The organism is Mycolicibacterium sp. XJ879 (genome assembly GCF_053483935.1).
Window position 1 is genome coordinate 1 of record NZ_JBEFTH010000019.1, and the last position, 57,671, is coordinate 57,671.

Annotated in this window: 51 protein-coding genes and 1 pseudogene (1 of these 52 running past the window's edge); 13 read left to right on the forward strand and 39 right to left on the reverse strand. The window is 67.0% G+C overall.

The features are described 5' to 3' along the window. A partial coding sequence (locus ABQF13_RS24415) for a non-ribosomal peptide synthetase (RefSeq protein ID WP_448395388.1) occupies nt 1-6,415 on the forward strand: 6,415 nt, incomplete at its 5' end. 6 nt (nt 6,416-6,421) lie between these two features. Here ABQF13_RS24415 and ABQF13_RS24420 read toward each other — a convergent pair. Further along, complete coding sequence (locus ABQF13_RS24420; RefSeq protein ID WP_448395442.1) at nt 6,422-7,078, reverse strand: methyltransferase family protein; 657 nt, start codon at nt 7,076-7,078, stop codon at nt 6,422-6,424. A 203-nt stretch (nt 7,079-7,281) separates the two neighbouring features. Between ABQF13_RS24420 and mbtM the strand changes: the two genes are divergently transcribed. After that, a complete protein-coding gene (mbtM, locus tag ABQF13_RS24425; protein WP_448395389.1) occupies nt 7,282-8,817 on the forward strand; it encodes a long-chain-fatty acid--ACP ligase MbtM in 1,536 nt (511 codons plus the stop codon). Between the two features lie 59 nt (nt 8,818-8,876). Here mbtM and ABQF13_RS24430 read toward each other — a convergent pair whose 3' ends face one another. Beyond that, complete coding sequence (locus ABQF13_RS24430; protein WP_448395390.1) at nt 8,877-9,848, reverse strand: NADPH:quinone oxidoreductase family protein; 972 nt, start codon at nt 9,846-9,848, stop codon at nt 8,877-8,879. Between the two features lie 159 nt (nt 9,849-10,007). On the opposite strand from ABQF13_RS24430, the gene ABQF13_RS24435 reads away from it, so the two are divergent. Next, nucleotides 10,008-10,952, forward strand: a complete 945-nt coding sequence (locus tag ABQF13_RS24435; protein WP_448395391.1) for an alpha/beta fold hydrolase — start codon at nt 10,008-10,010, stop codon at nt 10,950-10,952. Here ABQF13_RS24435 and ABQF13_RS24440 read toward each other — a convergent pair. Beyond that, entirely contained in the window at nt 10,949-12,310 is a 1,362-nt protein-coding gene (locus ABQF13_RS24440) for a flavin monoamine oxidase family protein (protein ID WP_448395392.1), read from the reverse strand. The genes ABQF13_RS24435 and ABQF13_RS24440 overlap by 4 nt on opposite strands. 19 nt (nt 12,311-12,329) lie before the next feature. Between ABQF13_RS24440 and ABQF13_RS24445 the strand changes: the two genes are divergently transcribed. Then, nucleotides 12,330-13,313, forward strand: a complete 984-nt coding sequence (locus tag ABQF13_RS24445) for a TIGR03617 family F420-dependent LLM class oxidoreductase (protein ID WP_448395393.1) — start codon at nt 12,330-12,332, stop codon at nt 13,311-13,313. A gap of 40 nt (nt 13,314-13,353) precedes the next feature. After that, the gene (locus ABQF13_RS24450) at nt 13,354-14,868 is read left to right on the forward strand and encodes a flavin-containing monooxygenase (RefSeq protein ID WP_448395394.1); all 1,515 of its coding nucleotides are present in this window, start codon (nt 13,354-13,356) and stop codon (nt 14,866-14,868) included. A 70-nt stretch (nt 14,869-14,938) separates the two neighbouring features. Here the strand turns inward: ABQF13_RS24450 and ABQF13_RS24455 are convergent, their stop codons facing one another. Both ABQF13_RS24455 and ABQF13_RS24460 read right to left on the reverse strand, forming a co-directional pair. Next, nucleotides 14,939-16,078: an Rv3169 family protein gene (locus ABQF13_RS24455; protein ID WP_448395395.1), complete on the reverse strand. Its 1,140-nt coding sequence runs from the start codon at nt 16,076-16,078 to the stop codon at nt 14,939-14,941. Next, nucleotides 16,078-17,211 carry a phosphotransferase family protein gene (locus tag ABQF13_RS24460; RefSeq protein WP_448395396.1) on the reverse strand — a complete coding sequence of 378 codons (1,134 nt, stop codon included), beginning with the start codon at nt 17,209-17,211 and terminating at the stop codon, nt 16,078-16,080. Before ABQF13_RS24460 ends, ABQF13_RS24455 begins: the two co-directional genes overlap by 1 nt. Before the next feature lie 47 nt (nt 17,212-17,258). On the opposite strand from ABQF13_RS24460, the gene ABQF13_RS24465 reads away from it, so the two are divergent. Continuing rightward, a complete protein-coding gene (locus tag ABQF13_RS24465; protein WP_448395397.1) occupies nt 17,259-17,861 on the forward strand; it encodes a TetR/AcrR family transcriptional regulator in 603 nt (200 codons plus the stop codon). Nucleotides 17,862-17,865: 4 nt separating this feature from the next. After that, on the forward strand, nt 17,866-18,549 hold the full coding sequence (locus tag ABQF13_RS24470) for a PIG-L deacetylase family protein (protein ID WP_448395398.1): 684 nt from the start codon (nt 17,866-17,868) through the stop codon (nt 18,547-18,549). Between the two features lie 89 nt (nt 18,550-18,638). On the opposite strand, the gene ABQF13_RS24475 is transcribed toward ABQF13_RS24470, so the two are convergent. Then, nucleotides 18,639-19,415 (reverse strand): enoyl-CoA hydratase, encoded by a 777-nt coding sequence (locus tag ABQF13_RS24475; protein ID WP_448395399.1) that lies wholly within the window; start codon nt 19,413-19,415, stop codon nt 18,639-18,641. Between the two features lie 85 nt (nt 19,416-19,500). Here ABQF13_RS24475 and ABQF13_RS24480 point away from each other — a divergent pair, with 85 nt between their 5' ends. Both ABQF13_RS24480 and ABQF13_RS24485 read left to right on the forward strand, forming a co-directional pair. Next, nucleotides 19,501-21,000: an FAD-dependent monooxygenase gene (locus ABQF13_RS24480; RefSeq protein WP_448395400.1), complete on the forward strand. Its 1,500-nt coding sequence runs from the start codon at nt 19,501-19,503 to the stop codon at nt 20,998-21,000. A 56-nt stretch (nt 21,001-21,056) separates the two neighbouring features. Next, the gene (locus ABQF13_RS24485) at nt 21,057-21,602 is read left to right on the forward strand and encodes a TetR/AcrR family transcriptional regulator (protein ID WP_448395443.1); all 546 of its coding nucleotides are present in this window, start codon (nt 21,057-21,059) and stop codon (nt 21,600-21,602) included. 7 nt (nt 21,603-21,609) lie between these two features. Here ABQF13_RS24485 and nuoN read toward each other — a convergent pair whose 3' ends face one another. The 17 genes from nuoN to ABQF13_RS24570 all read right to left on the reverse strand — a co-directional run bounded on the left by nuoN (nt 21,610) and on the right by ABQF13_RS24570 (nt 38,661). Further along, nucleotides 21,610-23,202 carry an NADH-quinone oxidoreductase subunit NuoN gene (nuoN, locus tag ABQF13_RS24490; protein ID WP_448395401.1) on the reverse strand — a complete coding sequence of 531 codons (1,593 nt, stop codon included), beginning with the start codon at nt 23,200-23,202 and terminating at the stop codon, nt 21,610-21,612. Further along, nucleotides 23,199-24,782: an NADH-quinone oxidoreductase subunit M gene (locus tag ABQF13_RS24495; protein WP_448395402.1), complete on the reverse strand. Its 1,584-nt coding sequence runs from the start codon at nt 24,780-24,782 to the stop codon at nt 23,199-23,201. Before ABQF13_RS24495 ends, nuoN begins: the two co-directional genes overlap by 4 nt. Then, entirely contained in the window at nt 24,776-26,656 is a 1,881-nt protein-coding gene (nuoL, locus tag ABQF13_RS24500) for an NADH-quinone oxidoreductase subunit L (RefSeq protein ID WP_448395403.1), read from the reverse strand. The genes ABQF13_RS24495 and nuoL overlap by 7 nt, the downstream gene beginning before the upstream one ends. 104 nt (nt 26,657-26,760) lie before the next feature. Next, the gene (gene nuoK, locus ABQF13_RS24505) at nt 26,761-27,060 is read right to left on the reverse strand and encodes an NADH-quinone oxidoreductase subunit NuoK (protein ID WP_448395404.1); all 300 of its coding nucleotides are present in this window, start codon (nt 27,058-27,060) and stop codon (nt 26,761-26,763) included. After that, nucleotides 27,057-27,827 (reverse strand): NADH-quinone oxidoreductase subunit J, encoded by a 771-nt coding sequence (locus tag ABQF13_RS24510; protein WP_448395405.1) that lies wholly within the window; start codon nt 27,825-27,827, stop codon nt 27,057-27,059. Before ABQF13_RS24510 ends, nuoK begins: the two co-directional genes overlap by 4 nt. Beyond that, nucleotides 27,824-28,348, reverse strand: coding sequence for an NADH-quinone oxidoreductase subunit NuoI (gene nuoI, locus ABQF13_RS24515; RefSeq protein ID WP_448395406.1), 525 nt, complete (start codon nt 28,346-28,348; stop codon nt 27,824-27,826). The genes ABQF13_RS24510 and nuoI overlap by 4 nt, the downstream gene beginning before the upstream one ends. Then, the gene (nuoH, locus tag ABQF13_RS24520) at nt 28,341-29,570 is read right to left on the reverse strand and encodes an NADH-quinone oxidoreductase subunit NuoH (protein WP_448395444.1); all 1,230 of its coding nucleotides are present in this window, start codon (nt 29,568-29,570) and stop codon (nt 28,341-28,343) included. The genes nuoI and nuoH overlap by 8 nt, the downstream gene beginning before the upstream one ends. 8 nt (nt 29,571-29,578) lie before the next feature. Then, nucleotides 29,579-31,927, reverse strand: coding sequence for an NADH-quinone oxidoreductase subunit G (locus ABQF13_RS24525; protein ID WP_448395445.1), 2,349 nt, complete (start codon nt 31,925-31,927; stop codon nt 29,579-29,581). A gap of 89 nt (nt 31,928-32,016) precedes the next feature. Then, nucleotides 32,017-33,333: an NADH-quinone oxidoreductase subunit NuoF gene (gene nuoF, locus ABQF13_RS24530; protein WP_448395407.1), complete on the reverse strand. Its 1,317-nt coding sequence runs from the start codon at nt 33,331-33,333 to the stop codon at nt 32,017-32,019. After that, nucleotides 33,330-34,193, reverse strand: a complete 864-nt coding sequence (gene nuoE / locus ABQF13_RS24535; RefSeq protein ID WP_448395408.1) for an NADH-quinone oxidoreductase subunit NuoE — start codon at nt 34,191-34,193, stop codon at nt 33,330-33,332. Before nuoE ends, nuoF begins: the two co-directional genes overlap by 4 nt. After that, nucleotides 34,190-35,548, reverse strand: coding sequence for an NADH dehydrogenase (quinone) subunit D (gene nuoD, locus ABQF13_RS24540; RefSeq protein ID WP_448395409.1), 1,359 nt, complete (start codon nt 35,546-35,548; stop codon nt 34,190-34,192). The genes nuoE and nuoD overlap by 4 nt, the downstream gene beginning before the upstream one ends. Continuing rightward, nucleotides 35,548-36,237, reverse strand: coding sequence for an NADH-quinone oxidoreductase subunit C (locus tag ABQF13_RS24545; RefSeq protein ID WP_448395410.1), 690 nt, complete (start codon nt 36,235-36,237; stop codon nt 35,548-35,550). Before ABQF13_RS24545 ends, nuoD begins: the two co-directional genes overlap by 1 nt. Further along, nucleotides 36,234-36,788, reverse strand: a complete 555-nt coding sequence (locus ABQF13_RS24550; protein ID WP_448395411.1) for a NuoB/complex I 20 kDa subunit family protein — start codon at nt 36,786-36,788, stop codon at nt 36,234-36,236. Before ABQF13_RS24550 ends, ABQF13_RS24545 begins: the two co-directional genes overlap by 4 nt. After that, nucleotides 36,779-37,153: an NADH-quinone oxidoreductase subunit A gene (locus ABQF13_RS24555; RefSeq protein ID WP_448395412.1), complete on the reverse strand. Its 375-nt coding sequence runs from the start codon at nt 37,151-37,153 to the stop codon at nt 36,779-36,781. Before ABQF13_RS24555 ends, ABQF13_RS24550 begins: the two co-directional genes overlap by 10 nt. A 166-nt stretch (nt 37,154-37,319) precedes the next feature. Next, complete coding sequence (locus ABQF13_RS24560; RefSeq protein WP_448395413.1) at nt 37,320-37,721, reverse strand: Rv3143 family two-component system response regulator; 402 nt, start codon at nt 37,719-37,721, stop codon at nt 37,320-37,322. 15 nt (nt 37,722-37,736) lie between these two features. Next, on the reverse strand, nt 37,737-38,270 hold the full coding sequence (locus tag ABQF13_RS24565) for a YceI family protein (RefSeq protein ID WP_448395414.1): 534 nt from the start codon (nt 38,268-38,270) through the stop codon (nt 37,737-37,739). Nucleotide 38,271: 1 nt separating this feature from the next. Then, nucleotides 38,272-38,661 (reverse strand): nuclear transport factor 2 family protein, encoded by a 390-nt coding sequence (locus ABQF13_RS24570; protein WP_448395415.1) that lies wholly within the window; start codon nt 38,659-38,661, stop codon nt 38,272-38,274. Nucleotides 38,662-38,711: 50 nt separating this feature from the next. On the opposite strand from ABQF13_RS24570, the gene ABQF13_RS24575 reads away from it, so the two are divergent. Continuing rightward, complete coding sequence (locus ABQF13_RS24575) at nt 38,712-39,347, forward strand: class I SAM-dependent methyltransferase (RefSeq protein ID WP_448395416.1); 636 nt, start codon at nt 38,712-38,714, stop codon at nt 39,345-39,347. Between the two features lie 21 nt (nt 39,348-39,368). Here the strand turns inward: ABQF13_RS24575 and ABQF13_RS24580 are convergent, their stop codons facing one another. The 11 genes from ABQF13_RS24580 to ABQF13_RS24630 form a co-directional block, all read right to left on the reverse strand. Continuing rightward, nucleotides 39,369-39,731: a DUF6285 domain-containing protein gene (locus ABQF13_RS24580; RefSeq protein WP_448395417.1), complete on the reverse strand. Its 363-nt coding sequence runs from the start codon at nt 39,729-39,731 to the stop codon at nt 39,369-39,371. Continuing rightward, entirely contained in the window at nt 39,728-40,687 is a 960-nt protein-coding gene (locus ABQF13_RS24585; protein WP_448395418.1) for a phosphotransferase family protein, read from the reverse strand. Before ABQF13_RS24585 ends, ABQF13_RS24580 begins: the two co-directional genes overlap by 4 nt. Next, the gene (locus tag ABQF13_RS24590) at nt 40,684-41,922 is read right to left on the reverse strand and encodes an acyl-CoA dehydrogenase family protein (protein WP_448395419.1); all 1,239 of its coding nucleotides are present in this window, start codon (nt 41,920-41,922) and stop codon (nt 40,684-40,686) included. Before ABQF13_RS24590 ends, ABQF13_RS24585 begins: the two co-directional genes overlap by 4 nt. 93 nt (nt 41,923-42,015) lie before the next feature. Continuing rightward, on the reverse strand, nt 42,016-42,636 hold the full coding sequence (locus tag ABQF13_RS24595; protein ID WP_448395420.1) for a TetR/AcrR family transcriptional regulator: 621 nt from the start codon (nt 42,634-42,636) through the stop codon (nt 42,016-42,018). A gap of 7 nt (nt 42,637-42,643) precedes the next feature. Then, nucleotides 42,644-43,549, reverse strand: coding sequence for a hydroxymethylglutaryl-CoA lyase (locus tag ABQF13_RS24600; RefSeq protein ID WP_448395421.1), 906 nt, complete (start codon nt 43,547-43,549; stop codon nt 42,644-42,646). Next, nucleotides 43,546-44,751 carry a CaiB/BaiF CoA transferase family protein gene (locus ABQF13_RS24605; RefSeq protein WP_448395422.1) on the reverse strand — a complete coding sequence of 402 codons (1,206 nt, stop codon included), beginning with the start codon at nt 44,749-44,751 and terminating at the stop codon, nt 43,546-43,548. Before ABQF13_RS24605 ends, ABQF13_RS24600 begins: the two co-directional genes overlap by 4 nt. Further along, nucleotides 44,748-45,929, reverse strand: a complete 1,182-nt coding sequence (locus ABQF13_RS24610) for an alpha/beta hydrolase family protein (RefSeq protein WP_448395423.1) — start codon at nt 45,927-45,929, stop codon at nt 44,748-44,750. The genes ABQF13_RS24605 and ABQF13_RS24610 overlap by 4 nt, the downstream gene beginning before the upstream one ends. Further along, nucleotides 45,929-47,041: a homogentisate 1,2-dioxygenase gene (locus ABQF13_RS24615; RefSeq protein ID WP_448395424.1), complete on the reverse strand. Its 1,113-nt coding sequence runs from the start codon at nt 47,039-47,041 to the stop codon at nt 45,929-45,931. The genes ABQF13_RS24610 and ABQF13_RS24615 overlap by 1 nt, the downstream gene beginning before the upstream one ends. Nucleotides 47,042-47,106: 65 nt before the next feature. Then, nucleotides 47,107-47,496: a nitroreductase/quinone reductase family protein gene (locus ABQF13_RS24620; RefSeq protein ID WP_448395425.1), complete on the reverse strand. Its 390-nt coding sequence runs from the start codon at nt 47,494-47,496 to the stop codon at nt 47,107-47,109. A gap of 14 nt (nt 47,497-47,510) precedes the next feature. Then, complete coding sequence (locus tag ABQF13_RS24625; protein WP_448395426.1) at nt 47,511-48,674, reverse strand: acyl-CoA dehydrogenase family protein; 1,164 nt, start codon at nt 48,672-48,674, stop codon at nt 47,511-47,513. Nucleotides 48,675-48,722: 48 nt separating this feature from the next. Then, nucleotides 48,723-49,280, reverse strand: coding sequence for a TetR/AcrR family transcriptional regulator (locus ABQF13_RS24630; protein ID WP_448395427.1), 558 nt, complete (start codon nt 49,278-49,280; stop codon nt 48,723-48,725). A gap of 309 nt (nt 49,281-49,589) precedes the next feature. On the opposite strand from ABQF13_RS24630, the gene ABQF13_RS24635 reads away from it, so the two are divergent. Next, nucleotides 49,590-50,567 carry an esterase family protein gene (locus ABQF13_RS24635; RefSeq protein ID WP_448395428.1) on the forward strand — a complete coding sequence of 326 codons (978 nt, stop codon included), beginning with the start codon at nt 49,590-49,592 and terminating at the stop codon, nt 50,565-50,567. A 192-nt stretch (nt 50,568-50,759) separates the two neighbouring features. Here ABQF13_RS24635 and ABQF13_RS24640 read toward each other — a convergent pair. From ABQF13_RS24640 to hisN, 4 genes and pseudogenes are all read right to left on the reverse strand, one after another. Next, a pseudogene (locus tag ABQF13_RS24640) lies at nt 50,760-51,275 on the reverse strand (alcohol dehydrogenase catalytic domain-containing protein); the annotation flags it as partial. Between the two features lie 122 nt (nt 51,276-51,397). Further along, complete coding sequence (locus ABQF13_RS24645) at nt 51,398-52,612, reverse strand: acyl-CoA dehydrogenase family protein (protein ID WP_448395429.1); 1,215 nt, start codon at nt 52,610-52,612, stop codon at nt 51,398-51,400. Nucleotides 52,613-52,646: 34 nt separating this feature from the next. After that, complete coding sequence (locus ABQF13_RS24650) at nt 52,647-54,050, reverse strand: acyl-CoA dehydrogenase family protein (protein ID WP_448395430.1); 1,404 nt, start codon at nt 54,048-54,050, stop codon at nt 52,647-52,649. A gap of 113 nt (nt 54,051-54,163) precedes the next feature. Then, nucleotides 54,164-54,952: a histidinol-phosphatase gene (gene hisN / locus ABQF13_RS24655; protein WP_448395431.1), complete on the reverse strand. Its 789-nt coding sequence runs from the start codon at nt 54,950-54,952 to the stop codon at nt 54,164-54,166. 22 nt (nt 54,953-54,974) lie between these two features. Here hisN and ABQF13_RS24660 point away from each other — a divergent pair, with 22 nt between their 5' ends. After that, nucleotides 54,975-55,328: a hypothetical protein gene (locus ABQF13_RS24660; RefSeq protein WP_448395432.1), complete on the forward strand. Its 354-nt coding sequence runs from the start codon at nt 54,975-54,977 to the stop codon at nt 55,326-55,328. A 21-nt stretch (nt 55,329-55,349) separates the two neighbouring features. Here the strand turns inward: ABQF13_RS24660 and ABQF13_RS24665 are convergent, their stop codons facing one another. Then, nucleotides 55,350-56,726: an FAD-dependent oxidoreductase gene (locus ABQF13_RS24665; protein ID WP_448395433.1), complete on the reverse strand. Its 1,377-nt coding sequence runs from the start codon at nt 56,724-56,726 to the stop codon at nt 55,350-55,352. 164 nt (nt 56,727-56,890) lie between these two features. Between ABQF13_RS24665 and prfB the strand changes: the two genes are divergently transcribed. Next, a protein-coding gene (gene prfB, locus ABQF13_RS24670) for a peptide chain release factor 2 (protein WP_448395434.1) crosses the window boundary here: on the forward strand, nt 56,891-57,671 show its 5' portion. Its footprint extends 326 nt past the window's final position; 781 of the gene's 1,107 nt are visible here — the first part of the coding sequence; it begins with the start codon at nt 56,891-56,893; the stop codon falls past the right edge of the window.

Below are 57,671 nucleotides of genomic sequence, written 5' to 3' on the forward strand. Positions count from 1 at the left end.
TTCACTGCTGGCGATGCGCCTGGTCGCCGCCATCAACAAGACGATGGACACCGGCCTCGTGGTCAGCGCGGTGTTCGACACCCCCACCGTCGCCCAGTTGGCGCAGCGGTTGGGCGGCGAGGAGGACCAACTCGAGCCGCTGGTCGCCGGCGAGCGGCCCGCGGTGGTGCCGCTGTCGTTCGCACAAAGCCGGCTGTGGTTCATCGACCAATTGCACGGCCCCTCGCCGGTATACAACCTCGCCGTGGGCCTGCGCCTGGAAGGGCACCTCGACGTCGATGCGCTCGGCGCGGCGTTCGCCGACGTGGTGGAACGCCATGAAAGCCTGCGCACGGTGTTCCCGGCCGTCGACGGGGTCCCGCAGCAGCAGATTGTCGCCACCGAGCTTGCCGAGTTCGGCTGGGACGTCGTCGATGCCAGCGCATGGCCGGCCAGCCGGCTGGACGAGGCGGTCGAGCAAACGGCGCGGCACAGTTTCGATCTGGCCAAGGAAATCCCGTTACGGGCACGGCTTTTCCGTGTCACCGACGACGAGCACGTGCTGGTGGCCGTCGTGCACCACATCGCCGCCGACGGCTGGTCGATCACCCCGCTGGTGGCCGATCTGGGTGTTGCATACGCCAGCCGCTGCGCCGGGCAAGCCCCGACATGGCAGCCGCTGGCCGTCCAGTATGTCGACTACACCCTGTGGCAGCGCGCCCAGCTCGGTGAGCTCGAGGACAGCGGCAGCCGTATCGCCCAACAGCTGTACTTCTGGGAAGAGGCGTTGGCCGGGATGCCGGAACGCGTTGCGCTGCCGACCGATCGGCCGTACCCGCTGGTGGCCGATCAACGCGGCGCCAGGGTGGAGGTGGACTGGCCGGCCGAGTTGCAGCACCAGATCTCCCGGGTGGCGCGTGCGCACAACGCGACAGGCTTCATGGTGATGCAGGCCGCGCTGGCGGTGCTGCTGGCCAAGCTCAGCGCGACTTCCGATGTGGCGGTGGGCTTCCCGATCGCCGGGCGCCGCGATGCCGCCCTGGACGAACTGGTCGGCTTCTTCGTCAACACGTTGGTGTTGCGGGTCGACCTGGCAGGCGATCCCACCGTCGCCGACGTGCTGGCCCAGGTGCGGGCACGCAGCCTGGCCGCGTTCGAGCACCAGGACGTGCCCTTCGAACTCCTGGTGGAGCGGCTCAATCCGACCCGATCGCTGACCCACCACCCGCTGGTGCAGGTGATGCTGGCCTGGCAGAACGTACCCGGGCAGGGCGATGACGCGGCAGGCGAGGTGGCGCTGGGTGATCTGGCGGTTACCCAGATGCCGCTGGACACCCACACCGCGCGCATGGATCTGTCGTTCTCGCTGGCCGAACGCTGGACCGAAACCGGTGAGGCCGCCGGTATTTCAGGCACGGTCGAGTTCCGCACCGACGTGTTCGACACCTCCAGCATCGAAGCCCTGATCGAACGCCTGCACCGGGTGCTCGACGCCATGACCACCGACCCCGCCCGGTCGTTGTCGGCGATCGATGTCCTCGACGCCGACGAACATGCCCGCGTCGACGCGATCGGTAACCGCGCGGCGCTGACCGAGCCGACTACCACAGCCTCGATTCCCGCGTTGTTCGAGGCGCAGGTCGCCCAGACTCCCGACGCGGCCGCCGTCAGCTTCGACAGTCGCGCGGTCACCTACCGCGAACTGGATAAGGCCGCAAACCGGCTGGCGCACATGCTGGTTGGCCGCGGCGTCGACCATGGGCAACGGGTGGCGTTGCTGTTTCCCCGCTCGATCGAGGCGGTCGCGGCAATCTTCGCCGTCCTCAAGACCGGTGCGGCCTACGTGCCGATCGACCCATCCGTGCCCGACGCGCGGCTGGAGTTCGTGCTCGGCGACTCCGCCCCGGTCGTTGCGCTCACCACCGCGGATCTGGCCCACCGGCTTTCCGGCCGTGGGCTGGTCGTCATCGACAGCAGCGACATCGACGACCCTGGCATCATCACCCAGCCCAGCAGCGCGTTGCCGGGACCGCGCCCCGACGACATCGCCTACCTCATCTACACCTCGGGAACGACAGGTGTGCCCAAGGGCGTGGCGATCCCGCACCACAACGTCACCCGGCTGCTGGCGGCCATCGACACCCGACTGGAGCTGCCGCCGAAGCAGGTGTGGACACAGAGCCATTCATTGGCCTTCGACTTCTCCGTCTGGGAGATCTTCGGCGCCCTGTTACACGGCGGCCGGCTGGTGATCGTCTCGGATACGGTGGCCCGGTCGCCAGAAGAGCTGCACGACCTGCTGATCGACGAGCAGGTCAACGTGTTGAGCCAGACGCCGTCAGCGTTCTATGCGCTGCAGTCCATCGATGAGCTGACCCCCGATTCGGCGTCCGATCTGGCGCTTGACGTGGTGGTGTTCGGCGGTGAGGCCCTGGAGCCGCCGCGGCTCAAGACATGGCTGGACACCCATCCGGACGCGCCCCGGTTGATCAACATGTACGGGATCACCGAAACGACCGTGCACGCCTCGGTCCGCGAGATCCTCGTCGACGACATCGACACCGCCGTCAGCCCCATCGGGGGACCCCTGGCGCACCTGGGCTTCTTCGTGCTCGACGCCTGGCTGCGGCCGGTGCCGGTCGGTGTCGTGGGGGAGCTTTACGTGGCAGGTGCCGGGGTGGGCACCGGCTATGTGGGCCGAGCGGGGCTGAGCGCGACGCGGTTCGTCGCGTGCCCGTTCGGCGGGCCCGGCGCCCGGATGTATCGCACGGGCGACCTGGTGTGTTGGGGCGCCGACGGTGAGTTGAGATATCTGGGCCGCGCCGATGAGCAGGTCAAGATCCGCGGCTACCGCATCGAACTCGGCGAAATCCAGGCTGCGCTAGCCGAGTTGAACGGCGTCGAACAGGCGGTGGTGATCGCCCGCGAGGACCGTCCCGGCGACAAACGCCTGGTGGGATATGTGACCGGCATCGACGACCCGGCCGGGCTGCGCGCTCAGCTGGCCGAGCGGCTGCCCGCCTACATGGTTCCTGCGGCCGTGGTGACGCTGGACGCGCTGCCGCTCACCGTCAACGGCAAGCTCGACACCCGCGCGCTGCCTGCGCCCGAATACACCGACGTCGACCACTACCGCGCCCCGGCCAACACCGTCGAGGAGATCCTGGCCGGTATCTACGCCGAGGTCCTCGGGTTGGAGCGGGTCGGGGTCGACGATTCGTTCTTCGACCTTGGCGGCGACAGCATTTCGGCCATCCAGGTGATCATGCGCGGCCACGCCGCGGGCCTGGTGGGGCGCCCCCGCGACATCTTCGTGCAGCAGACCGTGGCCCGTTTGGCCCGGGTGGTCCGGTTGGCCGACAGCTCTACCGGCGAGGTCGACGAGGGCACGGGGCCGGTGATCGCCACCCCGATCATGCAGTGGTTGAAGAGTATTGACGGCTCGATCGACGAGTTCAACCAGACGGTGCTGTTGCAGGCGCCCACCGGGGCGACCGAAGCCGACGTCGTGGTGGGACTGCAGGCCCTGCTGGACCGGCATGCCATGCTGCGCCTGCGCGCCGAGGACGACGGCGCAGGCGGATGGTCTTTGACTGTCCCCGAAGCCGATTCGGTAGACGCGCGAAGCTTGTTGCGCTCGGTGGACGCGCTGACCGACGAGGAGCTGGTGGCGGCGCGGTCGCGGCTGAACCCCGCGCGGGGCGTGATGCTCAGCGCGCTGTGGGTGGCCCCCACCGGGCAGCTGGCGTTGATCATCCACCACCTGGCCGTCGACGGGGTGTCCTGGCGGATTGTGCTGGAAGACCTCAACATCGCCTGGACCCAGCATCGCGGTGGGCAGCCGGTGCTGTTACCACCGGCCGGCACATCCTTTGCGCGGTGGTCGCAGGTTTTGGCCGAACACGCCCGCGACCCGCACGTCGTCGCCCAGGCGGACGCGTGGCGACGGGTGGCGGCGATCCCTGCGACACTGCCCGCCCCGCAACCCGCGGTCGACACCTTCGCCACGGCCGGATACCTGACCGAACTGCTCGACGCCGAGACCACCCACATGCTGCTCGGCGAGGTGCCCGCCGCGTTTCACGCCGCGGTGCACGAGATCCTGTTGATCGCCTTCGCGTTGGCGTGGACGCAATACCTGGGCACCGACGGCGCGCCGATCGCCATCGACGTCGAGGGCCATGGCCGAGACGAAGACTTGCCGCTTGGGGGGGAGAGCGCCGATCGACACATCGACCTGTCCCGCACGGTGGGCTGGTTCACCGCCAAATATCCCGTGGCGGTAAACCTGGGCGGGTTGCGCTGGACGCAGGTGGTCGCCGGGGACGCCGCGCTGGGCGCGGTGATCAAAGACGCCAAGGAGCAGCTGCGGTCCCTGCCCGACGGGCTGACCTACGGGCTGCTGCGCTACCTGAACCCCGATGCGGACCTGGCCGGGGCCGACCCGGTCATCGGGTTCAACTACCTTGGGCGCCTTGGCGCTCCGGCAGCCTACGCATCCGGTGACGTGTGGCGGTTCAGCCAGGAGGGCTTGTCGATGACCGCCGCGGCGGCCGCGATGCCGATCGCGCTGATGCACACCGTCGAACTCAACGCCGCCACCATCGACACCGACACCGGCCCGCACCTGAACGCGACATGGACGTGGGCGCCGTCGGCGCTGGACCGCACGGCGGTCACGCGCATCAGCCGGTTGTGGTTCGACGCGCTGGCCGGTGTCTGCGCGCACGTCCGACGCGGCGGCGGCGGGTTGACACCGTCCGATATCGCGCCAGTCCGGTTGAGCCAGCAGCAGATCGACGAACTGCACCGCCAGTCTCCGATCGCCGACGTGCTGCCGCTGACCCCGCTGCAGCAGGGCCTGCTCTACCACGCCGGCATCGCGAACTCCTCAGGTGACGATGTGTACGCGGTCCAACTCGACATCGCGCTGAGTGGGCCGCTCGACGCCCACCGGCTCCGCGAAGCCGTGCAGGCCGTGGTCACCCGGCACCCGCACCTGGCCGCCCGGTTCTGCGCACAGTTCGAACAACCGCTGCAGCTGATACCCGCCGATCCGGTCGCACCGTGGCGATATGTCGAATTAGAAGACGTCACAGCCGATTCCGGCGTCGACGAGCAGATCGAACGGATCTGCGCCGACGAACGCGCCGCGGTGTGCGATCTGGTGCATCAGCCGCCCTTCCGGGTGGCGCTGATCCGTGTCGGCGCGCAGCGCCACCGCTTTGTGCTGACCAACCACCACATCGTGCTCGACGGCTGGTCGATGCCGATCCTCATGCAGGAGATCTTCGCCGGCTACCACGGCCACCGGCTGCCGGCGGCTTCGCCCTACCGCAGCTTCATGGCCTGGCTGTCCGAGCGGGATCACGCCGCCGCACAAGCAGCCTGGCGTGAACTGTTCGCCGGCTTCGAGACCCCGATCCTCGTCGGGCCACCGCAGAAGCTCGGGTTCGCGCGGCGCAGCGTCGAGGTGTTCCGGGTTCCCGCCAAGACCACCCGCGGGGTCACCAAGCTGGCACGGTCACACCACACCACCGTCAACGTCGTGCTGCAGGCCGCATGGGCGGTCCTGCTCGCCTCGCTGACTGAACAGCACGACGTGGCGTTCGGCACCGTCGTGTCCGGTCGGCCGCCCGAGGTGCTGGGCTCGGACTCGATGGTGGGCCTGCTGATCAACACGGTGCCGGTGCGCGCCACCCTCACACCCGACACCACACCGTCGGACCTGTTGAACCAGCTGCAAAACGTGCACAACGACACCCTCGAGCACCAGCATCTGGCGCTCAGCGACATCCACCGCATCACCGGCCAGGAAAGGCTTTTCGACACCGTCTTCGTCTACGAGAACTATCCGACCGACACCGGCACCGCGCCGGCCGTCGACGGGCTGGCCATCACCGGGTTCAGCAGCCGCGACTTCTACCACTATCCGCTTGCGGTGCAGGCCGGTCCGGGCCGCGAACTCGAGCTACGCGTCCAGTACGACACCGAAGTGTTCGACGCAGCGGGCATCGAAGCGCTGATCGAACGGTTCAAACAGGTGCTCGTGGCGATGACGGCCCACCCGAGCCGGCGGCTGCTGGCGATGGATGTGCTGAAGCCCGGCAGGCATTCTCGGCTGAACCGGTGGAGCAAACCGGCGACCCCGGCACCGGAAGCCCGCGACCCCGGCGCCGCCTACAGCGCACCGTCGACGTTGGTCGAACAGATCCTGGTAAGCATCTACGCCCAGGTGCTCGGCGTGGACCGCGTCGGTGTCGACGAGTCGTTCTTCGATCTGGGCGGGGATTCGCTGGCGGCCATGCGGGCGGTCGCCGCCATCAACACCGCCCTTGACGTGCACCTCACTGTGCCAACGTTATTGGAGGCCCCGACGGTGCGAAGCCTGAGCCGGTTGATGGACGAATCCGTCAGGCCGACCGGCGAGTCATAGCGCCCATCACCACAGCAGCGGCACCAGGCGATAACGCGCCTTCTGCGCGTACTCCCGGTAGCCGTCCAGCTCGTCGATGAGCAACTTCTCTTCATCGCCGATGCGCAGAACGAGCGTGAGCGCTCCCGGCAGCACGGCGAGCAGCCCCCAGTAGGAGCCCAGGGCGAACGGAAAGCCGAGGATCGTGATCACGTTGCCGGTGTACATCGGGTGGCGCACCAACCCGTACAGGCCGGTGTCGACGAGCTTCTGGTCTGACTCGACCTGCACCGTGGAGGCCGCGAAGCTGTTCTGGATCACCACCAGGCTGGTGATACCGAGCCCGACGGCCACCAGGACATCGCCGGCGATGCTGATCGCCGCGGGCACCTCCGACCAGCCGAACCGGTGGTCGAGGGTGCTAACCAGCACCATCGCCGCCAGTGACAGGTACCACCCCGCGATGAGCAGCTTTTGCACCGTGCGGGTTTCGGCCACCGGACCCGCGTGCTTACGCCGCTGCAGCGCATCGGGATCCGTGCGAAGCAGGTACATGCTGGGCAGCCATGTCGAAAGGGCGAACACCGCCAGGAAAGCCCACGCCTGCCAGTAGTCGAACGTGCCGGCCAGACCGAACAGCACCAGGCCGAACACCGTGATCTCGAGAAGCCCCAACACCAACATCTTCAGAAGGGCTTTCACACAACCTCCATACCGTTCGTCGACGCCGCCCGTGACAAGCCGCAGAGCTAAAACTACCGGCGGTCATCGAACCCGCACAGCAGGCCCACGGATGTAGCTGTTTTACCCCGGGCCCCGATCCACTAACTTTGCGGTAGCGAACGGTGTGGACGTTGCCGGTTCCCGATCAAGACATATGAGGTGCGATGAGCTCGTTGGCAGCCGCGCTTGCCGAGCGGTTATCGAGCAGCGACAGGTGTCTGGTCGTCCTCGACGACGGGCAGTGGGTGCGCCATCCGTGGCCGGAGGTGCATGCCCGATCACAGAACGTCGCCGAGTGGCTGCGCAACGATGACGCCACCGCGCTCGGGCTGGCCGGCGATCCCACCGTCGAGTTGATCGCGGCGATCCTGGGTGCCTTCCAGGCCGGCGTCGCGGTCACGATCGGCCCAGGCCCGGTGCGCGGCGCCGACGCGGATCAGTGGGCTCACACCACCTTGACCCGGTTTGCCGGCATGGGAATCAGCCACGTCTTGAGCCACGGCTCTCACCTCGAGCGGTTGTCGAGCGCCGACGCGCCGCTGATCGTCAAGGAACTCAGCTCCGTTGCACCCGTGCGCCGTTCGACGAGCTTCGCCGCCCCGAACGATCCGGCTGCGGTGGCGGTCCTGCAGGGCACCGCCGGATCGACGGGCACTCCGCGCACCGTGCAACTCTCACCGGACGCGGTGCTGGCCAACCTCAGCGGACTCAACGCGCGCATCGGCGTGACGTCGGCGGAGGTCGGCTGTTCGTGGCTGCCCCTGTATCACGACATGGGGCTGAGCTTTCTGCTCGCCGGCGCGCTGGGTGGCACCGACGTGTGGCAGGCGCCCACGGCGGCGTTTCAGGCGTCGCCGTTTCGCTGGTTGAACTGGCTCACCGAGAGCCGGGCCACCATCACCGCCGCGCCGAACATGGCTTACGGGTTGATCGGCAAGTATTCGCGCCGGGTCACCGAGGTCGAGCTCGGCAGCTTGCGGTTCGCGCTCAACGGTGGTGAACCCGTCGATTGTGAGCTCACCGCGCGGTTCGCCGACGAGATGGCTCGCTTCGGGTTCGATGCGGGCGCGTTGGCGCCGTCCTACGGGCTGGCCGAAGCGACTTGTGCGGTAACGGTTCCCGAACCCGGTCGCGGTCTGCTCGTCGACGACGCCGGCCACGCCGTGCTCGGCGAGGCGATATCGGGCATGTCCGTACGCATCGAACCGCGCGCGGACGAGGGCGCGCAACGCGACGGGCGGGAAATCGGCGAGGTGATGATCCGCGGGTCGTCGATGATGTCGGGCTATCGCGGCGGTGAATCGCTGGGCGCCGACGAATGGTTTCCCACCGGGGATCTGGGCTACCTGGTCGACGGTGGCCTCGTGGTGTGCGGACGCGCCAAGGAACTGATCACCGTCGCCGGCCGCAACATTTTTCCGGCCGAAGTCGAGCAGGTGGCCGCGGCGGCGCCCGGGGTGCGTGAAGGGGCCGTCGTCGCCGTCGGTGTCGGTGAGCGCTCGGTGCGGCCCGGCATCGTGATCGTCGCGGAGTTCCGCGGACCCGACGAGGCCGACGTCCGCGCCGATATCGCCCGACGTGTCGCATCAGAGTGCGGCATCGTCCCGGCCGATGTGATCTTCGTGCGTCCCGGCACGCTGCCCAGAACGACGTCGGGCAAGCTGCGCCGGCTGCAGGTGAAGCGCGACCTGCTGCCTTGACGCGGTTTGTGGAGCCGCAGCCGCGGTGAGCGCGGTCAACACTCCACAAATCACCGGCGCTAGCGGACCGTGACGACGACCTTGCCCTTGGCGGTGCGGTCCTCCAGCGCGGCGATCGCATCCGCGGCGCGCTCGAGCGGATAGATCACCGGTTCGGGTGCGGTGACCGTGCCCGACGCCAGCAGCGGCTCCAGCTCGGCCCACTGCTCGGCGAGATAGTTGGGATGGGTGAAAGTCCATGCGCCCCAACCGACTCCGACGACATCGATGTTGTTGAGCAGCAGTCGGTTGACCTTCACGGTCGGGATCTCCCCGCCGGTGAACCCGATGACCAGCAGCCGGCCGCCGGGAGCCAGCGAACGCAACGAGTCGGTGAACCGGTCGCCGCCGACGGGGTCGACGACGATGTCCACCCCGCGCCCGTCCGTCAACTCCTTCACCTTGTCCTTGAAGCCGTCGGCAAGCACCACATCGGATGCCCCGGCGGCGCGGGCGGCCTCGACCTTGTCCTCGGTACTGACCACCGCGATCACCCGCGACGCGCCCCACGCCGGCGCCAACCGCAGCGTCGACGTACCGATGCCGCCGGCCGCCCCGTGCACCAGCACGGTCTCGCCCTCGGCCAGCCGGCCCCTGGTCCGCAGGCCGTGGTGCATGGTCAGGTCGTTGAACAGCAGACCGGCGCCGGCTTCGAACGACACGTTGTCGGGCAGCTTGAAGACCCGTTCGGCGGGCAGCGCGACCACCTCGGCCATCCCCCCGCACAGCATGGTCAACGCGGCCACCCGGTCACCTGCGGTCACGTGCGCATCGACCGGTGCGCTGCGCACCACGCCGGCCACCTCACCGCCCGGGGTGTAGGGCATCTCCGGTTTGTACTGGTAGAGCCCACGGGACTGCAGCACGTCGGGAAATGCGACACCGGCCGCGTGCACATCGACGACAACGGCGTCGCGGCCGTCGGGCTCGTCGATCTCGACGAGTTTGGCGGCCTGCGGCCCGTCCAGGCTGGCTATCTGAATTGCGCGCATGGTGCCCATTTAACCTGCCCGGACGCCCGGCCCCCGGCTCGCCGCCCAAAGGGGCGTTTCGGTGCTACTCGCCACCCAGACGCGAAGATAAGCTAACTTATCCAGGCAGCGTTGCTGAGATCGATCGGAGCACCAATGGGACGCGGTCACACCGCAAGCATGCAGGCAGGAGCTTTCGCCCCCGCCCAGGCACTACCGCCGGGTCGGCCCGTCACCGTGCGCGCGACGGACGGCACCCGCCTGCACGCCGAGGTTTTTGGGCCCGACAACGGCCAGCCCATCGTGCTGGCCCACGGCATCACCTGCGCGCTGCGGGTGTGGGCCCACCAGATCACCGACCTGTCCCGCGACTACCGGGTGATCGCCTACGACCACCGCGGTCACGGCCGCAGCAGCGTCCCCCCGCGCCGCAGCGGCTACAGCCTCGAACACCTGGCCGCTGACCTCGACTCCGTACTCGATGCGACGGTGGAGCCCGGTGAACGCGCCGTCGTGGCGGGCCACTCGATGGGCGGCATCGCGATCACCTCGTGGGCCGAGCGCTACCCCCACCGGGTCTCAGACCGTGCGGCCGCCGTCGCGCTTATCAACACCACCACCGGTGACCTGCTGCGCGACGTGCAGTTGCTGCCGGTGCCCGGGGCGCTTGCGGGCGCCCGGATCGCCGCCGCCGGGACGCTGCTCAAGACGTTCGGCGCGACGCCGGTACCGCGTGCCATCTACGGTCCGAACCAGCGTTTTCTGTCGATGCTGGCGGTGGGCCGCGACGCCGACCCCGCGATCGCGGCGTTCGTGCACGAGTTGTTCGCCGCCACGCCTGCCGCAGGCCGCGGCGGCTGGGCCCGCACGCTCGTCGACCACCTGGGTCCTCAGCACATCGGGCTCAAGAACCTCGTCGTGCCGACGCTGGTGATCGGCAGCGAGAAGGATCGGCTGCTGCCGGTAACGTCGGCTCGGCGCATCGCCAAGGAGGTGCCCAACCTGGCCGAGTACGTCGAGTTGCCCGGCGGGCACTGCGCCATTCTGGAGCGCCCGCAGGAGGTCAACAGCCAGCTGCGCCAACTGGTCGAGTCGGTCGCTGCCAAGCGCCGCGTGAGCTCCTAGGCCGTCAGCGCGCGGTGCACTTCTTCGGCGGCGCGCTTACCGGAGCGCACTGCCCCGTCGAGGAACCCGCTCCACTTGTCGGCGGTTTCGGTGCCCGCCCAGAAGATGTTGTCGACCGGCTTGCGCAGCCACGGCCCGTACGTGGTCCACGACCCGGTCGGTACCGCCGCAGTGGGGCCGCCGGGGGCGAATTCCTCTGCACTCCAACGATGGTCGAGGTAGTCGATTGGGTGTGCCGCGTCTTCGCCGAACAACGCCGTGAAACCGGCCAGCGCGCGTTCGCGGCGTTGTTCGGGGGCCAGCGCGTCGAATGCCCGGGCGTCGGTGAACCCCAACAGGATTCCCGGGCCGTCGTCGCCGGGGCTGACGTCGAACGTGATGAAGACCGGTCCCTCGTCGGAGAGCGCCTCACCCGAACATCCGCCGGCCCGCCAGAACGGTGTCTCGTAGGCGACATAGGCCTTGCTGAGATTGCCCTGGGGCCAATGGTTTACCAGCTTCTCCTGATCAGGCGGCAGCTCGGGGTGGAACTCGATACCGCCGCGGTGCGCCGGCGGGACAGCCACCACAACCGCTTTGGCCATGACGGCGCCACGGTCACAACCCACGGTCAGCGTGCGGTCGGAATGGCGTTCGACGCGGCGCACGACGGTGCCCAACACCACCCGCGGCCCAAGCTCATCGGCGATCCGCAACGCGATCTGCTGGGTGCCGCCCGGAAAACGGTCCTGTTGGGCGCCGCCTTCGACGTCGAGCATGCGGCCGATACCGCCTGCAGCCTTGACGTAACGCGCGGCGTGCAACATCGACACCTCGTCGGGTTCGGCGCCCCACGTCACCCGCGCCATGATCGCCATCAGATCCCGCGTCGACGCGCTCGCGCGCACGTAGCGCAGCCAGTCGTCGAGAGTTTTGGAATCCAGGGTGTCGGCGATCGGGGAGGTCCACGGCGCATCGACGGGCACCCGGCGGCAGACCCGGTCGAACCGCCACTGGATGCGCGACACGTCGAGCAGCTCGAGAATCGACAGCCGCGGAATCGTACTGCGATACGACCGCACCCGGCCGCGCCAGTGGATGAGGTTCTTGCCGCGCACATAGGTCGGTTCGGTCGGGCAACCGAGCTCTTCGGCGAGTGCGACCACGGCGTCCTGCGTCGGGCCGACGAACGTCGCACCGAGATCGACCGGCACCCCGGCGATCGTCGCGGTCATCGAACGACCCCCGACCCGGCCGCGGCCCTCCAGCACCAGCACGTCGTGGCCGAGTCGCGTCAAATCCCTGGCCGCCGTCAGCCCCGCGAACCCGGCGCCGACGACCACGACGTCGGCGCGGGCGGGCAGGACAGGCGTAGTCACCCGGTTAGGCTCTCACGTCGTGAGGGTGATGACAGCGCTGTTCGGCCCAACCGATGCGATCGAGCGGGCGCAGGCGCTACGCGAGGCCGGAGCCAGTGGGGTGTTCACCTTCGAGGGCCCACACGACGTGTTCGCGCCGTTGACGCTGGCCTCGACGGTGTCCGGCCTCGATTTGATGACCAACGTGGCGATCGCCTTTCCCCGCAATCCAATCCAGCTCGCGCACCAGGCCAACGACATGCAGCTGCTGGCGCAGGGCCGCTTCATTCTGGGGCTGGGCACGCAGGTGCGCGCGCAGGTCGAGAAGCGCTACGGCGCCGCCTTCGACCGACCGGTGGCGCGGATGAAGGAGATGGTCGGAGCGCTGCGCGCGGTGTTCGACGCGTGGAACAGCGGCGGACGGCTGGATTTCCGCGGCGAGTACTACCGGCACACCCTGATGACGCCGACCTTCGACCCCGGGCCCAACCCGTACGGACCGCCGCCGATCTACCTGGGCGCGTTGGGCCCACGGTTGACGCGGGCCACCGCCGAGGTCGCCGACGGCCTGCTGGTGATGCCGTTCGGTACGAAGCGGTTCTTGCACGAGGTGACGATGCCGGCGGTTCGTGACGGGCTGGCCGCCGCCGGCCGTCGCGCCGAGGACTTCGCCGTCGTTCCGGAGATCATCGTGTCGGTGGACGACGACGACCACGCGGCGGCGCGCCGGTTGCTCTCGTTCTACGGGTCCACCCCGGCGTACCGCCCGGTCCTGGACGTACACGGCTGGGGGGAACTTCAGCCGGAACTCAATGCGTTGTCCAAACAGGGCCGCTGGCAGGAGATGGCGACCCTGATCGACGACGACATCCTGCACACCATCGCCGCATGTGGCAGCCCCGCGCAGGTCGCCGCGCACATCCGCGACCGCGTCGACGGCGTCTCTCACCGCATCTGCCTCTACCAGCCGGGACCCATCGCGGTCGCGTCGTTGGCGGAGATCGTCGACGCGCTGGGTCGCTGACACATATCGTGGTACTCAGCAGGACCAAAGGAGGTTCGAGATGAGTGGCGATGAGCGCTTGGGCGAAGAGCAGACTGGTGGCGAGTTGGCTGACTACTCCGACGTGCTGATCATCGGTGCGGGGATCTCGGGAATCGGCGCCGCCTACCGCGTGCAGGAGAAGAACCCGACGGCGTCCTACACCGTGCTGGAACGACGCGCGCGGATCGGCGGGACCTGGGATCTGCACACCTATCCGGGTATCCGCTCTGACAGCGACATCATCACGCTGAGCTACCCCTTCGAGCCGTGGACCCGCCCGGAGAACGTCGCCGACGGGCCCGATATCCGCGACTACCTGGAGCAGACGGCCCAAAAGCACGGCATCGACAAGCACATCTGCTTCAACACCCGTGTGCTGTCGGCGGATTGGGATTCGACAACCGACACGTGGACGGTGCAGACCGAGCAGTACGGGGCGCCGAAGACCTACCGCGCGCGGTTCCTGTTCTTCGGCACCGGCTACTACAACTACGACGAACCGTTCCAGCCGGATTTCCCCGGCCTCGACGAGTTCGCCGGTGACGTGGTGCATCCGCAGCACTGGCCCGAGTCGCTGGACTACGCGGGTAAACGCATCGTGGTGATCGGCAGCGGTGCAACGGCGGTAAGCATGATCCCGACGCTGAGCGAGAAGGCCGGCCACGTCACCATGCTGCAGCGCTCACCCACCTACATGTTGTCGACCCAGCGGATCAACCCCGTTGTGCAGGCGTTGCGGAAGGTGTTGCCGAAGCGGACCGCCTACCGCGCTGCGCGGTTCTACAACACGCTGTTCACGGTCTTCGTCTACGGGTTCGCCCGGTTGGCGCCGAAGCTCAGCAGGCGCTATATCCGAAGCCACGCCAAACGCAACCTGCCCGAGGGCTATCCGGTCGACGTGCACTTCAACCCCCGCTACGACCCGTGGGACCAACGGTTGTGCGCCATGCTGGACGATGACTTCTACGAGGTGATCAGCGCCGGCCGCCTGGACGTGGTGACCGACCAGATCGATTACGTCGACACCGCCGGGATCGTGCTGCGGTCGGGGGAGCGGATCGACGCCGACGTGATCATCACCGCGACGGGGATCCAGCTGCAGGCGCTCGGCGGCGCCGCGTTGAGCATCGACGGCGAGGAGTTCAAACCGCAGGACCGGTTCGTCTACAAGGAGCACATGCTCGAAGACGTGCCGAACGTGGCCTGGTGCATCGGCTACATCAACGCCTCGTGGACACTGCGCGCCGATCTGACCGCCCGCGCGTTCGCCCGGTTGATCGCCTACATGGACGAGCACGGCTACACCCACGCCTACCCGCATCTGGGGGAGCGGCCGATGCAGGAGAAGCCGGCGTGGAACATCAACGCCGGCTACGTGCAGCGCACCGGCCACGAGCTACCGAAGTCCGGTACCGAACGGCCCTGGAATGTGCGGCACAACTACGTCCTGGACGCCATCGATCACCGCTTCGACCGCATCGAGGAGTCGATGGTGTTCGGCCGGGTCAGCGTCGCGCAGCCGACGGCCAGCTGAGGACACGCTGCGCGGTGATTTCGGTGCGCGAACATGCGCCCAACGCTGGTCAGCGCACCGAAATCACCGATTACGGCGCGACGGTGAACCAGTCGGCGAAGCCCGACGGGTCATGGCGGCCCAGCGCGCCGTGCTCGAACAGCCCCCACCCCTCGGCCGACTTGCCGCCCTCGGTGCACACCGCGCGGCCGACGTGATCGATGACGCCGAACATGGCCTTGCCGTTGACCGACGGGTCGGTCATGTCGTACGTCAGCCGCTCGGTGAACTTCTCGCCCTTCCACATCCCGTGCAACCAGTCGGAATCGCCGCCGTACCCGCCACCGATGTGGATGGGCACCGCCAGCTTCGACTCGACCTCGAACACCACCGGCTTGCCCTCGGGTGTGGTGGCTTCGATGGTGGCGCCGTAAGGGATTCGCGTTCCCGACGTGTAGTGGATCTTCACCCGGGGCCAGCCGAGTTGTTCGACGCGCCCGTCGCGCCAGACCCGTGTGCAGTCGTTGAGGCTGCGGAACCCGGTCGGTTCTTCCTGGATGATCAGCACGATCCCGAAGTCGTCGAACGCCATCGGCACGTAGAGCCACCACATACCCTCGAACGGCGGATCAGCGGGACGGCCCGCCGGCTCGGGTTCACCGATCGGTCGGATACCCCACGAGCGGTCGCGGGTGCCGATCCACACCGACGGGTCGACGGAGATCTCCTCACCGTCGATCGCGATGGTCCCGCTCCAACTGCCGACCTGCGCGAAGCGCTGCGCGTCGAGGGTGACCCGGGTACCGGTGCGCAGCACGTGGCGTTGCTCCTGCACGGCGGGAAACAGAGCTTCCCAGGTCAGGTCGACGGCCATACCGTCGGTCTCCTCGAGCACCACCCGCAGCTTGTTGAGCGGTTCGGTGACCTCGATGCGATATCCCAGCACGTGCGGGTTGAGCCGGTCGGCGTCGATGCCGTCGGACAGATGCACCGCCGTCTGGGTGTCGGCGCTTCCGCCGAATCTGCCGCCTCCGCGGCGGGCAACCAGAACGAACGCGTCCTTGACCCCGAGGTTGGGGTAGTACCCGATGCCGGTGATCAGGAAGATGTCGCCGCTGCGGTCGTGGGCGTTGAGATAGGAGCGGTCGTAGAAGTTGCGGTCCGACGATCCCGGCCAGGCGATCGGCTGCGGGATCTGGTGTACGGGGTATTCGTCGATAGGTCCGAGCATCAGGCTTCTCCTGTAATGAGCCGTTTGAGCAACGACCCGTGATAGAACAACGATTCGACGTCCTCGGGCCGCTCGATCTCACCGAAGCGCATCCGACGGGCGCTGGTCCGCATGAACACACACGCCCAGATCACGCCCGAGTACACGTAAAACCACTTCAGATCACCGAGTTTCACCCCGGTGCGTTCGGTGTAGGCCGCCTTGACGTCGTCTTCGCACATGAAGTCGGGCAGACCGGGCAGACCGGCCAGGCCCGCTAGCTCTTGAAAAACCATGTGCGCGAATATCATCCACGCGACGTCCATCTCGCGCGGGCCCAAGGTGGCCATCTCCCAATCCAGTACGGCCACCGGCGCAAACCCGGAGTAGAGGACGTTGCCGACACGGGAGTCGCCCCACACCAGCACCGGGTCCGTGGCCGCGACTCCGGCCGGCCAGTTGGCCTCCAGCCACTCCAGGGCCTGCTCGACAAGCGGTGAGCGCCCGATGTCGGGAACCGCGAACTGATACCAGGATTTCAGCCAGTTGAGGTTTCGGCGCAACGCGTTGTCGTCGGAGCCGTCGTCGAGAAAGCCGAATGTGGTCTGCGGGTCCGGAATCGAGTGCACCTTGGCCAACACGTCGACGGTGTTGTCCTGGAGTTCCCGTTGCTGTTCGGCGGGGGAGTCGAAGAACCAGTTGCCGCCGAAGGTGTAGGGCATGACGTCGGGCGGCACCCGGCCGTCGACGTAGTCCATCAAGAAGAACGGCGTGCCCAAAACCGACCCGCTGTTCTCCAGCCAGCGCACCGGCGGTACCGGCACGTCGGTCTTCTCGCCGACCAGCCGGATGACGTCGAACTGGTGATCCATCCGGTAGGACGAGAACACCGGGACGTCGTGGGCAGCGGGGGCGACGCGCGCGACCCACTTCTGTTCTTGCGGTTGCCCGTCCTGTTCCCAACGGCCGGTCAGGATGATGGTCTCCGAGGACATGCCGTTGGCGTCGACGCCGCTCTCCACGGTGATCTCCGGAGCGACGCCGCCGGGTAGCACCGTCGACAGCCACTGCGACATCACACCGGGCAGGGTGCTGACGTCACGACTGGAATGCTCGAGGCGGCCGACATCCTCGACAGCCGGTTCGCTAGCCATCCGGAACCATCCTTCGTTGACCAAATTACGATACGGTAAGTAGCGTTATGAAAGCAGACCTGTCATCGGTTGACAAGCCCCCTGGCGCCGGGCGGCCCAGGGATCCGCGCATCGACGCTGCCATCTTGCGCGCCACGGCGGATCTGCTTGTGAAAATTGGCTATTCGAACCTCACGATGGCTGCTGTCGCCAAGCATGCGGGCACGACGAAGACCGCGCTGTACCGCCGCTGGTCGAGCAAGGCCGAACTGGTTCACGAGGCGGCGTTTCCCGCTGCCCCCACCGCGATCGAGACGCCGCCGGGCGACATCACCGCCGATGTCCGCGCGATGATCGCCGCTGCCCGCGACGTTTTCACCACTCCTGTGGTGCGCGCCGCGCTGCCCGGGCTGATCGCCGACATGGCCGCCGACGCCGAACTCAACGCCAGGGTGATGGACCGGTTCACCGAACTGTTCGCCGCCGTGCGCATGCGGTTGGCCGACGCCGTGCACCGCGACGAGGTGCATCCCGACGTCGACCCCGACCGGCTGGTCGAGGTGATCGGCGGGGCCACCCTGCTCCGGGTGCTGCTGCAACCCGGTGAGCCCCTCGGCGACGACTGGGTCGAGCAGACCGCTGCCATTCTGATCCACGGTGTGGTGGCATAGCGGCGTGCCTTCAGTACAACCGTTTCCCTCCGAGTGGCGCACCTGCCTGGTTCTGGTGCCGCACCCCGACGATCCCGAGTACGGCATCGCCGCGGCCGTCGCCAAGTGGACATCGACAGGCAGGAAGGTCCACTACAGACTGGCCTCGCGCGGCGAGCGGGGCATCGAAGGGATGGCGCCCGAACAGGCCGGCCCGCTGCGCGAAATCGAGCAACGCCGGTCGGCGGCCGTCGTCGGCGCCGACGACGTGGAGTTCTGGGACTTTCCGGACAGTGAGATCCGCAACACCCCGGCGCTCCGGGCCAAGATCGCCGAGACCATCACCGCGTTGGCGCCCGACATCGTGATCACCATCTACAGCGGCCCGCAGTGGGCACCTGACGCGCCGAACCAGCGTGACCACATCGAGTTCGCGAACGCCGTTGCGCAGGCCTATGATTCGCTGTCCGACCGGCCGCGCTGGCTGTTCGAGAACGGTCCGGAGCTGACCCACGGAGAAACCGTCGACGGCTTTGTGGACCACGCCGTCGAAGCCCTTGCCGCGCACGAGAAGTACCTGTCGGTGCTCGACCCCAACACACCCGTCGTCGAGCAGGCCCGCAAACAGGTGGAGATGATGGCCGCGCCGCACCCGGACTTCGACGGCGCGCCGACGGTCGGCTTCATCCTCAAGCGCCCGCTGGCTTGACCGCGAGCGCGCGTGTTTGCGCGCGACACACCGATTTTCGGCCGAAGTTCACGCACGTCCCCAGCTTCGCGTGGGCCACGCCGACGGGCTCAGCCGTCGATCTGGCGTTTGTTGCGCTCGCTCACCGCGCGGAACTGCTCGCCCAGCCCGGCGAAGTCGCGGTCTTGGGCCATCGCGATCCGCTCCTCGGCGCCCAGTGCGGGGTCGATGACGGCGGCCGCTCCGGTGGTGTAGATCTCCTTGAGCCCGAGCATGATCGGGCCCGGAACCTCGGCGATCTGAGTTGCCAGTTCGACGGCCCGGTCCAGTAGCCGGTCATGCGCGACGACCTCGGTCACCAACCCGATCCGTTCGGCACGCGCGGCGTCGACGACCTCGCCGGTCATCGACAGTCGTCGCGCCATCGCGTGGCCGACCACCTGGGGTAGCCGTGCGGTCATCCCGCCGCCGGGCAGGATGCCGACGCGGGCGTGGGTGTCGGCGAACACCGCCCGCTCCGACGCGATGAGGAAATCGCAGCCGAGCGCCATCTCGAGACCGCCGGTGAACGTCGCGCCGTTGACGGCGCTGATGATCGGTGTGCGCATGTCGGCGGTCGCGGTGATACAACTCTGCGACCGGAACTCATCGAAGTAGGCCGACCCGTCGCGTTGCGCCTCCTTGAGGTCCACCCCCGCACAGAATGCCGGGTCGGCGCCGGTCAGGACCACGGCGCGGACATTGTCGTCGGCGTCGGCCTCGGTCAGCGCCACATACATCTCGCGGATCAATTCGCGGCCCAGCGCGTTGCGGGCGGCGGGCCGGTTCATCGTCAGCACCCGAACCGAACCGTGGTCGGTGACGAGGACAAGTTCTGCGCTGGTCATGTGTCGAAGGTAGCGGCGGTGGACTCCCGGCGACCACAAGGCGTAGCCTTCCGTTACGACCCCGTTTCGTATTGGAGGACCTGAAATGGCACATCCGGAGACGATCGTGGTCGGCGCGGGCCCGTCCGGGCTGGCGCTGGCGTGCGGGCTGCTGATGCAGGGGGTCGACGTGCGCGTCGTCGACAAAGCCAGCGGTCCGGCGACGACGTCACGGGCGAACTTCGTGCACGCGCGGGGCTCCGAGGTGCTCGATCGGTTGGGGGCTCTCGGTGAACTGCCGCAACACTCGGTGCGGGCCATGCAGATCACCAGCTATCTCGGTGGTAAGCCTGTGATGCGTCTGCGCTTCGGCGATCCCGGATTGGACACGGCCGCACCGCCGATGGTGATTTCGCAGGCCAGCGTGGAAGCGGCGCTCAGGGACCGGCTGAGGGCACTCGGCGGCACCGTCGAGTGGAACTCCCCGCTGGTGGACCTGCGCCAGGACGACGACGTCGTGGTGGCCACCCTGGGCACCGGTGAGGACGCGCGCGCTGCGTGGTTGGTCGGCTGCGACGGTGCAGGCAGCGCGACGCGGCGGCGCGCGGATATCGGGTTTCCCGGCGCCAAGCTCACCGAACGGTTTCTGCTCGCTGACGTAGCGCTGGACTGGGACCTCGACCGGTCAGGAACCACCGGCTGGATCCACCCGGACGGGATGCTGGGCGTGATGCCGATGCCTGGCGACATGTGGCGCGTCATCGCCTATGACCCCGGCCAGCCCGCCGAAAAGCCCACCGACGAACAGATCCTCGACCGGTTGCAACACATCCTGCCCGAGCGCAGCGGTCGTGACGTGCGCGTCACCGGCACCGAGTGGCTGTCGATGTTCCAGGTGCACCGCAGGCTGGCCGACACCTATCGTCGCGGCCGCGTGCTGATCGCCGGGGACGCCGCCCACACCCATGCCCCGTTCGGCGGCCAAGGCATGCTGACCGGACTCGGCGACGTCGAAAACCTCGCCTGGAAGCTGGCTCTGGTGATCGGCGGGCGTGCCGATGCCGCACTGCTGGACACCTACCAGGCTGAGCGACGGCCGTTGGCCACCGAGGTGCTGCGCGACACCAGCGCGGTCACCAAAATCAACATCGCGCAGGGCCCGGTGGGCCGGTTTCTGCGTGATCGGGTGGTCTTGCCGCTGCTCAGCCTGCCGAGGGTGCAGCGCTCGTTGACCTACCGAACCTCGCAACTGTGGGTGGATTACCGGGACGGTCCTCTCGCCGAAAAGCATTGGTGCACGAAGAAACCCCGTCCCGGCGACCGAATCGCCGACACCGAATGCCGACGCGTCCGCGACGGCGAGCCGACCCGGCTGTACGCCGAGCTCGGCGGACGATGGGCGCTGCTGGCATCGGGTGACCATGACGCCCTGTCGGCGACCGCGCACGCCCATCTCGGTGAGCGCGTCGTCGCCCTGTGCTGCCAAACCGATCAAACCGACGCCATGCTGGTGCGGCCCGACGGACACCTGGGCTGGCGCGGCCGCTCCGATCCGGAGTTGGCTGGCTGGCTGCATCGCGCGCTGGGCAGGGGCGACGTGCGGTGACAGCGACGACGCCGGCTCGGGGGCGTCCGCGTGACCAGGCGCTGGACACGGTGATCATGACTGCGGCACTGGAGTTGTTTATCGCCCAGGGTATTTCGGCAATGAGCATTGAGCAGGTCGCCAAACGCGCCGGTGTGGGTAAGCCAACCGTCTACCGGAGGTGGCCATCGAAGGAGCGGTTGGTGTCCGACGCGATCGAGAGCCTGGTCGGCGCGGAGATCCAGTGGCCGGATACCCAGGAGATCGCCGCGACACCACCGCAACAGCTGGTGCGGCGCAATATCGACGCGGCCGCCCGCACCGCGGCCGATCCGACGTTTCGCGCGCTGGTCGCTCAGGTCTACGGTTCGGCGGTCACCCATCCGATGCTGATGCAGACCTACTGGAGGCACTACATCTTGCCGCGACGGGAACTGTCCAAGACGATGCTGCGGCGCGCGCAGGCCGACGGTATTGTCGCGGCCGACGCCGATCTCGACGTCATCGTCGACATGCTCGCCGGCGCGGTGACATACCGGGTGCTGCAACCCGATCCGATCAACTTCCGGCAGATGAAGCGCTATCTGACGGCCGCGTACCGCCAGGTCGGTCTGCTGCCGTAAAGACCGTTCAGCTCAGCAACTGGTCAGCGTGATTCGCCAGATCCAGCAGCGGTTGCGGCAGCGCGCCGAGCGCGAAGGTGACGGCCGCGGTGACCGTGACGACGGCGGTGCTCAGCACGCTGGGGACCGCCACCGTCGGCGGGTCGGCGGGCGGTTCGGTGAAGAACATCAACACGATCACCCGCACATAGAAGTACGCGGCCACGGCGCTGGCGATCACGCCGACGATGACCAGCGGCATCGCACCGCCCTCGGCTGCGGCCTTGAACACCGCAAACTTGCTGACGAACCCGCTGGTCAACGGGATGCCGGCGAACGCAAGGAGAAACAGCGAGAAGACCACGGCGACAACGGGATGACGCCGTCCCAGGCCGGCCCAGCGGGCCATCGCGGTGTCCTCCTCGTCGGCGGAGTTGCGGACCAGGCCCACCACCGCGAACGCGCCGACGGTGTTGAAGCCGTAGGCGAACAGGTAGAACAGCGTCGCCGAAACGCCGGCGTCGTTGCCGGCGACCACGCCGGTGAGGATGAAACCGGTGTGCGACACCGCCGAATACGCCAGCATGCGTTTGACGTCGGCCTGGGTGATCGCGGCCACGGTGGCCACGACCATGGTCAGGATCGCCACCGCCCACAGCGCGGGACGCCAGTAGTCGTGCAGGAGCGGGAACGCGACGTAGAAGAGCCGCAACATCACGCCGAACGCGGCGATCTTGGTGGCGGCGGACATGAACGCGGTGACGGCGGTGGGCGCACCCTGGTAGACGTCGGGAACCCAGGAGTGGAACGGCACCGCACCAATCTTGAACAGCACGCCTACCAGCAGCAGCGCGATGCCGATGAGCGCCAGCGAGGTCTTGCCCGAGCCGTCCTCGATCACCGCGGCGATGCCGCGCAATTCCAAGGTGCCGGCGTAGCCGTACAGCATGGCGACGCCGTAGATGAAGAACGCCGACGAAAACGCGCCCAACAGAAAGTATTTCATCGCCGCTTCCTGCGACAGCAGCCGGCGGCGGCGCGCCAACCCGCACAGCAGGTACAGCGGTAACGACAGCACTTCGAGCGCGACGAACAGGCTCAGCAGATCGTCGGATGCCGGAAACAGCAGCATGCCGCCGATGGCGAACATCGTCAGCGGGAACACTTCGGTCTGGATCACACCGGCCCGCGTGGCCAACTTCTCCGCCACGTCTCCCGGCACCGCGGACGCCTGCGGTGTGAAACCGTCCAGGGTTCGGCTTTGGCTCTGGCTCTCGCTGCGCTCGGATTCCACCGACGCGGGGATGTGCCGCTCGGCGATCAACAGGATGCCCAGCACGCCGACGAGCAGCACGGTGCCCTGGATGAACAACGCTGGCATATCGATGACGATGGCGCCCATCACCGCCGATTGTCCGACGGTGCCATGCATGTCGCGCGCCACCAGCACCACCGCCACCAGCGCAGCGACCAGACCGCCGAGGCTGAGCACGACTTGGGCGGCGTACCGACGTTGCCGCGGCAGCAGCGCCTCGATGAGCACACCGGCGACAGCGGCCCCGAACACGATCAGCATCGGGGAGACGAGGTCGTATTCGACGACCGGCGGGGAGAGGGTCATGGCGTCGGCCCTTCCGCGATCTGGGGTACCGGATCAGGTTGGTCGATGGTGGTCAGGGTGTGGGTGACCGCAGGGTTGATCACATCCAGTGCGGGTTTGGGATAGACACCCAACACCAGCAGCAGCGCGATCAGCGGTGCGACGACGAGGATTTCGCGCGGCACGAGGTCACGTATTCGGTCCTCACCGTTGGCGAGTTCGTCGGCCACCGGCCCGCCCATCATCCGCTGGTAGGTCCATAGGATGTAGATGGCAGACAACACCAGCGCGCTCGACGCGAACACCGCCAGCGCCGGGTAGCGGGTGAATGTGCCGATGAGGACCAGGAATTCGCTGATGAACGGCGCCAACCCGGGTAGCGACAGGGTGGCCAATCCAGCGACCAGGAAGGTGCCCGCCAGGACCGGCGCCACCTTCTGCACCCCGCCGTACGCGTTGATCAGGCGGGTGCCTCTTTGTGTGACCAGGAACCCGGCGATCAGGAAAAGCGCAGCCGTCGAGAGGCCGTGGTTGATCATGTACAGCGTCGAACCGGACTGACCCTGGCTGGTCATCACGAAGATGCCGAGAATGATGAACCCGAAATGAGATATCGACGTGTAGGCGATCAACCGCATCACGTCGGTCTGGCCGATCGCCACGATCGCGCCGTACACGATGCCGATCGCCGCGAGCGTGATAATCAGCGGCCGGAAAACCGTTGAGGAGTCCGGGAACAACTGCAGGCAGTACCGCAGCATGCCGAACGTGCCGACCTTGTCCATCACGGCCATCATCAGTACCGCGCTGGCGGGGGTGGCCTCCACGGCGGCGTCGGGCAGCCACCGGTGGAACGGCCACAGCGGCGCCTTGATCGCGAACGCGAACATGAACCCGAGGAACAACAGGTTCATCACGGCCGGGTTGACCACGAACTCGCCGCTGGACACCGCGGCGACGATCTCGCGGAAGTCGAACGTGCCACCGGCGAACGCATCGCTCTGCGCGGTCGCCACGTACAGCCCGATCACCGCGGCGAGCATGATCAGGCCGCCGAACAGGTTGTACAGCAAGAACTTCACCGCTGCCTTGCCGCGGTTCTCGCCGTGGCCGAAGCCGCCGATGAGGAAGTACATCGGGATCAGCATCGCCTCGAAGAACACGTAGAACAGCAGCACATCGAGCGAGACGAGCGACATGATCACCATGCCCTCGACGGCCAAGGTCAGCGCGAAATACGTGTGCGTCGAGCGCCCACCCCATGCCGCGTGGTCGCGGACGTCGTTCCAGCCGGCGATCAGCAACAGCGGCACCAACACCGCGGCCAGCGCGACGATCGCCAGCGCGATGCCGTCCAAGCCCAATATGTATCCGGTGCCGAACGACGGTATCCAGCGGTGAGATTCGACGAACTGGTACTGCTCACCGCCGGGATCGAAGCTGACCGCGAGGAATACGGTGATGACCAGCACCACGAGCGAGACCACGAGCGCCAGCCACTTGGCCAACGCACGCTGCGCCGCCGGCAGCAGAATCACGACGGCCGCACCGACGATCGGCACCGCCCACAGCACGGTCAGCCAGGGAAAGGAGGTCACCATAGCTGCACCGCCAAGATCGCGCCGGCCAGCAGCATGGCGCCGGCCAGCATGGCCATTGCGTACGAGCGGGCGAACCCGGTCTGCAGCTGCCGCAGCCACCTCGAGATTCGAGACACCAGGGAGGCGAGCCCGGTCGCCACCCCCTCGACGGCTTGGTCATCCAGCTCGACCAGCCCCTTGGTCAGCCGCTGTCCCGGCACCATGAAGACCTCTTCGTTGAAGGCGTCGCCACCCAGATCGGACCGGGCGGCCACTGTCAGCAGCGAACCGGCGGGCGCCTCCTCTGGCACCGGCCGGACGCCGTACATCCGGTAGGCGATCACGATGCCGACGGCCACCACGGTGAGGATGACGGCGGTGACGACCCAGACCGGCGCGACGTGATGCACTTCCTCCGCTCCGACCACGGGCTCCAGCCAGTGTTCGAGGGTGCCGCCGATCGCGAACGCCGCACCGGAACCCACCGAGCCGACGGCCAGCAGGATCATCGGCCACGTCATCACCTTCGGCGCTTCATGCGGGTGTGAGTTTGGAGCCCACCGTTTCTCACCGAAGAACGTCATCAGCATCACCCGTGTCATGTAGAAGGCGGTGATGCCCGCACCGAGGATCGCGGTGCCGCCGAGGATCAAGCCCTTGACCCCGCCAGCGCCGAGCGCCGCTTCGATGATGCCGTCCTTGGAGAAGAATCCGGCCAGCGGCGGCACACCGATGATCGCGAGGTAACCGAGCCCGAACGTCGCGAAGGTGATCGGCAGCGCCTTGCGCAGGCCCCCGAAGCGACGCATGTCGACTTCGTCGTCCATCGCGTGCATCACCGACCCCGCCCCAAGGAACAGCCCGGCCTTGAAGAAGCCGTGGGTCAGCAGGTGCATGATCGCGAAGGCGTATCCGACGGGCCCGAGGCCGGCGGCCAGCACCATGTAGCCGATCTGCGACATCGTCGACGCCGCAAGCGCTTTCTTGATGTCGTCCTTGGCGCAGCCGATGATCGCGCCGAACAGCAACGTGACCGCACCGACGATGACGACGGCGAACTGCGCGGTCGGCGACAGCTCGAACACCGGACCGGAGCGCACGATGAGGTAGACACCGGCGGTCACCATCGTCGCGGCGTGGATGAGCGCCGACACCGGCGTCGGGCCTTCCATCGCGTCACCGAGCCAGGACTGCAGCGGCACCTGCGCGGACTTGGCGCACGCGCCCAGCAGGAGCAGCAGGCCGATCACCGTCAGCGCGGTATCGCTCACCTGGGGGGCGGCGGCGAAGACGGCTTCATACGAGATCGAGCCGATGTGGGCGAACATCGCGAAAATGGCTATCGCCAGGCCCATGTCGCCGACGCGGTTGACGACGAAGGCTTTCTTGGCCGCGGTGGCCGCCGACGGTTTGTGCGCCCAGAAGCCGATCAGCAGGTACGACGCCAGGCCCACGCCTTCCCACCCGACGTAGAGGCCGAGGTAGTTGTCGGCAAGCACCAGCAGCAGCATCGCGGCGAGGAACAGGTTCAGGTAGGCAAAGAACCGTCGCCGGTCCGGGTCATCGGCCATATAGCCGATGGAGTAGATATGGATCAACGAGCCGACGCCGGTGATCAGCAGCACGAAGCACATCGACAGCTGGTCGAGCTGCAACCCGAAGTCGACCTGCAGTTCGGCCACCGGCACCCAGGAGAACAGATGCTCGTGGAGCGTGCGGTTCTCGGCGTCGCGGCCGAGCATGTCGGTGAACAGCGCCGCACCGACCACGAACGACGCGATCGACGCCGCACACCCCAACAGATGACCCCAGCTGTCGGTGCGTCGGCCGCCGATCAGAAGTATCGCGGCACCCACCAACGGAAGCGCGATCGTAAGCCACACCGGAGTTGTCATCGTGCCCACCTGGGTTGTCTCTTCTTCACGCGAGCGCTCATCAGGGTTGTCTCTTCTTCACGCGAGCGCTCATCAGGGTTGTCTCTTCTTCACGCGAGCGCTCATCAGTGTTTCAACAGACTGGCGTCGTCGACGGAGGCCGAGCGGCGCGCACGGAAGATGGTCATGATGATCGCCAGGCCGACCACAACCTCGCATGCGGCGACGACCATGGTGAAGAACGCCACCACCTGCCCGTCGAGTTGGCCGTGCATACGCGAGAACGCGACCAGAGCCAGGTTCGCGGCGTTGAGCATCAGCTCGACGGACATGAACATCACGATGGCGTTGCGGCGCAGCAGCACTCCGCTGGCGCCGATGGTGAACAACAGCGCCGACAGGTACAGGTAGTTGTCGGGGTTCATGTGTCACCGTTCCCGCCGTTGGCCGAGGTGACGGAGCGTTTCTGCAGCATGGGGCTGACCGACAGCTCCGAATCGGAACCGTCGGGCAGACGCGCAGCGACGTCGACGGCGTTATTGCGGGCGTAGACACCGGGATTGGGCAATGTCGTCGGATAACGGCCGGGTTTGAACCGGTCTTCAGCGAGTTCACGCTGAGTCTTGCGACGTGCGAAGCGTTCCCGGTGCGCCAGCACCATCGCGCCGAGGGCGGCGGTGATCAGCAGCGCGCTGGTCAACTCGAACGCCCATAGGTAGCGGATGAAGATCAACGTCGCCAAACCCTCGACGTTGCCGCCGGCATTGGCCTGCTCCAGCCCGACGAACCCGCCTGCGGAGACGTTTCCGATTCCGGCGATCATCAGGACCCCGAAGCCGATCCCGAACACGATCGCGGCAACGCGTTGTCCGCGAATCGTTTCCACCAGCGATTCTGAGGAGTCGACGCCGATGAGCATCATCACGAACAGGAACAGCATCATCACCGCGCCGGTGTAGACCACCACCTGGACGACGCCGAGGAACAACGCTCCCTGCGCGATGTAGAACACCGCCAGCACGATCATGGTCATGGCCAGAAACATCGCGGAGTACACCGCCTTGGGCGATATCACCACACCCAGTGCGCCGATTACCGCGACAGCGCCGAGCACCCAGAACAGCACCGCTTCGGTGGTTGTCGTGCGGCCCGCGGTGTCGGCGGCCATCGCGGCGACCCACTCGAGCGTCATCCGATGTCCTCGGTGATCGGCTTGATGTTTCCGAGGTAGTAGTCCTCATCGGTGCTGCCCTCGGCCATCGGGTGCGGCGGCGGCAGCATCCCCGGCTCGAGCGGTGCCAGCAGCTTGTCCTTGCCCAGGATCAGGTCGGTGCGGTTGTCGTCGGCCATTTCGTAGTTGTTGGTCATCGTCAGCGCGCGGGTGGGGCAGGCCTCGACGCAGTAGCCGCAGCCGATGCATCGCAGGTAGTTGATCTGGTAGACGCTGCCGTAGCGCTCGCCGGGCGAGTACCGAGCCTCCTCGGTGTTGTCGTCACCTTCGACATAGATGGCGTCGGCCGGACATGCCCATGCGCACAGTTCGCAACCGATGCACTTCTCCAAGCCGTCGGGGTAGCGGTTGAGTTGGTGCCTGCCGTGGTAGCGGGGTGCGACCGGGCCCGGTTTCTCCGGATACTCCTCGGTGATCGGCTTTTTGAACATGGTCCCGAACGTGACCGCGAAACCCGCTATCGCGTCGAAAAACTTACGCATCGGCTCGCTCCTTCGTTGCGGTCGGTAGCGGCGGTATGGGGAAGATGTCTGGATCCAGCGTCTGCGTGGGGGGTTTGCGGCCCTCCTTGCCGCGCACCGTTCTCCACAGCACGATGACGATCAGCAGGGCAATGATCGCACCGGCGGAGAACAGCACCGTCGCCATCTCGTCGACGCCCTCGTTGCGCAGGCCGCGGGCGACGGCGACGATCATGATCCAGGCCAGCGAGATGGGGATGAGCACCTTCCAGCCCATCGCCATGAACTGGTCGTAGCGCATCCGCGGCAGCGTGGCGCGTAGCCAGAAGTACATGAACAAGAAGCCCCACACCTTGAGGGTGAACCACAGCAGCGGCCACCAGCCGGTGTTGGCGCCATCCCATATGTTGATCGGCCAGGGAGCGTGCCAGCCGCCGAGGAACAGCGTGGTGGCCAGCGCCGACACGGTCGTCATGTTGACGTACTCGGCGAGCATGAACATCGCGAACTTGATCGACGAGTACTCGGTGTGAAATCCGCCGACCAGCTCACCTTCGGCCTCGGGCAGGTCGAACGGCGCCCGGTTGGTCTCGCCGACCATCGATGTCACGTAAATGACGAACGACGGCAGCAGCAGGAAGATGAACCAGATTCCGTCCTGGGCGGCGACGATGCCCGATGTCGACATCGTGCCCGCATAGATGAACACGGCGACGAACGACAGCCCCATCGCGATCTCGTACGAGATCACCTGCGCAGTGGAGCGCAGACCGCCCAGCAGCGGGTAGGTGGATCCGGATGCCCAGCCGGCCAACATGATCCCGTACACGCCGATCGAGGTGGCGGCCAGGATGTAGAGCACCGCGACGGGCATGTCCGTGAGCTGAAGCGCTGTGCGGTGCCCGAAGATCGAAACCTCGCCGCCCATCGGGATCACCGCGAAGGCGATGAACGCCGGGACCGCCGCGATCACCGGCGCCGCCAGATAGATGAACTTGTCGGCACCGGCGGGGATCAGCCCCTCCTTGAGCGCCAGCTTGACGCCGTCGACCAGCGACTGCAGCAGCCCGCGCGGACCGACGCGGTTCGGGCCGAACCGCATCTGCATGCGGCCCAACAGCTTACGTTCGATCAAGATCGCCGCCAGGACGGTCAACATCAGGAACGCGAAGATCCCGACCGCTTTCGCGACGATCAACCACCACGGGTCGTGCCCGAACAGTGTCGGATCCGGATGGATCATTGCAGGCGTCATGATGAAGCCCGTTCTATCGAAACCACGGTTCCCGCAGTCACACCCAGGCTCCGGTGCACTGCGGAGCCCGGCGAGTTCAGCGGCAACCAGACCACGCGGTCGGACATGTCGGTGATCACCAGCGGCAGCGTGATAGCGCCCCGCTCGGTGCGAACGCTCACTAAATCACCCTCGGCGGCCTCGATCTCAGCGGCGGTGGTTGCCGAGAGCCGCACGACCGGGGCGCGCGCGGTACCCGCGAGATGCGGTTCGCCGTCCTGCAGGCGTCCCGCGTCGAGCAGCAGACGCCAACTCGCCAGCACGGCTTGACCCGCGCTCGGCGTAGCCGGCGGTGCGGCAGGCACCTGCGGTGCGGCGGGCCGCGGCCCCGCCCAGACCCCCAGCTGCACCATCTCGTCGACACCGACCGACGGGTTCGCCATGTTCAGCGCGACGCCGAGTTCGTCAGCCAAGTAGTTCAGCACCCGGGAATCCGGAATGGCGTTGGTGTGCAACGACGGCTCGAACGGGCGCAGCCTGCCTTCCCAGTTCATGTAGGAGCCCGCCTTTTCCACCACCGGCGCGACGGGAAAGACCACATCGGCGACCGCGGTGACCGCGCTTTCCCGAAGCTCGAGGCTGACGACGAACGGGGCGGCCTCGAGTGCGGCCAGCGCGGCGTCGGGGTCGGGCAGATCGGCAAGCTCCACACCGCCGACCACTAAGGCGGCCAGTTCGCCGCTGCGCGCGGCCTCGAGGATCTCCGAGGTATCACGACCCGGTGTGCTCGGCAGGTCGTCGACATTCCACGCCTCGGCGGTCTGCGCACGTGCGGTCGCGTCGGCGACCGGTCGCCCGCCGGGTAGCAGGTTCGGCAGCGCACCGGCTTCGGCGGCGCCGCGCTCGCCGGCACGGCGCGGTATCCAGGCCAGGCGGGCACCGGTTTGCGCGGCCAATCTGCTTGCCGCCGAAAGGGCACCGGGCGAGGTCGCCAGGCGCTCGCCGACGAGGATGATCGCTCCCGGCTGTTTCAGTTGGTCGTCGTCGGCCAGGCTGTCAAGGGCGGCGGCCTCGCCACCCGGTGCCGCCGCGACGAGGCGTCCCTGCACCTTGGTGAGGCTGCGGGTGGCGAACGGGGCGACGGCGATGACCTGAAGCCCCTTCTTGCGGGCGGCCTTGCGCAACCGCAGGAAGACGATCGGTGATTCCTCTTCCGGCTCGAACCCGGCCAGCAGCACCACCGGCGCGTTCTCCAGATCGGTGTAGGTCACCGTCATCGGCTGTCCGGCGACATCGCTGGCGAGGAAGTCGCTCTCCTCAGCACTGTGCGGACGGGCGCGGAAGTCGACGTCGTTGGTATCCAGCGCGATCCGCGCGAACTTGGCGTAGGCGTAGGCGTCCTCCATCGTCACCCGTCCGCCCACGAGCAGGCCCGTACGGCCGTTGGCCGCCGCCAGGCGGGAACCGGTCAGCGCGAGCGCCTCCGCCCAGGAGGCGGGCCGGTGGCTGCCGTCGTCTTCGCGGATCAGCGGGGTCGTGATGCGATCGCCCTGGGTGGCGTAGGTGAACGCCCATCGGCCCTTGTCGCAGTTCCATTCCTCGTTGACCTGTGGATCGTCACCGGCCAAGCGGCGCATCACTTTTCCGCGGCGGTGGTCGGTACGTTGGGCGCATCCGGATGCGCAGTGCTCGCACACACTGGGGCTGGACACCAGGTCGAACGGCCGAGCCCGGAACCGGTACGCCGAGCCGGTGAGCGCGCCGACCGGACAGATCTGCACGGTGTTCCCGGAGAAGTACGATTCGAACGGTTCGCCCGTCGCGATGCCCACCTGTTGCTGCGCACCACGTTCCAGCAGGTCGATGAACGGGTCTCCGGCGATCTGCTCGGAGAACCGGGTGCAGCGCGCGCACATCACACAGCGTTCCCGATCCAACAGCACCTGCGAGGAGATGTTGATCGGCTTGGGGAACGTCCGTTTGACGTCCTCGAAACGGGTTTCCGGGCGACCCGCGGACATGGCCTGGTTCTGCAGCGGGCATTCGCCGCCCTTGTCGCACACCGGGCAGTCCAGCGGATGGTTGATCAGCAGGAACTCCATGATGCCCTGCTGAGCCTTGTCGGCGACCTCGGAGGTGAGTTGGGTGCGTACCACCATGTCGGGCGTGCAGGTGATCGTGCACGACGCCATCGGCTTGCGCTGACCTTCGACATCGACCAGGCATTGTCTGCACGCGCCGACGGGATCAAGCAGGGGATGGTCGCAGAACCGCGGGATCTCCACGCCGATCAACTCCGCGGCCCGGATCACCAAAGTGCCCTTGGGAACACTGACCTCGACGCCGTCGATGGTGAGGGTCACCATTTCGACCTGGGGCTCTCCCGCATGAGAAGTCGTGAAATCCCCCTTCTCGGTGCTGTTTTGGGGGTCTTCGCGTCTGCTCGCCGGAACGGTCATATTCCCACCCCTTCGGTCGCCATCAACGTCGAAGCGTGCGGATCGAACGGGCAGCCGCCGTCGAGGTGGGCGATGTACTCGTCGCGGAAGTACTGGATCGAGGACACGACCGGGGCGGTCGCGCCGTCGCCCAACGCGCAGAACGCTCTTCCGAAGATGTTGTCGGAAATGTCGAGAAGCTTCTCGAGGTCGGCCGCGGTACCGGCACCTGTTTCGAGGCGCTCATAGATCTGGATGTACCAATAGGTGCCTTCGCGGCACGGTGTGCATTTACCACACGACTCGTGGGCGTAGAATTCGCTCCACCGACGAACCGCCCGCACCACGCAGGTGGTCTCGTCGAAGATCTGCAGCGCCTTGGTGCCGAGCATGGTCCCCGCACCGGTCATACCTTCGTAATCCAGGGGCACGTCGAGGTGTTCATCGGTCAACAGTGGCGTCGACGAACCGCCCGGTGTCCAGAACTTGAGTTTGTGGCCCGCCCGGATGCCGCCGGCGTACTCGAGGAGTTCGCGCAGCGTGATGCCGAGCGGCGCTTCGTACTGCCCGGGGTTGGTGACATGCCCGGACAGCGAATACAGCGTGAAACCAGGCGATTTCTCCGTGCCCATCGACCGGAACCAGTCCACCCCGTTGAGCACGATCGGTGGCACGCTGGCGATCGACTCCACGTTGTTGACCACTGTGGGGCAGGAGTACAGCCCGGCGACCGCGGGAAATGGCGGACGCAGCCGTGGCTGACCGCGTCGACCTTCCAGCGAGTCCAGCAACGCGGTTTCCTCACCGCAGATGTAGGCGCCGGCACCGGCATGCACGATCAACTCCAGATCAAACCCGGAGCCGCCGATGTTCTTTCCGAGGAAGCCGGCCTCGTACGCCTCGGCCACCGCGGCGTTGAGCCGCCGCAGCACCGGAGCCACTTCACCGCGCAGGTAGATGAACGCGTGGTGTGCCCGGATCGCGTACGATGCGATGATCGCGCCTTCGATCAGGAAGTGCGGCGTCGTCAGCATCAGCGGAATGTCTTTACACGTACCGGGTTCCGACTCGTCGGCGTTGACGACGAGGTAATGCGGTTTCGCGCCCGCCCCGGTGTCGTCCTGGGGGATGAACGACCACTTCGTGCCGGTCGGGAAGCCCGCGCCACCGCGGCCGCGTAGGCCGGAATCCTTGACGAGCGCGATGACGTCGTCGGGATCCATGGCCAGCGCCTTCTCGAGGCCGCGGTAACCGCCGTGCCGCCGGTAAGTGTCCATTGACCATGGCTCGGGTTCGTCCCAGAACTTGCTGAGTACGGGTGTCAGAGGGGTCATTTCGGTGAATCCGTTGCGTCTGGGTTGGTCTCGGGTGTGTCCGGCTTGGGCGGCACGGTGGCCGACGGTCCCGGTGCCGGAGCGTCCTTCGTCGCTTCTGCCGCCGCCTTCTGGTCGTCGGGCGCGTCGCCGGGTATCGGCGCGGCGTCGGGTTCGGGCGCCGTCATCCGCCGTTCGCGCGCCACGCGCAGGCCCACCAGAGTGGCGTCACCGATCTTGTCGCCGCCGGAGCGCGGATCGGGCAGGCCCGCCAGCGTGCGGGCCGTCTCACGGAACGTGCACAGCGGTGCGCCGCGCGTGGGCTCGGGCGGATTCCCTTCGCGCAACCCGTCGACCAGGTCGCGCGCCGAGGCCGGTGTCTGGTTGTCGAAGAACTCCCAGTTCACCATCACGACCGGCGCGTAATCGCATGCGGCGTTGCACTCGATATGGTCCAGCGTGACGCGGCCGTCTTCGGTGGTTTCGCCTGCGTGAACGCCGAGATGGTCCTGCAGCGAGTCCAGGATCGCGTCACCGCCCATGATCGCGCACAACGTGTTGGTGCATACGCCGACCAGATAGTCACCGGTGGGGGTGCGCCGGTACATCGTGTAAAACGTGGCTACCGCGGTGACTTCAGCGTCGGTCAGCCCTAACTGCTTGGCGCAGAACGAGATACCCGCGTTGGTCAGGCGGCCATCCTCGGACTGCACCAGGTGCAGCAGCGGCAATAGCGCTGAGCGCGGTTCCGGGTAGCGTGCGATGAGCTTCTCGGCATCGGCGGCGAGCCGTACCGTGACGTCCTCGGGATACGACGTGGGCCCGTCGATCGGTGGGCCGGGTTCTTCGGGTCGCTGACCGAGCTCGAAGAATATGCTCACCTATCCACCCCGCCCATTACCGGATCGATCGACGCCACCGCGGTGATCAGGTCGGCGACCATGCCGCCCTCGCACATCGCCGCCACCGCCTGCAGGTTGTTGAACGACGGGTCGCGATAGTGCACGCGATAGGGGCGGGTGCCGCCGTCGGACACCATGTGGACGCCGAGCTCGCCGCGGGGCGACTCGATTGCGGTGTACACCTGGCCCGCAGGGACTCGGATCCCCTCGGTCACGAGCTTGAAGTGGTGGATCAGCCCCTCCATCGAATGTCCCATGATGTTCGCGATGTGTTCAGGTGAGTTGCCAAGGCCGTCGGGTCCGACTTTCAGGTCGGCCGGCCACGCCAACTTCTTGTCAGCCAACATCACCGGGCCCGGCTTCAGCTTGTCGAGGCACTGCTCGACGATTTTCATCGACTCGTGCATCTCCTTGACCCTGATGATGTAGCGGCCGTAGGAGTCGCAACCGTCGTCGGTGATGACGTCGAACTCGTAATCCTCATAACCGCAATAGGGTTGGGCCCTGCGCAGATCGTGGGGCAGACCAGTGGAGCGCAGGCAGGGTCCGGTGATGCCAAGCGCCATGCACCCGGTCAGGTCCAGGTAACCGACGTCCTTGGTGCGGGCCTTCCAGATGTAGTTCTCGTTGAGCAGGTCCTCGAGGTCACTGATCCGTTTCGGCAACAGCTCGAGCAGATCGCGGATCTGCGGAATGGCGTCGTCGGGCAGGTCCATCGCCACCCCGCCGGGACGGATGTAGGCGTGGTTCATCCGCAACCCGCTGACCGCCTCGAAGACGTTCAGCACCAACTCGCGCTCGCGGAAGCCGTAGAACATCGCGCTCATCGCACCGAGTTCCATACCGCCGGTGGCCAGCGCGACCAGATGCGATGAGATCCGGTTGAGCTCCATCATCATCACCCGGATGACGCTGGCCCGCTCCGGGATGTCGTCGGTGACGCCCAGCAGCCTTTCGACGGCGAGGCAGTATGCCGTCTCGTTGAAAAACGGTGAGAGGTAGTCCATCCGGGTCACGAACGTGACGCCTTGAGCCCAGTTGCGGAACTCGAGGTTCTTCTCGATCCCGGTGTGCAGGTAGCCGATTCCGCAGCGGGCCTGAATGATCGTCTCGCCCTCGATCTCGAGGATGAGGCGCAGCACGCCGTGCGTCGAGGGGTGCTGCGGGCCCATGTTGACGACGATCCGTTCGTCGGCGTGCGTCGCCGCGGCCTCCCTGGCGGCCTGCACGACCTGTTCCCAATCCTGGCCGCCGACAATGACAACCGGTCCGTCCTCGGATGCGCCCGAGGTATTAACGCCGCCCTGCTGGGGCGGGGTGGGGGATGCGCTCATCAGTTGTAGGCCCTCCGCTGATCGGGCGGTGGGATCTCGGCGCCGTGGTACTCCACCGGTATGCCGCCCAACGGATAGTCCTTGCGTTGCGGATGCCCGACCCAGTCGTCGGGCATCTCGATGCGGGTCAGCGAAGGATGCCCGTCGAAGATGATCCCGAAGAAGTCATAGGTTTCGCGTTCGTGCCAGTCGACTGTCGGATACACGCTGAACAGCGACGGGATGTGCGGATCGGCGTCCGGCGCCGCCACCTCCAGGTGGATCCGCCGGTTGTGGGTGATCGACATCAGCGGGTAGAAGGCGTGCAGCTCACGTCCGATGTCGTCGGGGTAGTGCACCCCGCTGACGCCGAGGGACAACTCGAAGCGCAGCCCCGGATCGTCGCGTAACGCCTGCGCGACCGCGGGTAGCTGCCCGCGGAACACCTCCAGTGTCAGCTGGTCGCGGTACACGACGACCCGCTCGATCGACTCCCGGTAGCCGTCATCACCCAACGTGGCCTGCAGCGTGTCGACGACGTCGTCGAAGTAGCCGCCGTATGGGCGCGGTGAGCTGCCAGGGAGCTCAATTGGCTGGACCAGGCGGCCGTAGCCGGACGTGTCGCCGGTGCCCTCGACACCGAACATGCCGTGGCGCACGCCGATGATGTCCGGCGTGTCAGGGGAGTTGCCGTTGTCGTTCTCACTCACCGCAGCAAACCCTTGAGTTCGATGGTGGGTGGCACGGCCAGCGCGGCCTGCTCGGCTTCGCGAATCGCTTCCTCGCGGTTGACGCCGAGCGGCATCTGCTGAATCTTGTCGTGCAGCTTGAGGATCGCGTGCAACAACATCTCCGGCCGCGGCGGACAACCCGGCAGGTAGATGTCCACCGGGACGACGTGGTCGACGCCCTGCACGATCGCGTAGTTATTGAACATCCCGCCCGATGACGCGCACACTCCCATGGAAAGCACCCACTTGGGCTCGACCATCTGGTCGTAGATCTGGCGCAGCACCGGGGCCATCTTCTGGCTGACTCGACCTGCGACGATCATCAGATCGGCCTGTCGGGGTGTGGCGGAGAACCGCTCCATACCGAACCGGGAGATGTCGAACCGCGGGCCCGCGGTGGCCATCATCTCGATTGCGCAGCAGGCCAGGCCGAACGTCGCAGGCCACAACGAGCCCTTCCGGATGTAGCCGGCCACCGTCTCCACGGTGGACAGCAGAATCCCGGCGGGCAGCTTTTCCTCTAGTCCCATGTCAGGCCTCCCCGCCGCCATACGTAGGCGTAGGCGACGAACACCGTCGCCATGAACAGCAGCATCTCTACCAGCGCAAACAACCCCAGGCTGTCGAACGCCACCGCCCACGGGTACAGAAACACGATCTCGATATCGAAGATGATGAACAACATCGCGGTCAGGTAGTACTTGATCGGAAACCGTTGACCGACGCCGAGGCGCGACAAATCGCCGGGCGGAAGCGGCTCGATGCCGCACTCGTAGGCCTCGAGCTTTGAGCGGTTGTAGCGGCGCGGACCGACAAGCAACGCAATGCCTACCGAACCGACCGCGAACGCCGCCGCAATAGCGCCAAGCACCAGGATTGGCGTGTACAAATCCATACCGCGAAATCGCTCCCTCGTGGGCTGTTCGATGTGAGCTTACCCACACCCTAGCGGGCTTTGCGATCAGCGCCACACGTTTTGGTTAGTATCGCTATTGGCCGCGTCTGGCTATGTCGTCGTGCCTTGAATAGGCAAGTGCGACAGTTTATTTGGTGATTTCTGGCTATCGCACCGGGGTGCGCAGCAGAGACACCACGGCATCGCCCAAGCGGATCGGATCGATCGGGTGGGGGACCGCGGCCTCCGCGCGCGACCACCGGGCCAGCCAGGCGTCGTCGACGCGGCCGGTGAGCACCAGGAGCGGTGGGCAGTCGGCGATCTCATCCTTGAGTTGTTTGGCGATGCCCATACCGCCGACGGGGGCGGCTTCCCCGTCCAGGATCACGAGGTCGAACCCGCCTTTGTCCATCTGCCGGATCACCATCGGACCAGTGGCAACGTCGAGGTAGGTCAACTCGGGCAGGTCGGGGTGCACCCGCTTGCCGAGTGCCAGCTGCACCTGTTCCCTGACTCGTGGGTTGTCGCTGTAAACGAGGATCCGCAACGGACGCGATGACTCGACCATGCGCCGATGGTACGGCTAGCCCACCCGCTGGAACACGATGTCGCCCGAGATCGCCGCGATGTCAACGATCATGCCCATCATGTTGCCGTCGACGCCGAACTCCTGGCGGTCGATTTGGACGCGGGTGCGAAGCTGCACCGTCCGGTCGTCGAGCACCGTGACGTGAGCAATGAGCTCCAGCGGTTTGGTGGTGCTTTTGATCGTGAGCTGCCCGCGCAACTCGACGGTGTCGACGCCCGTCGCTGTCAACCCATTGATCTCCACGGTGATGTCCGGGAATTTCTGCGCGTCGAAGAAGTCGGCGGAGTGCAGATGGGTGTCGCGCCTGCGGATTCCGGTCCGCAGCGACGCGGCTTTGATGCCGAGGCGGCCGAATATCGTTGGTCCGCCCGTGAGTTGAGCCTCACCGCTGATGTCGGTGAAGCGTCCTCTGACGGGCATCAGTCCCCACATCGACTTGACGTTGATCCCGAGGGTGGACCTGTCGGGTACGACGCGCCATTCGCCTGCCGACGCCGGATCGTCGAGGAGTTCCTGAACGCGTGTCATGTCACCTGCCGTCGAGTAGTGGGCTGATCTGCGCGGGGTCGAAGTATTCGTCGATGCGGCGGATCAGCCCGTCGGTTCCCACTTTGATCACGATGCAGACCCGCATGGCGATCAATCCGCCCTTGTTGCCGTTGGCGTGCAGGATGTGCTGCTGTACGAACCCGCCGTCGAATAGCTTGCGCTCGAGGATCTCGTAGCGACGGTCGGTCGTGGCGTTCATGAACCAGGTGATGACCCGCAGCGCCCGGTCCTTGTCGCGGTCGCGGTCGGCGACCTTCCAGACCACCACGTCGTCGCTCCACATCTGCCCAACAGCAGCGATGTCGCCCTTCTCGATGGCGGCGAACAGGCGATCGGCGACGTCGGCGACGACATCGGGGTCGGCGACCATATCGCTCCTCTCTTGACCTCAACAGGCGTTGAGGTTGAACACTTGGCGGCATGGATGTGACACCTACTCTCTCGCTATTCGACGACGCCTACAAGGCCGGTACCGCACCGTGGGTCATCGGCGAGCCGCAGCCCGCGGTCGTCGCCCTCGAACGGGCGGGCCTGATCCGGGGGAACGTACTCGACGTCGGCTGCGGCGCCGGCGAGCATACGATCGTGCTCGCCGGGCTGGGTTACGACGTGCTCGGCGTCGACTACGCCCCGTCGGCCGTCGACTACGCGCGCCGCAACGCCGCCGCCAAGGGCGTCGACGCGCGCTTCGAAGTCGCCGACGCAATGGATCTGGGATCTCAGCGTTACGACACCATCCTCGACAGCGCGCTGTTTCACATTTTCGACGCGGCGGACCGCGCGCGCTACGTGCGCAGCCTGCACGCGGCGTGCCGGGCCGGCGGGTTGGTCCATGTCCTGGCGCTGTCCGACCGGGGCCGCGGGTTCGGTCCGCAGGTCAGCGAAGCCGACATGCGGGGCGCGTTCGCCCAGGGCTGGACGCTGGACGGGCTAGCGGAGACCACCTACCGCGGTGTCGTGGCGCAGTCCCAGGCCGACGCCATCGGGTTGCCGCCAGGAACGGTCGTCGACGAGCCGGCCTGGCTCGCACGATTTCGGCGCGCTCATAGCCCGTGACGGGGCATAAGCGCGCCGAAATCACTCATTGGCGTAGCCCGGGTGGGTGATGTCGAGGCGGTGTCGCACCAGCGTGCGCAGCACCGGCAGCAACTCGGCGGCGCGCTTGTCGAGCTCACCGGCGCGGATCGCGGCGGCCAGTTGCGGTTCGTCTCGGTAACCGATGTCGGCCACTGCGGCGGTGACCTCGCCCGCGGAGGTGTCGAGCAGTTCGCGTTCGACGATGCGCAAGACGTTGGCCGCCACGCGCGCGTGGAAGTTGAGCTGCCCGGCGTCGGTGAACGGACTGTCCGGACCGGTGGCGCCGCGCACGTCGTTCTCCAAGAACCCGGCGACCGCGGCGACGAGTTCGGCCGCGGTCGGCCTACCGTACAGCCAGTTCATCGTGGGCCACCGCCTTCCAGCAGATCCAAGACGTCCCATTCGGTTTCGCTGACCCGGCGCCCGATCGCGGCGAGCTCGACCGACTCCGTCATGCCCGACAGATGCCGTTGGGCCTGATATCGGCAGATGACACCCCAGCGCAAGGTTGCGACGGCCAGCCACCACCGAAACGTGTCGCGGTCCAACGTCACCCCGGCCGCCGACTCGTAGGCCGACAGGAAGCTCTCGACGCTGCCCAGTCCGCCGGCGCCGAGGTCTTCGGCTGCGCCGAAGCGCCACGCCCGGATACAGAACCAGGCCAGGTCTTCATAGACCTCGCCGACGTGCACCAGTTCCCAGTCCAGCACCGCGGCCAGACCGTTGTCGTCGACGATCAGGTTGCCCATTCGAAAGTCGCCGTGCACCAATACCTGCGGCGTCGGGGCGGGACGGTTGCGTGCCAGCCAGCGAAACGCCCACTCGAATGTGGCTGTGGTGTCCCCCATCTCGTCGAGCCGGTCACGCCACTCGGAGAGCTGGTCCGACGGCGGCACGTCGATGCCCTGGTAGTCGGCGCGGTGGATCGCGGCCAGCGCGTCGGCGCATTGCTTCAGCAGTCGCTTGCGCCCGCCGTCGTCGAGGGTGCGGTAGATTCTGCGCACGATCGTCTCGCCGTCGATAGCATCGCAAATCAGGTACGGATTACCCAGCGCTGCAGGGGAGTTGTCGGCGGTCAGGATGCGGGGCACCGGTGCGTCGGCAGCTGCGGCGCGCTGTTGCACGGCGGCTTCCAGCTCCATGCTGGCGTGCACGTCGTCGGGTGGTCCGGTGCGCAGGATGAGCGCCAGGCGGGTATCGGTGACCGCGTCGAAGGCCCACGTGGTGCGGCTGGCGCCGCCGGTCAGCCTGTGCAGGTTCTCGACGACGACGTCGGTGCCGAGCACCGGCTGCAGCACCGACTCCAGGGCTTGTTTCACTTGCGGCCGAACCCGAAGAGCCGCTGCGCCACCCGGCGGATCTGAATCTCCTCGGCGCCTTCGGTGATGCGGTAGCGGCGATGGTGACGGTAGATGTGCTCGAACGGTTCGTGTCTGCTGTAGCCGACGCCGCCGAACACCTGCATGGCGCGATCGGCGGCCTCACACACCAGCCGGTTGGCGCGGTAATTGGCCATCGACACCTTGTCGGACACCTCCATGTGGTGGTTGCGGTCCAATTCCGTGGCGGCGTAGCGGACCAGCAGCCGCACCATCTGCGCCTCGGTCTGCAGTTCGACCAGCGGCCACTGCACCGCCTGGTTCACCGATAGCGGTTTGCCGAATACCCTGCGCTCGCTCGCATAGGCCACCGCCCGGTCGATGCAGTGCTGGGCGGCACCCAGGCTGCTGGCGGCCTGGCGGATCCTGTTCTCGTGCAGGAAGGTCTGGCCGACCTCGAGCCCGCGGTCGACCTCGCCGAGCACGGCGTCGGCGGGCACCCGGACATCGTTGAACTCGACCTCGCCGTGATCGGTCGGCATGTTGAACGTCCACCAGTAGTACGGCACCGTGACACCCGGGGTATCCATCGGAACCAGGAACGCCGTGATGCCGCGCGCCTGACCGTCCTCGCCAGAGGTGCGCGCGAACACCAGGTCGTGGGTGGCGCGGTGCACGCCGGTGTTGAACCGCTTGGCGCCGTTGATAACCCAGCTGTCGCCGTCGCGCACTGCGCGGGTCTCCATCCAGGTGGCGTCCGAGCCGTGGTTGGGTTCGGTGAGGCCGAATGCCATCGACCGCTCACCGGTGATCAGCGCCTCGGTCCAGACCTTCTTCTGGTCGTCGGTGCCGAACCGGTCCATCATGATGACCTGCGGGAAGTTGCCGACGATCGAGGATTCGTCCTGCAGGTCGTTGTGCAACCCAAGCCCTTTGTGTGCCAAGTGTTCCCGGATGACCGCCATGTCCAGGTTGGAGCCGTCGCGGCCGCCGAACTGTGCCGGCAATCCGTAGCGCAACCAGCCGGCCTTGTCGGCGCGTTGCCGCATCTCCGAAAGCAGGTCCTCCCACTCCCGCCTCGGGATACCGCCGTTGTCCCAGTCGGTGCGCGCATGCTCGCGGCGATGGTCGAAGTACTGGATGTGCTCGCGCTCCAGCGGCTTGATTTCGGCCTCGATGAAAGCATCCATCTCGGTGAGCAGGTTCTGCAGGCGGTCGGGGAGGGCGAAATCCACGGTGATTCCTTTCAATTGGTTCGCCCAGCGCACGGTTGTTCGCGGGTCCACTCGCGATTTGTGTACAACAACCGTGCGCTGGGCGGCATTGGGCTAGCGGCCATACAGCGTCTTCTTCCAGATCTTGGCCAGCGTGGCTATCGCGTCCTCGTCGGTGAGTTCGAGGTCCAGACCCGAGCCGCCGACGAAGACGGTGGTGAAGTTCTCGAACAGCAGCGCGATCGCGGCCGCGGTATGTTCGGGATCGAGGTCCTCAGCGTAGCCCTGCGCCTGCGCACGGCATACGGAGGCGGCGACGACGTCCATGCCGAGCCGGCGAAACTCGTTCTGTACGAGGGCGAACCGTGGTTGGGTGGCGGCGAGTTGGGCGACCGCGATCATGATGCCGATGTTCTGCTTGAACATGTTCCAGTAGCCGGTGACGACCGAGCGGAAGAACGCGTCGTCATCGGGCGAGTCAGGCAGCGTCAGGTTCGAGCCCGACGGCTCCACCACGTCGTGCAGAAAGGACTGCGCGAGCGTGGCCAGCAGGTCTTCCTTGTCGGCGAAGTAGCGGTAGAACGCTGCGGGCGACTTACCCGCCGCCGAGGTGATGTCGCTGAGCGTGGTGCCGTGAAACCCGCGTTCAGCGAACAGTTTTCGGGCTGCCCGCTCGATGGTCTCCCGGGTCTGGCGACCCTTGGCGCTGAGTGTCGCAGATGTCGCCGTGGCCACGTCGGTCTCAGCCCAGTATCCGGTCGCCGGCGCGCAACAGCGAGCTGGGTAGCTCATGTCCGACGACGCGCTGCGCGACTTCGGCGGCTGCGATCGCGGACGGGAGGTCCACGTCGACGTGGATTCCGCTGTCACGCAACAGATACACCAGGTCCTCGGTGGCGATGTTGCCGCTGGCACCCGGCGCGAAGGGGCAGCCGCCGAGCCCGCCGGAGGACGCGTCGAGCCGGGTGATCCCGGCGCAGACCGCGGCGTAGGCGCTGGCCAGCCCGGCGCCGCGGGTGTTGTGGAAGTGCGCCCCAAGGGGGCGGTCACCGACGAACGGGCGGATCCGGTCGATGAGCTCGGTGACCCGCCGCGGCGTGGTGGTGCCGATGGTGTCGGCGATGGCGAGCCGGTCCACCCCGGCGTCGGTTGCCGCGGCCACGATGTCGACGACGCGCTGCGGCGGGGTCGGCCCGTCGAACGGGCAGTCCCACGCGGTGGCGATGATGACTTCGACGGATACCCCGCTGTCGTGGGCGATCGCGACGATCTCGGCGATCTGCGCGGTCGCCTCCGCGGTGCTGCGCCCGACGTTGGCGCGGCTGTGCCCGTCGGTCGCCGAGACCACGTACTCGATCGACGACAGCCCTGCGGTGATCGCGCGCTTGGCGCCGTTGGGGCTGGCGACCAGCGCGGAGAACTCGATGTCGGGGAAGTTGTGCAGCTGCGCGGCGAGCTCGGCCGCGTCGGCCAGCGCGGGCACTTTGGTGGGCGAGACGAACGCCGTCGCCTCCATCTCACGCACGCCGGTGGCGGCCACGGCGGCCAGCAGTTCGAGCTTGGCCGCCAACGGAATGGGATCTTCGATCTGCAGACCGTCGCGCAGCGAGACGTCGCGGATGTCGACATGGTCGGGTAGCTCGCTCACAGCGTTCCTTCCGCCCGCAGCGCATCGAGTTCGTCGGCAGACTTGCCGAGCAGGCCGCGGTAGATCTCATCGTTGTGCTGGCCGGGGGCGGCCGAGCCGGCATTGCGCACCGTGCCCGGGGTGTCGGAGAGCACCGGCACGATCCCGGGCCCCAGCACCGAGCGTTCGACGCGTTCGTCCCAGTGCTCGACCAGCATGCCGCGCGACCGCAGCTGCGGGTCCTCGACAACCTCGGCGACGGTGTTGATGGGGCCGGCGATCACCCCAGCGGCGCTGAGGGTTTCGATGATGTCGTCGGGGGCCCGCTCCGCCGCCCAGTCGCCGATGATCCTGTCGAGTTCGTCCTGGTTGCGGCCTCGGGCGCCGTGGTCGGCGAACCGGTGGTCGGTGGCGAGTTCGGGGCGGCCCATCGCGCCGCAGAGCCGGCGGAACACGGTGTCCTGGTTGGCCGCGATCACCACCCAGCTGCCGTCGGCGCTGCGGTAGATGTTCGACGGCGCAATGCCTTCGAGCCGGGTGCCCGACGGCCCTCGGACCACCCCGCCGACGTCGTAGTCGGGAATCGTGGACTCCTGCACCGCCAAACACGCCTCGGTCAGTGCGGCGTCGACGACCTGGCCCTCACCGGTGACCGTGCGGCGGTACAGCGCGGCCAACGCGCCCTGCGCGGCGAACATGCCCGCGAGGCTGTCGCCCAGCGACAGCGCCAGCCGCGGCGGTGGGCCGCCGGGAAAGCCGTTCATGTGCCGCAGCCCACTGGCCGCCTCGGCGACCGAGGCATATCCGGCCTTGTGGGCCTCGGGTCCGGTCTGCCCGTAGCCGGAGACGCGGACCAGGATGATGCCGCGGTTGCGCTCGCGCAGCACGTCGTAGCCGAGGTTCCACTTCTCCAGCGTGCCCGGCCGGAAGTTCTCCACGATGAGGTCGGAGCGCTCGACCAGCTCGAGAAATAGCGCCCGACCGGCCTCGGTGCGCAGGTTGAGCGTGACGGCCTTCTTGTTGCGCGCGTGCACCGTCCAGAAGAAGCGGTGCCCGTCGAGTTCAGCCTGGCCCCAGGTGCGCAACGGGTCGGGCGCTCCTGGCGGCTCGATCTTGATCACCTCGGCCCCCATGTCGCCGAGCAGGCGCCCGGCGAACGGCCCGGAGATCAGCGTGCCGACCTCGATGACCCGGATACCGTCGAGCGGACCAGCCACGCTCATAGCGAGAACCCGTGCCTGTGCAGCCAGTCGGTGACGACGCCGACCGCGGCGCGCAGTTTGTCGCGCTGGTCGGCGCCCGCGTAGTAATGGTTCGCGCCAGGGATCTCGTGCATCTCCTTGTCATGATGCCCGATCGCCTCGAAGAGTCTGCGGGTATGGCTCGGCGTGCACGCGTCGTCGGCCAGGTTGCCGATCACCAGCGTCGGCACCGCGATGTCGGCACCGCACTTGACGGCGTCGCCGTTGGCGTCGTCGTAACTCCACTGCGACAACCAACTGCGCAGCGTGCAGAACCGGGCCAGGCCGACGGGGCTGTTGTTGACCACCTGCGGGTCGCCCAGATAGCAGGTGCCGGGCGCGCGTTCGTTGGGATCGACGGCCGGGTCCAGCCAGCGCGGGTCGGCCATCGTGCCGTGCACGACGAACGCGAACTCGTCATCGGGCCGGCCGTCAGCGGCCAGTTTGGCTAGTTTTTCCCTGACCCACTTGGTGATTCGGCGGTTGCGGTCGATCTGCGCTTGGCGGTAGCGGGCCAGGAACTCCTGGGTGTAGGGCGGCTGGTTGGGGTTGTCCGGGTTGTACAGATCCAACTCGGGATCGCGTTTGGACGGGTCGAACTCGTCGAGGATCGACGCGTCGAGCCACTCGGTCATGGTGCCGTGGCGGCTGATGTGGGCGGCCAGCAGCATCAGCGCGTCGGCGGGGATCAGGCCGAGCTTGGTCAGGTCCGGGCCGTCGCCGGACGGGCTGGCCGTAATCGTGGGGTGTTGGGCCTGCTGCTGGTAGAACACCGACAGCGACCCGCCGCCGCTCCACCCGGCCAGCACGACCTTTTCGTAGCCCAACCGGTTCTTGGCGTCCTTGATGCACTCGCCGAGGTCCTCGACGACCTTCTCCATCAGCAGCGCCGAGTCGGTGCCCCGAAACCGGCTGTTGCAGTAGATGACGTGATGGCCTGCTCGGGCCAGGCCGTTCATCATCGGCAGGTACGCGCCGCCGCCGATCGGGTGCATGAACACCAGCACGGTATCGGACGGCTTGGCCTTGGGCCGCAATAGGTGGCTTTCCAGCACCACCAACTCGGCCACCCCGCCGTACACGTCGCGCACACCCGAGTTGTTCTGGTATGCAACGAGATAGGGGATACGCTCGTATTCGTGCTTCACCGCGGTTGTCATCAGTGTTGCCCCAGGTCGTTGGCGAGAACTTCCTCCGACGGGACGAGTCGGCGTCGGGTGTCGACGGCGATCACCGACCAGTCGACCCGCTGGTGGTCGTCGAACTTGCGCCGCGCTCGCTCGCGAGCCTTCTCCGGTGCGCCGTGGTGAACACCTTGCGGCGCATGCGAAATCAACCCGGGTGGCATCGGGATGCCGTAGAGCGATCCGCCGTGGAAGAACGCGATCTCGTCGTAGTCGACGTTGCGGTGATACCACGGGGTGCGTTCGGTCCCTGGCACGCTCTCGGCGGGTTTGGGCAGGAAGTTCATCACGTAGACACCGGTGGCCTCCATGAATAGGTGCACGGTCGGCGGCAGGTGCACGCTGTCGGAGGTGACCACGTTGTAGTCCTCGATGTTGAACGTGAACGCGAAGTTGTCCCCGCGCCACCCTTCGACGTCGAGCGGATGGTGTTGGTAGTAAAGCGATGTCGGCCCGCCGGGTACCGACGGGTGGATCAGCCGCACCTCGTATTCGCCGTCGACGGTCGGGCCCGCACCGTCCTCTGACGGGGCGGGCTCCGGAATCGTGGCCTGCGACGGGTCGAACGGAAAATGGCGTCCGAGCTGGCCCGGTGGTGGCACCCGGAACTCGTCGGTGGCTTGCACCATCAGCATGGTGGTCTCGGATTCGGGCACTTGCCGCCACGTGCACGCCTTGGGCAGGTACACCCAATCGCCGGTGCGGTAGGTCAGCGGGCCGAACTCGGTCTCGAACAAGCCCGCTCCGGCATGTACGAAGCACAGCAGATCGCCGTCCACGTACCGGGTGTAGAACGGCATCGGCTCACCGCGCCGACTCAACGACACCCGGCAATCGGGGTTGGAGAACAGCAATAGCGGGCCGCCGGCCGCGTCGGTGGCGTCGCTGGGCTTGAGCTCGCTGGACAACACGTCGAGAGGCCGCAGCGGCCCCTTGCTGCGGTAGGCGGTGGGATCGTTGCGGCGATACATGTTCGCCGTGCGGCCGGTGAACCCGCCGCGCCCCAACTCGTCGTCCTTCAGCCCGTCGAGGTCGGCGTGTAACCGCCGCGGCGTTCGGCCTTTGCGCAGGTGGACGAATGATTCCATGGCGACTCCCTCGACGTGGCCGGTACAGAACTAAAACTGACTTTAGTTTTAGTTCCGGTGTCCGGTCAATCGGTGAGGTCGACGCGCACGGTGAGCAGGTTGGTGCCAAACGTGCGCACGCCCAAGCTGTTGAACCCAGGCAGCGACTGCAGCCGCTCGTGCGGGTCGTCGTCGGGCATCAGATGCGCGACGCCGTTGTGCCAGCGCCCGTTGAGCCGCACCCGCACGTTGGGGTTGGCCTTGATATTGCGGATGTAGTGAGACTTGTCCCCGAACTCCGAGACGAACCAGAACTGGTCGCCGACGCGCTTGCCGCCCAACGGGGTCTGGCGCGGCTGGCCGGTCTTGCGGCCGGTGGTCTCCAGCAGGGTTTGGAACGGCATCAGTCGCGTCAACCGGTTCGCGACGTTCTTCTGGAAGAGCATCGTGATCTTGTCGCGTAGGTCCTTGGCCATGGTTCCCCTTCGGTCTAGATCATTGCGGTGCGTGACACTTTCATACCCAGTCTGAGGGCGCCGGCCAGTTCGCGGCTGGTGTCGTAGTCGAACACCACGTGCCCGGCGATCACATCGACGTCGCGCCTGATGCGTTGCAGCGCGTTGTCCACGAAGTGCGCGCTCGCGCCCGACGCTTCCAGGACCAAACCGATCACCGCGCGCGATTCGGCCACGATGTGCGCGGCGGCCAGGCGCGCCGCCGCGCGCACCGGCCGCCCGATCTCATCGCCTGCGCCGAGGCCGGTTTCGATCTCGCCGACCGTGTCGGCCAGCAGGGCGCGCAGCGCGCGCAACCGCACCTCGGCCTCGGCGAGCCGGGCCTGGGCGATCGGTTTGTCCTTCTGCATGACGCCCTCATAGGCCAGCATGCGCGCCGAAAGCCGTTCGGCGTAGATCTGGACAGCGCGTTCGGCGCTGCCCAGCGCGGGCATGGCCGCCAGCAACGCCAATGCGGGCACCATCGGCCACCGGTAGGTGTCACCGTCGTGCAGGGCGGCGCCGGGCGCGGTGCCGGTATAGATGTCGACGACCCGCACGAGGCGGTGCTCGGGTACGAACGCGTCGGCGATCACCACGTCATTGGAGCCGGTGGCGCGCATGCCGTCGGTGTGCCAGACGTCATCGATGGTCACCGCGTCGATGGGCAGCAGCGCCAGCGCGGGGTAGATGGCGTCGTCCGGCCCGCACAATGCTCCGACGATGATCCAGTTGCCGTCCATCACTCCGGTGGCCCAGGACCATCGGCCGCTCACGCGCACCCCGCCAGTAACCGGCACACCGCGTCCGGTGGGTGCCAGGGGAGCGGGGGCCAAAAATGGGCGCGTCGCGAACGCCTCCTGCTGGGCCCGTTCGTCGAACAGCGCGAGCATCCAGTTGTGCAGGGCGTAGAAACCGATCGTCCACGCGCTCGAGGCGCAACCGTGCGCCATCCGGCGCACCGGGTCGAGCAGCGAGGGAAACGCGCCCTGTTCACCGCCGTAGCGCGCGGGCACCAACAACTCCGTGAAACCGGTCGCCGTGAAGTCGCTGACCGTGTCGGCCGGCAGCCGCCGCAGCCGCTCGGCTTCGACGGCGCGATCGGCGAGTTTGGCCACGAACTCGCTGGTAATCGCGTCGGCTGCGGAGAACGTGGGCATATCGGCGGACGCTACCATACTTTTTTGTATGGAAAGCGGGTGTGCGGGTCAGCGCCGCAGCATGATGTCGAGGAAACGTTCCCGCTGGTCGGCCGCCCGGGAACTGGGCCGACGACCGGACAGGTGCAGAAAGCCGATACCGGCGGCGAAGGTGGCGTTGGCACGCAGGTCGGCTTCGTTGGCGTCGAACCCGTGATCACGAAACGCCTGCCGGACCGCGTCCAACACACGTTGATCCGAGGCGCGCACGCTGGCGGCCACCGCCGGATCGGTGCGGGCCCACTCGCGCATCGCCCGTTCCAATGTCCAGTGCCGCGGCGTCACCAGGGACGCCATCATCTGCGACAGTCGCGCGCGTGGCGGCATGCCACTCGCGTCGGCGAAGAACCGTCGATCCTCGTCGCGCAGTTCGCCCCACGCCTTCACGAGCGCGGCGCGATAGCTGGCCATATCGGAGAAATGCCAGTAGAAGCTGCCTTTGGTGGCCCCGACGCGGGCACACAGCCGGTCGAGCTTGAGGGCCTTGATGCCTTCCTCGGCCAAGATCGTGTAGCCGGCTTCGATCCAGCTGTCCACCGACAGCCGCGACACCCGCTCATTAGCCATGAACCGCAGCCTACGACCCCAAAACGAGCCCCACCGGGCCCTCGATCACCGCGTTGTTGCGGGCCGATTCGCAGAGTAGGTTGGCGCAGGCAAATCAGCAGTCGTGGCCGGTCGGGCTTTCTCACATGCTGGTCACATGTTTTACTGCTCACGCGACAACTGAAGTTTCTCGGTCCGTTCGACGGCCCCGGGGCAGTCGAGCGGGCACGACGACGCAGTGAAGACATCGCTGCGCCGTCGATGGCGATCGCTCGATCGCCGGGGAATGGGGTGTTAACCCGGTAGACCGGAAATGGATGGAATTGCAGTATGAGCGTCATTGACAAGATCCGTGGCCCATGGGCCCGTCGGTTCGCGGTGGCCGCGGTAGCGGCGGCTGTGATGCCCGGCCTGCTGGGCCTCACCGGAAACACCGCCACCGCCGAGGCGTTCTCCCGGCCTGGCTTGCCGGTGGAGTACCTGATGGTGCCGTCACCATCGATGGGCCGGGATATCAAGGTCCAGTTTCAGCCCGGCGGCCCGCATGCGGTGTATCTGCTCGATGGTCTGCGTGCCCGCGACGACTACAACGGCTGGGATATGGAGACCCAGGCGTTCGAGTGGTTCTACGAATCGGGCCTTTCGGTCGTCATGCCGGTCGGCGGACAGTCCAGCTTCTACAGCGACTGGTACCAGCCGGCGTGCGGCAACAACGGCTGCCAGACCTACAAGTGGGAAACCTTCCTGACCAGTGAGCTGCCGCAGTGGCTGTCCGCCAACCGGGGCATCTCGACCACCGGCAACGCCGCAGTCGGCCTGTCGATGTCGGGTAACTCGGCGATCATCCTGTCGGTCTACCACCCCGACCAGTTCATCTACGCCGGAGCGCTGTCGGCGTTCCTCAACCCGTCCGAGGGCACCTGGCCGTTCCTGATCAACATGGCGATGGGTGATGCCGGCGGGTTCGACGCCAACGACATGTGGGGCAGGACCGAGGACCCCAACAGCGCGTGGCTGCGTAACGACCCGATGGTGCAGATTCCCAAAATTGTCGCCAACGGCACCCGCCTCTGGGTGTACTGCGGTAACGGCACGCCCAACGAGCTGGGTGGGGCGAACCTGCCCGCCGAGTTCCTCGAGGGTCTGACGATCCGCACCAACATCACGTTCCGCGACAACTACATCGCCGCGGGCGGCAACAACGGCGTGTTCAACTTCCCGCCGTACGGCACCCACAGCTGGGAGTACTGGGGCCAGCAGCTGCAGGAGATGAAGCCTGACCTGCAGCGCTACCTCGGCGCCGCCTGACGGTTCAACACAACGCGAAGATCCCCGGTTGTGCTCGGTTCGCCCGAGCGCCGGGGATCTTTGCGTCGGCGTGCGTCAGAACCCGCCGGCCACCCGCACCACCGCGCGCCCGGAGTACTGCCCGCCACGAATCTCGTCGAGCACCCCCACGACGTCCTTGACGTCGACATCGCGGGCGTAATCCGAGAGGTGTGCTGGCTTCAGCGGACCGACGCTGACCGAGCCGACGCCGCCCGTCGCGCCGGTGACCACCACCGGCCCGTCGTCCGGTGTGACGCCGTGGCGCTGCAGCGCCTACACGCTCATCGCGGCGGTGAAGCCGGCCGTGCCGATCGCGGCGCCCTCGCGTGGGCTCAACCCGCCGAGTTTGACGACCCAGTCGGCAGGAAGCCGGGCGTACTCGGCGTAGCCGCCGTGGCGCCCGGTGCCGATGTCGTAGCCGTGGGCCAGCACCGCGTCGCCGACCGCGAACTCATTGGAGGTCGACGCCACGACCTCGCCGGCGAGATCGATGCCCGGCACGATCGGGTAGTCGCGCACCACACCGCCTTTGGGGGTGAGTGCCAGCGCATCCTTGTAGTTGGCGCTGGAATAGAGCACGCGGATCGTCAGGTCGCCGGGGGGCAACGCCGATTCGTCCAGCGTCTGGACTTGCGTTTCGATGCGATCTTCGACCTGCTGCGCGACCAGCGCCTGAAAGCTCTCCATGGCTCTCGACGTTAGTCGCCGCATGCTTTTCTTCGGCGAGCAGACGCAAAGTCGCATGAATCTTGGCGGATTTGTACGACTTTGCGTCTGCTCGCCAGAGGAGGTGCTCGGCCTAGAAGTAGTTACTTCAGTTCGGCCGAGGACAGGCCCAACAACCGGCGCGCCACCACAAGCAACTGGATCTGCTGGGTGCCCTCGAAAATGTCGAGGATCTTGCTGTCGCGCGCCCACTTCTCCAGCAGGGTCTGCTCCGAATAGCCGACAGTGCCGGCCAATTCGACGGCCTTGAGGGTGACGTCGCTGGCGACACGGCCCGCCTTGGCCTTGCCCATCGACGCTTCCTTGGAGTTGGGGATGTCGTTGTCGGCCTGCCATGCCGACCGCACCATCAACAGATAGGCAGCCTCCCAGTCGGATTCCATCCGCAAGAACTCCGCGGCCGGGGCGCGCTGGGCGTGCGACGGCTTGTCGTAGGAGATCTCCACCCCGGCCTCGGTGAGGATCTTGCGGAGTTCCTCCAGTGTGGCGCGGGCGATGCCGACGGCCATCGCGGCCACGACCGGGCGGGTGTTGTCAAAGGTCTCCATGACCCCGGCAAAACCCTTCTCCACGTGGATTTCCGGGCTGCCGAGCAAGTTGTCCTTGGGGATGCGGGCGTTGTCGAACCGGATCACCGCGGTGTCGGAGGCCTTGATGCCCAGCTTGTCCTCGAGCCGTTCCACGGTGACACCGGGGTGCTCGCGCGGAACGATGAACGACTTGATCGCCGCCCGGCCCAACGACTTGTCCAGCGTCGCCCACACCACGATGTGGGTCGCCCGGGATCCGGCGGTGACGAAGATCTTCTCGCCGTTGATCACGTACTCGTCACCGTCGAGGGTGGCCGTCGTCGACACCGCAGCCGAGTCGGAGCCGAAGTCGGGTTCGGTGATGGCCATCGCCGCCCAGACGTCCTTGCCGAGCCGCTCCAGCTGCTCGGGGGTGGCCACGCTACTGATCGCGGCGTTGCCGAGCCCTTGACGCGGCACCGACAGCATCAATGCCACATCACCCCAACTGATCTCCATCACGTTGAGCACCGCGGACATGTTGGCGCCGTTGTGGTTTGCAGCCCTGGGCTCGTCACCTTCGCGGAACGCCTCGGCGCCGGCGAACGCGATGGTCTTGGCCTCAGAGATGCCCTCGAACAGGGTGGCCAACGTGTCGAGCTCGACAGGGTATTCGTGCTCGCGCAGATCCCACTTGCGCGAGATCGGCCGCAGCATCTCCGCGGCGCCCTGATGGGCCTTCTCGATGACCGCCTCGAGCTTCTTCGGCAGTTCCAGATTGATTGCCATGATTCGTCTTTCGGATAGGCCAGGTAAGTGTCAACTAGATGAGCACGACGCCTTCGGCGACGCCGATCGCGCGCAGATCGCGGTACCAGCGTTCGACGGGGTGTTCCTTGGTGTAGCCGTGGCCACCGAGGAGCTGCACGCCGTCGAGGCCGATCTGCATGCCCTTGTCGGCGCCGAGGCGCTTGGCCAGCGCGGCTTCCCGGGCGAACGGCAGCCCCTGATCGGCGCGGGATGCTCCGCGCCAGGTGATCAGCCGCAGCCCGTCGAACTCGATCGCCATGTTCGCGCACATGAACGCCACCGCCTGCCGGTGCGCGATCGGCTCACCGAACGCGTGCCGCTCCTTGACGTAGGGCACCACGTAGTCGAGCACCGCGTGCGCGGTGCCGACCGCCAGCGCCGCCCAGCCCAGCCGCGACAGCGCGACGGCCTCGGAGTAGTCGCGGTCTAAGTCAGCCGGTGGCGCCTCCTCCTCGCCCAGCCGCGCCGACAGCGGCACCTTCACCCCGTCCAGGGTGACCCGGCCGAGTGCCGCGGCGCGGATGCCCATGCTGGGATCGGCCGTCACGCTGAGCCCCTCAGCTGACGACTCGACGATGAACAGCGCCGGCTTGCCGGCCAGTTGTGCTGCCACGATGAAGATTTCGGCGGCCGCCGCGGCAGGAACCAGCGACTTGACGCCGTCGAGGCGGTAGCCGCTGGGGGTGCGCACCGCCGTCGTCTTCAGCGCCGTCGGATCGAAAAGAGCATGCGGTTCGGCGATCGCCACGCAGCCTTGGGGGACGTTCTCGCCGGCGAACTCCTTGAGGTAGGTCGCCTGCTGATCGGCGCTGCCCCAGTGGGTGAGGGCCGACGCGACACCGGCGGGCGCCAGGATGGGCAGCGCCAACCCCATGTCGCCGTAGGACAGCGCCTCGGCGACCAGCACGTTGGTGACCGCCGCCCGATGCCCAGCGATCCCGTCGAAGTTCTCGGGCACGTTGATCGCGGTGATCCCGATCTCGGCGGCCTTGCTGACGAGATCGTCGGGATACGACGCGGAATCGTCGGCTTCGCGGGCGGCCGGGCGCATCACCTCTTCGGCGAACTGGTTGACCGTCTCGACGATCATCTGCTGTTCGTCGTCGGGGGTCAGGTCGAAGTAGTCGGAGCCACTGGTCTTCAGCCGCGTCGGGCCGCTGGTGCTGCCCGACACCCGCTTGAACTGCCGAGTGGCCGCGCCGGCGACCGAGAACGCCTGTTTGACGCCGTACCTCAGGCCACGGTTGAGCGGATCACGCAGCTTGTAGCGGTCGAGGAACTCCTGACCGACCAGCGGCGTCACCAGGGCCAGGCCCAGGTCGGTCACGGTGCGCTTGTGTTTGTGCAGGCCGACGGCGCTTTCCTTGCCGGTGCGCCGGGGCTTTGATCCGTTTTTCGACGGCAGGGTATTGGTCATTTTCAGCTGCCTCGCTATGGGAATTGTCGTTCGCGCTTACCGAACTGACTCCAGAGTAAGGTATCGGAACTGACTCTTGAGTAAGATCGTTGGCTTTGTAGCGCACCTCACAGCTACGGCGCAGAAAGCCTGGCCAGGACCGCTTCGTGCAACAGGCCGTTGCTGGCCACCGCGCTGCCGCCGTGCGGACCGGATTTCCCGGCCAGGTCAGTGAAGGTGCCGCCGGCTTCCCGCACCAGGATGTCGAGGGCGGCCAGATCCCACAGCGACACTTCGGGTTCAGCGGCGATGTCGACGGCCCCCTCCGCCAGCAGGCAGTAGGACAGGAAGTCGCCGTAGCCCCGCACCCGCCACACGTCGTCGGTCAACCCGATGAAGTGCTCGCGCAGTCCACGCACCGCCCAACCCGACAGGCTGGAGAACGACAGGCTCGCCGAACCCAGGTCGTCGACCTTCGACACCCGCAGCCGCCGCTCGGGTTGCGCGCCCGCGCGTGCATAGGCGCCGTGCTCCGCACGTGCCCACCAACGTCGTTGCAGCGCAGGGGCACTCACCACACCGAGCACCGGGATGCCGTCCTGCAGCAGGGCCAGCAGCGTCGCCCACACCGGCACCCCGCGGACGAAGTTCTTGGTGCCGTCGATCGGGTCGACCACCCACTGGCGCCCGGTGAACTCCGTGGTGCCGCCGAACTCTTCGCCGAGCACCGCATCGTCGGGCCGGTGTTCACCAAGCCGTCCGCGGATCATCGACTCGACATCGAGGTCGGCGTCGGTGGCCGGCGTCAGGTCCGGTTTGGTTTCCACGACAAGGTCGACGGCACCGAAGCGGGCGGTCGTCAACGCATCGGCCTCATCGGCGAGCGTCAGCGCCAACGTCAGGTCATCGGCCTCGGAACTCATGCTGTGGTCCTACCATGTCGGTGTGTGGGAATTCCTGGCGATGTTGCTCATCATCGGTGCCCTCGTCGTGATCGCCGGGCCCATGCTCATGCGTCGTCGCGGCGCCGGAGCCGACTGGCCGTCGGGCACCTTGCTGGTCACCGGGGTCAGCCCACGACCCACCGACGTCACCGGGCAGCAGTACGCGACCATCACCGGCGTCATCAACGGGCCCACGGTCAACGAGCACGTGGTGTACCAGCGCCTCGAGGTCGATGTCGACAACTGGCCCACGATGGGCGCACTGTTCCCCGTCGTGTACTCACCGAAAAACCCCGACAACTGGCGGTTCGCCCCGCAGGAGGGCCCGCCGGCGCAGGATCCGCCGCCGGCCTGAGTCCCCGGCGCCTGCCGTCGTCTAGCGGTGTCCGATTCGCAGCAACTCGACGATGCTGGTCACCTTCACCCGGGGCCGACCGTGCGGTTCACCTGCCGAGCGCTCGTACTCGTCGATCAGCTTCCAGTGCTCGCTGGTGATCACCTTGGGCTGGCACCGCGTCAGCCACCGCGCGAGCTGCTCGGCGTGATCGGCGTCGCGCTCGGGCAACTCGGCCTCGCTCAGGTCGGCGATCAAGGTGTCGACGGTCTCCTGTGAGTCGCTCTTGTTGCTACCGATGACACCGGTGGGCCCGCGCTTGATCCAGCCGACGACGTACTCGTTGCGGCTGCCCTCGACGCGCCCGCCGGTGTGCGGGATGGTGCCGCTGCGCTCGTCGAACGGAAGGCCCGGGGTGGGCACGCCGCGGTAGCCGACCGCGCGCACCACCAGTTGGGCCGGCACCTCCTCGCGCTCACCGGTGTCCTTGGCGACGACGCGGCCGTTGTCGGTGACCAGTTCGTTGCGGCCCAACACGATGGACTCCACCTTGCCGTCGCCTTTGATCTCGATCGGGGAGGTGCGGAACCGGAACACGATGCGCCGTTTGGCGCCGCGCGGTGGCTGCTCGGCGTATTTGCGCAGCACCTTGATGTTGTTGCGCACGGTCTTGCCCGCCGCGTCGAGATCCTCGTCGGTGATGTCAGCGAAGTCGTCGGGATCCACGATCACGTCCACGTCGGCCAGGCCGTCGAGGTCACCGAGCTCACGCAGCTCCAATGTGGTGAACGGAGCCTGTAGCGGGCCGCGCCGACCGACGATGAGGACCTCCTCGACGCCGCGGTCGTGCAGCGCCTGCAGCGCGTGATCGGCGATGTCGGTGGCGGCCAGCACATCGGGGTCGGTGACCAGGATGCGGGCCACATCCAACGCCACGTTCCCGTTGCCGATGACCACGGCGCGCCCGTTCGACAGGTCCGGCCCGATCTCCCCGAAATGCGGGTGCGCGTTGTACCAGCCGACGAAGTCGACGGCGGCGACGCTGCCGGGCAGATCCTCGCCGGGGATGCCGAGCGGCCGATCGGATTGGGCGCCGACGGCATAGATCACGGCGTCATACCGTTCGGCCAACTCGGCGGCCTGCACGTGCTCGCCGACCGCGATGTTGCCGAAGAAGCGGAACCGGGGGTCGGCGGAGGTCGCCTCGAACTTGGCGCTGACCGACTTGATCTTGGGATGGTCTGGTGCCACACCGGAGCGCACCAACCCCCAGGGGGTGGGCAGCATCTCGAGCATGTCGACGCGCACGTCGCGCTTCTGATCGGAGTCGTCTTGGGCATCGGCGAACTTCAGCAGCGATGCCGCGGCAAAGTAACCCGAGGGGCCCGAGCCGACGATCGCCACGTGATATGGACGCATACCTCAACCTTCTGTAGAACCTTCTGTAGGCCGTGTCACTGCCCTGGCGAGACGCAGGGGGCTGTCGCGTCCTCGCGGGCCTGGTTACCCACCCGATGCTAAACGTGCGGTCGCCTCGTTGCCGCCAGTGATCCAGAACCGACACGCCGGTACGCTGATTTCTCGTGGATGCCGACCGTCAAGCCGATATCGCAGCCCTGGACTCCACCCTGACCACGGTGGAGCGGGTGCTCGACATCGAAGGGCTGCGCAGTCGGATCGAGAAGCTGGAACACGAAGCCTCCGATCCCAGTTTGTGGGACGACCAGACCCGCGGGCAGAAGGTCACCAGCGAGTTGTCACACACCCAGGGCGAGTTGCGGCGCGTCGAGGAGCTGCGTCAGCGCCTCGACGACCTGCCGGTGCTCTACGAGCTGGCCGACGAAGAGGGCGGTGCCGACGAGCTGGCAGAGGCCGACGCTGAGCTCAAACAGTTGCGCGAGGACATCGAGGCGATGGAAGTGCGCACGCTGTTGTCGGGGGAGTACGACGAGCGCGAGGCGGTTGTCACGATCCGGTCCGGCGCCGGCGGGGTGGACGCGGCGGATTGGGCCGAGATGTTGATGCGGATGTACATCCGCTGGGCCGAGCAGCACGGTTACCCGGTCGAGGTGTTCGACACCTCCTACGCCGAAGAAGCGGGCATCAAGAGCGCGACGTTCGCGGTGCACGCCCCGTTCGCCTACGGCACGCTCTCGGTCGAGCAGGGCACCCATCGGCTGGTGCGGATCAGCCCGTTCGACAACCAGAGCCGCCGACAGACGTCGTTCGCCGACGTCGAGGTGCTGCCCGTGGTGGACACCACCGACCACATCGACATCCCGGAAAGCGATGTGCGCGTCGATGTGTACCGCTCCAGCGGCCCCGGCGGTCAGTCGGTCAACACCACCGACTCCGCAGTCCGGC

Coding starts and splice junctions, on each gene's coding strand:
- ABQF13_RS24420 (WP_448395442.1), bottom strand. CDS start 7,078: ATGTTGGTGTTGGGGCTTCTCGAGATCACGGTGTTCGGCCTGGTGCTG.
- mbtM (WP_448395389.1), top strand. CDS start 7,282: ATGAGCTCGTTGGCAGCCGCGCTTGCCGAGCGGTTATCGAGCAGCGAC.
- ABQF13_RS24430 (WP_448395390.1), bottom strand. CDS start 9,848: ATGCGCGCAATTCAGATAGCCAGCCTGGACGGGCCGCAGGCCGCCAAA.
- ABQF13_RS24435 (WP_448395391.1), top strand. CDS start 10,008: ATGCAGGCAGGAGCTTTCGCCCCCGCCCAGGCACTACCGCCGGGTCGG.
- ABQF13_RS24450 (WP_448395394.1), top strand. CDS start 13,354: ATGAGTGGCGATGAGCGCTTGGGCGAAGAGCAGACTGGTGGCGAGTTG.
- ABQF13_RS24455 (WP_448395395.1), bottom strand. CDS start 16,078: ATGCTCGGACCTATCGACGAATACCCCGTACACCAGATCCCGCAGCCG.
- ABQF13_RS24460 (WP_448395396.1), bottom strand. CDS start 17,211: ATGGCTAGCGAACCGGCTGTCGAGGATGTCGGCCGCCTCGAGCATTCC.
- ABQF13_RS24465 (WP_448395397.1), top strand. CDS start 17,259: ATGAAAGCAGACCTGTCATCGGTTGACAAGCCCCCTGGCGCCGGGCGG.
- ABQF13_RS24475 (WP_448395399.1), bottom strand. CDS start 19,415: ATGACCAGCGCAGAACTTGTCCTCGTCACCGACCACGGTTCGGTTCGG.
- ABQF13_RS24480 (WP_448395400.1), top strand. CDS start 19,501: ATGGCACATCCGGAGACGATCGTGGTCGGCGCGGGCCCGTCCGGGCTG.
- ABQF13_RS24485 (WP_448395443.1), top strand. CDS start 21,057: ATGACTGCGGCACTGGAGTTGTTTATCGCCCAGGGTATTTCGGCAATG.
- nuoN (WP_448395401.1), bottom strand. CDS start 23,202: ATGACCCTCTCCCCGCCGGTCGTCGAATACGACCTCGTCTCCCCGATG.
- ABQF13_RS24495 (WP_448395402.1), bottom strand. CDS start 24,782: ATGGTGACCTCCTTTCCCTGGCTGACCGTGCTGTGGGCGGTGCCGATC.
- nuoL (WP_448395403.1), bottom strand. CDS start 26,656: ATGACAACTCCGGTGTGGCTTACGATCGCGCTTCCGTTGGTGGGTGCC.
- nuoK (WP_448395404.1), bottom strand. CDS start 27,060: ATGAACCCCGACAACTACCTGTACCTGTCGGCGCTGTTGTTCACCATC.
- ABQF13_RS24510 (WP_448395405.1), bottom strand. CDS start 27,827: ATGACGCTCGAGTGGGTCGCCGCGATGGCCGCCGACACCGCGGGCCGC.
- nuoI (WP_448395406.1), bottom strand. CDS start 28,348: ATGCGTAAGTTTTTCGACGCGATAGCGGGTTTCGCGGTCACGTTCGGG.
- nuoH (WP_448395444.1), bottom strand. CDS start 29,570: ATGATCCATCCGGATCCGACACTGTTCGGGCACGACCCGTGGTGGTTG.
- ABQF13_RS24525 (WP_448395445.1), bottom strand. CDS start 31,927: ATGGTGACCCTCACCATCGACGGCGTCGAGGTCAGTGTTCCCAAGGGC.
- nuoF (WP_448395407.1), bottom strand. CDS start 33,333: ATGACCCCTCTGACACCCGTACTCAGCAAGTTCTGGGACGAACCCGAG.
- nuoD (WP_448395409.1), bottom strand. CDS start 35,548: ATGAGCGCATCCCCCACCCCGCCCCAGCAGGGCGGCGTTAATACCTCG.
- ABQF13_RS24550 (WP_448395411.1), bottom strand. CDS start 36,788: ATGGGACTAGAGGAAAAGCTGCCCGCCGGGATTCTGCTGTCCACCGTG.
- ABQF13_RS24555 (WP_448395412.1), bottom strand. CDS start 37,153: ATGGATTTGTACACGCCAATCCTGGTGCTTGGCGCTATTGCGGCGGCG.
- ABQF13_RS24560 (WP_448395413.1), bottom strand. CDS start 37,721: ATGGTCGAGTCATCGCGTCCGTTGCGGATCCTCGTTTACAGCGACAAC.
- ABQF13_RS24565 (WP_448395414.1), bottom strand. CDS start 38,270: ATGACACGCGTTCAGGAACTCCTCGACGATCCGGCGTCGGCAGGCGAA.
- ABQF13_RS24570 (WP_448395415.1), bottom strand. CDS start 38,661: ATGGTCGCCGACCCCGATGTCGTCGCCGACGTCGCCGATCGCCTGTTC.
- ABQF13_RS24575 (WP_448395416.1), top strand. CDS start 38,712: ATGGATGTGACACCTACTCTCTCGCTATTCGACGACGCCTACAAGGCC.
- ABQF13_RS24580 (WP_448395417.1), bottom strand. CDS start 39,731: ATGAACTGGCTGTACGGTAGGCCGACCGCGGCCGAACTCGTCGCCGCG.
- ABQF13_RS24605 (WP_448395422.1), bottom strand. CDS start 44,751: ATGAGCGTGGCTGGTCCGCTCGACGGTATCCGGGTCATCGAGGTCGGC.
- ABQF13_RS24610 (WP_448395423.1), bottom strand. CDS start 45,929: ATGACAACCGCGGTGAAGCACGAATACGAGCGTATCCCCTATCTCGTT.
- ABQF13_RS24615 (WP_448395424.1), bottom strand. CDS start 47,041: ATGGAATCATTCGTCCACCTGCGCAAAGGCCGAACGCCGCGGCGGTTA.
- ABQF13_RS24620 (WP_448395425.1), bottom strand. CDS start 47,496: ATGGCCAAGGACCTACGCGACAAGATCACGATGCTCTTCCAGAAGAAC.
- ABQF13_RS24625 (WP_448395426.1), bottom strand. CDS start 48,674: ATGCCCACGTTCTCCGCAGCCGACGCGATTACCAGCGAGTTCGTGGCC.
- ABQF13_RS24630 (WP_448395427.1), bottom strand. CDS start 49,280: ATGGCTAATGAGCGGGTGTCGCGGCTGTCGGTGGACAGCTGGATCGAA.
- ABQF13_RS24635 (WP_448395428.1), top strand. CDS start 49,590: ATGAGCGTCATTGACAAGATCCGTGGCCCATGGGCCCGTCGGTTCGCG.
- ABQF13_RS24645 (WP_448395429.1), bottom strand. CDS start 52,612: ATGGCAATCAATCTGGAACTGCCGAAGAAGCTCGAGGCGGTCATCGAG.
- ABQF13_RS24650 (WP_448395430.1), bottom strand. CDS start 54,050: ATGACCAATACCCTGCCGTCGAAAAACGGATCAAAGCCCCGGCGCACC.
- hisN (WP_448395431.1), bottom strand. CDS start 54,952: ATGAGTTCCGAGGCCGATGACCTGACGTTGGCGCTGACGCTCGCCGAT.
- ABQF13_RS24665 (WP_448395433.1), bottom strand. CDS start 56,726: ATGCGTCCATATCACGTGGCGATCGTCGGCTCGGGCCCCTCGGGTTAC.